Source organism: Singulisphaera sp. GP187 (assembly GCF_900129635.1).
GTDB lineage: Bacteria > Planctomycetota > Planctomycetia > Isosphaerales > Isosphaeraceae > Singulisphaera.
This window is the reverse complement of the sequence record NZ_FSRB01000001.1, coordinates 2,441,888-2,499,558: the sequence shown is the minus strand read 5'-3', so window position 1 is coordinate 2,499,558 and position 57,671 is coordinate 2,441,888. Positions and strand designations below refer to the sequence as shown.

The following is a 57,671-nucleotide window of genomic DNA, read 5'->3' as shown; positions in this document are numbered from 1 at the left end:
TCAGATAATCTCGGAGTGTCTGGGCTGCGCCGTTCCGGTGGATTGAGGCCGTTCGGTGCACCGCCGTCTGCACCGTTTCCCAGACTCCCCGGACCGTGGCTGGCTCACTCGACCACAGGACTCCTGCGATCCAGGATTGCTGAAATGGTGAGGAGCGACCTCGACCTGTGATCAGGAAAAACTCACTGGCGTAGCGGTTGGTCCACCCACCTCCCACGTCGTCCGCAACGACCAGTCCCATCGAAAAGCACCTGACCAGTTCCGTATGCTGGGATGAGGCCTCGACGGCTGCTCGAGTGGCGACCTCCTCAGTGTCGAGATCGATCAACGCATCGATCAGCACGGCGACATCATCCCCGGCCATCGGATTCAAGGCGACGAGAGGCGGGAACCGCACCTCGTTCTGAGCTTCATTGAGCATGAGCCGAAGGTAGGCGGAAAACCGGTCACCTCCGCGCGGGATCCGGTACAGGTTGCGTTGCCGTTCCAACAGGGGAACGAATTCGATCTGCATGTGGTTTCTCGATAGCAGCCCAATGCATGTGGTGGCGATTAAGTGTGGATTGCAGCAGAGTCTTTAACCGAGGTCGGACGCATGAAGCCTGATTCTTGGGACACACCGCGCAACCGGCGAGTTCGCATTGGCAGTTCGAGTGAGTCATCACTTCAGATGGTGTGTGGTTCCGAGTCGTCAGAAGGCAAAGGAGATTATGGCGACGGACGTCCGAGCCCGGCGAAGAAGTGTGGCGGTGACCCATCGACGTCGATTAAAATCTCCCTTGGAGAGACATGGGTACGTGGGACCGTCGCAAAGGGACGTGGCTTCCTGGGATGGGCTTGCGAATCGATTCGAATCGACTCGGGAAGGGGTCGTGACGATGCTCGAGCTGAAAGTGAACGGCAAGCTCCACTTGGTCGATGTCAGCCCGGACACGCCGCTGCTCTGGGTGATCCGGGAAACACTCGGATTGACGGGGACGAAGTTTGGCTGTGGCATGGCGCTTTGCGGTGTCTGCACCGTCCATCTTGACGGGGAGGCGATCCGCTCGTGCGTCACCCCCGTTTCGCGTGCTGTCGGCAAAGAAGTGGTCACGATCGAAGGTCTTTCGACCGATCACAGACACCCTCTGCAAGAGGCCTGGATCGCGGAAGACGTTCCGCAGTGCGGGTATTGTCAGTCGGGTCAGATCATGTCCGCCGCAGTCCTGCTGCGCGAGAATCCCAATCCCACCGACGCGGATATCGACGATTCCATGACCGGTAATCTCTGCCGTTGTGGAACCTATCCGCGGATCCGGCGCGCGATTCACCGGGCGGCCGAGATCACGGTCAAGAAGGAGGGCAAATGAGCGAGGTCCTCAATCTCAGCCGGCGTGGTTTCCTCCGAACAAGTCTGTTGGGGGGCGGGGGATTGGTCCTCGGCGTTCACCTCCCCTTAACACCCAGGCAGGTCGCGGCGGCCGAGGAGCGAGTGGCTTCGTTCGAGGCCAATGCGTTTGTCCGGATCGGTGCCGATGAGTCGGTGACCGTGCTGATCAATCACGCCGAGATGGGGCAGGGGGTCTATAACGGACTGTCGATGATTGTGGCCGAGGAGCTCGACGCCGATTGGAGTAAGGTTCACGCCGAGGCTGCGCCGGTCGACCCTGCCTATAATCACACGCTCTACGGCACGCAAATGACGGGCGGGAGCACGAGCACCTGGACGGAGTGGGACCGACTCCGCAAGGCGGGAGCGACGGCCCGGGCGATGCTGATCACTGCGGCTGCCGACACCTGGAAGGTCAACGCCTCAACCTGCAAGGCGGAGAACGGTGCGGTGGTCCATCGGGATTCGGGGCAGCGACTCTCGTTCGGCCAGCTTGTGGCGAAGGCGTCGCGGCTGACTCCGCCGAAGGACGTAACGCTGAAGGATCCCAAGAACTTCACGCTCATCGGCAAGGCGACGAAGCGGCTGGATACCCCCGAGAAGACGAATGGGACGGCGGTTTTCGGTCTCGACGTCAGCGTTCCGGGAATGCTGGTCGCGCTCGTGCTTCGCCCCCCTGTTTTCGGCGGCAAGGCGAAGCGCTGGAACGGTGAGAAAGCCAAAGCCGTGCCTGGGGTGCGGCACGTCGTCGAAATCGACCGCGGGGTCGCGGTCGTGGCCGACGGCTTCTGGGCCGCCAAACTCGGGCGTGCCGCCCTGGAGGTCGACTGGGACGAGGGCCCGCTGGCGACTCTCAACAGCCGGACCCAGCGCGCCCACTATGCCGAGCTCGCCAAGCAGCCCGGGGCCGTGGCCAAACAAGCGGGCGATGTCGCCGCCGGGATGGCCGCGGCCGCAAAAACGCTCGACGCGTTTTACGAACTCCCCTACCTCGCCCACGCGACCATGGAGCCGCTCAACTGTGTGGCCGACGTGCGTACGGACGGTTGCGACGTCTGGACCGGTACCCAAGCCCAAACGTTTGATCGCGACGCCACGGCGAAGGCCACTGGACTCAAGCCTTCACAAGTCAAGATCCACACGACCTTGCTTGGCGGTGGATTTGGCCGGCGCGCGGTCCTCGACAGTCACTTCGTGCTCGAAGCCGTGCAACTTTCCCAGGCCGTCAAGGCGCCGGTCAAAGTCATCTGGACGCGTGAAGATGATATCCGAGGTGGATACTACCGGCCCGCGGCGTCGCACGCGATCCGCGGCGGTCTGACCGCGGATGGCAAACCGGTGGCCTGGGAGCATCGGATCGTCTGTCAGTCCTTCATTGTCGGGACGCCGTTCGAGTCAGTCATCGTCAAAGATGGGGTCGACGACACGGCCGTGGAAGGGGCCGCCGACCTTCCTTATGACGTTCCCAACCTCCGCGTCGACTGGCAGATCGCGCCCGGGGGCGTCCCCACGCTCTGGTTTCGCTCGGTGGGGCATACTCACACTGCGTTCGTGGTCGAGAGTTTCTTGGACGAACTGGCGCATGCCGCGGGCAAAGACCCATTGGAGCTCAGACGCTCGTTGCTCGGAAACCATCCACGCCACAAGCGGGTGCTTGAGCTCGCCGCCGAGAAGGCGGGCTGGGGCGAGCCGCTCCCCGAGGGACACGGACGCGGCTTGGCCGTGCATGAGTCGTTCGGAAGTTTCGTCGCCCACGTGGCGGAAGTCTCGGTCTCCGACGAAGGCAAGATCCGCATTCATCGAGTCGTCTGCGGGATCGATTGTGGCCCCACCGTAAACCCGGACGCCGTGCGGGCCCAGATGGAGAGCTGTATCGCGTTCGGACTCACCGCGGCGCTCTACGGTGAGCTCACATTCGAGAACGGCCGGGTCCAGCAACGCAACTTTCATGACTATCCGATCTTGCGGATGAATGAAATGCCCGTTGTTGAAGTCCACATCGTGCCCACGACGGACAAGATGGGCGGCGTGGGCGAACCCGGCGTTCCGCCGGTGGCTCCTGCGTTGGCCAACGCCATTTTTGCCGCTACGGGTAAGCGAGTGCGTCGGTTGCCGATCCGTCCCGAAGATCTGAAAAGAGCCTAGCTAGCCTGGCCCCGGCGGGAGGAGACTCGTGATGGAGCTGCCTGACGAACGAAGGCACATTCGGCTGAGGCGCCTCATACCCACAACAACATTGGCTCTCACCGCAATATTTTGTGGACTACTCTGTTTTCATGATGTGAATCCGTCAAAAGCTGATGACCCTGGTATCGGCAATCGCGAAGGCAATGGCAAGGGTGACGAGGAGGACTCGCGCGCGGCCTTTCTCGCAGCGTACAAGGTTCTGATGCACCCACGTTGCATGAACTGCCACCCGGCGGGAGACATTCCCCTCCAAGGGGACGATAGCCACCTGCATGCCCAGAACGTCAAGCGCGGGCCGGACGGCAAAGGACTGTATGCGCTCAAGTGTGCCAACTGTCATCAAGAGCGGAACCTGGCAGGCGATAACATGCCTCCCGGCAATCCGAACTGGCACCTCCCCTCTCCTGAGATGCCGCTCGTTTTCCAGGGCAAGACGCCTGGCGAGCTCGCTCGACAATTGAAGGACCCGAAGACGAACGGGAACAAGACGCTGGAGCAGTTGCTCCACCACGTCACCGAGGACAAGCTTGTCCTTGGTGGATGGGATCCGGGAGATGGTCGTACCAGGCCGCCGCTCTCGCACGCCGAGTTCGTCAAGAAAATGCGCGAGTGGGTCGAGAAGGGGGCCGTGGTTCCTGACTGAACTCTCGAGAGTCAGAAAAGGAATGCACGCGAAATCCTCCCGGTCGGTGGGTTTCTTGCAGCCCCTGGGGGCTGCAACATGCGTGCATTACTTTTCTGACTTGCAATAAGTTGGCGTTAGACTCAATCAGCGGAAGGCGAGCGAGAAAATAGGAGTTTTCGGCCGGGCCGCTTCGAGCTCAGTGCGCCCCGATGCCCTCGACGTCCTCGGTCTCATCGTCTTCGGGATCGATCGGGCTCTCGGGCTTGGAGAACCGGTCGTTGAACCACTGGATCACGAAGTAGAAGACGGGAGTGAGGAAGATCCCGAACAGGGTGACGCCGAGCATACCGCTGAACACGGCGGTTCCCAGCGTTCGGCGCATTTCAGCTCCCGCCCCTTCGGAGAGAACCAGCGGCACGACACCGAGGATGAAGGCGAACGACGTCATCATGATCGGCCGGAGCCGCAAGGCGCAGGCCTCGAGGGTCGCTTCGCGGCGCGGGACTCCCGCGTCTCGTCTCGACTTGGCGAACTCGACAATCAAGATGGCATTCTTACAAGCCAGGCCGACGAGGACGACGAAGCCAACCTGAGTAAAGATGTTGATGTCCATCTTTGTGAAGAGCACACCCGCGACCGAGCAGAGCAAGCACATCGGCACGACCAGGATGACCGAGAAGGGGAGCGACCAACTCTCATACTGGGCGGCGAGAACCAGGAAGACGAGCACGACGGCGAGCACGAACACCATCATCGCCGTCGACCCGGTCTCGAGCTGCAAGAGTGCGAGCTCGGTCCATTCGGAACGCATCGATTGCGGGAGCTCGTCCTTGGCGACCTTTTCCATCAGGTTGATCGCCTGGCCGGAGCTCACGCCGGGGGCCGGGTTGCCGTTGATGGCGGCGGCCGGATACATATTGTAACGCATGACCAGGACAGGCCCGTTCATATCACGGATATCCGCCATCGCCCCGAGTGGTGCCATGCCGCCGCTCCGGTTGCGGATCTTCAGTTGTTTGAGGTCGGAGATCTGTTTGCGGTAGTTCGAGTCGCCCTGGACGTTGACCTGCCAGGTGCGGCCGAACTTGTTGAAGTCGTTGACGTAGAGCGAACCGAGGTAAACTTGCAAGGTGTTGAAGACCTCGCTCGTCGCGACGCCCATGGTCTCGACCTTGTTCCGGTCGATGTCGAGGAAGAGCCAAGGCGTATTCGCTCGGAAGCTGGTGAACAGGCCTTCAAGTCCCACGGTGTTCGTGCCCTCACCCACGATCCGATCGGCCGCCGATTGGAGTGAGTCGAGCCCCGTATCGCCGCGGTCTTCGATCACGAGCTTGAACCCGCCCGCTGTGCCAAGCCCTTCGATCGGGGGCGCCCCGAAGATGTTGATGAGGCCGTCCTGGATCTCGTCCTGAAGCACGGTTTGAAGCTTGGCGGCGATCGCATCTCCCGAGAGTTCATGAGATTCGCGATGCACGAAGTCGTCAAGCATGACGTACATGGCGCCGAAGTTGGGCGCGTTGGCGTTGAGCAAGATCGACTGCCCGGCGATCGCAACGGTATGGTTGACCCCCTTCACCTTGGCCGAGGCCAGCTCGATCTGCTGCATCACGCGCTGGGTCTGTTCCAGGGAGGTTGAGTCGGGCATTTGGACGTTGACGAGCAGATAGCCCTTGTCCTGGGTCGGGATGAAGCCGGTTGGCGTATGGGCGAAGCCGTAGTAGGTCAGATAGAGCAGGCCGCCGTAGCCGAGCAGGACGACGAAGGTTCCGCGGAGCATCACACCCACGATCCGAGTGTAGGCGCCGGTGGCCGCGCGAAACCCCGCGTTGAATCCTTTGAAGATCCCGCCCAAGATCCGATTGAGGATCCCGCTCACGATCAGGCCGCCGAGAACACCGGCCGTAATGCTCCCAGCGACCGCCAGCCATGCGGGATCGATGCCGGGGAACAGCGTCGGATGGGTCTTCAGGTAGGCGGCGATTGGGGCCGTGAGGAACTTCCAGCCGACCCAGCCGCCGAGGAGGCCGTAAGCCGGGCGAGGCAAGGCTTCGCCGCCACCGTGCTCTCGCGAACGGAGGAGCAGGGCCGCCAGGGCCGGGCTGAGCGTCAGCGAGTTGAAGGTCGAGATCAAGGTGGAGGTGGCGATGGTGAGTGCGAACTGGCGGAAAAACTGGCCGACGATCCCACCGATGAAGGCGCAGGGGACGAAGACGGCCGTGAGCACCAGGCCGATGGCGATGACAGGTCCGGAGACCTCCTCCATCGCTTTGGCGGTTGCGTCACGCGGTGAGAGCCCGGACTCGATGTGGTGTTCCACCGCCTCGACGACGACGATGGCGTCGTCGACCACGATCCCGATCGCCAAGACCAGGCCGAACAGCGTCAGGTTATTCAGGCTGAACCCGAGTGCCGCCATGATGGCGAACGTGCCGACGATCGCCACCGGAACCGCGATCAGCGGAATCACGGCCGACCGCCAGTTCTGAAGGAACAGGAGAACCACCACGGCCACCAAAATCACCGCGTCACGTAGGGTCTTGAACACCTCATTGACCGACTCGGTGATGAACGGCGTCGTGTCATAGACGATCGCGTAGTCGAGTCCGGTCGGGAACCGGCCTTTGAGTTCTTCCATTTTCACCCGGACGAGCCGGGCAGTTTCGAGCGCGTTGGAACCGGGACGCTGATAGATGGAGAGGGCCACCGATGGCTTGCCGTCGAGGGTACAGCTCTGATCATAGCCCTGGGCGCCGAGCTCGATCCGGGCGACATCCTTGAGCCGAACGATTCGTCCTTCGGCATCCGTTTTTAAGATCATGTCGGCGAACTGATCGGCGTCGGTCAGTCGCCCGAGGGTACTCATGGTGTATTGAAACACTTGCCCGGTCGGGACCGGAGGCTGGCCGATCTGGCCGGCGGCGACCTGGGCGTTCTGCTGTTCGATCGCGCGGGTGACGTCGCTCGAGGTCAGGTTCCGAAACGACATTTTGCCCGGATCGAGCCAGACCCGCATGCTGTAGTCGCGCTGGCCGAGGTAGGTGATATCGCCGACGCCCTCGAGCCGAGCCAACTCGTCGCGGAGCTGGATCGTGGCGTAGTTGCTCAGGTAGAGGTTCTCGCGAGTCCCGTCCGACGAGAACAGGTTGACGATCATGAGGATGCTGGGGGACTTCTTTTTGACCGTCACCCCACGCCGTTTGACCAGGTCGGGCAGGATCGGTTCGGCCAGCGACTCGCGGTTCTGCACGAGCACCTGCGCCATGTTCAGGTCGACGCCGATCCGGAAGGTGATCGTGAGCTTGTACATGCCGTCGTTGGTGCATTGCGACGACATGTACAGCATGTTCTCCACGCCGTTGATCTGCTGCTCGATCGGCGCCGCGACGGTATCGGCCACGACCTGCGCGTTCGCGCCGGGGTAGTAGGCCGAGACTTCCACCGTCGGAGGCGCGATGTCCGGGTACTGGGCGATCGGCAGCGTGAACACGGCGATTCCGCCGGCCAGCGTGATCACGATCGACAGCACCGTGGCGAAGATGGGCCGATCGATAAAGAAACGTGAGAACATGGCGAGATATTACCTCTGCGTCAATGACCCCTCGGGGCGGGAGGCAAGCTTGACCCTAGCCGTTCGAGGTAGGCGGAGTCTCGTGTAAATGGGGGGCCATTCCGTTGGTCGGCGTAACGGTTGGATGGGGCGCGGAGCCGTTTCCGTGGGAGTCGACCAACGCTTGTTCCGATTTGGGGCCTGAGCCATTCGTCGGTACCAGAGCGAGCGTGGCCAACTCCTTGGATTCGTGCTTGAGCGGAATCGGGGCATGACCATTGGTGCCGTGCCCATTCGAGCTTGGCGCGGTGATGACAGTGGTGCGCGGTTTGGCGCGGCGGCCGAGGTTTCTGAGAATCCGCAGGGAGAGGACCCCGAGCAACGCCTCGCTCACCCGCTCGATCCACTTCAGGTGCAGCAGCCGGGAGCCGCTCAGCCGGTCGATCACGTAAAAGAAGACCGGGGTCAGGAAAATTCCGAAGAGGGTCACCCCGATCATTCCGCTAAAGACGGTCGTCCCGAGGATCCGCCTCATCTCGGCGCCTGCTCCGTGGGACGTGATCAGCGGCACGACCCCCAGGATAAACGCGAGTGAGGTCATGACGATCGGCCGCAGTCGTAACCGGCAGGCTTGCAAGGTCGCCTCGCGAGGTGTTTTCCCTTGCTCACGCAACGACTTCGAGAACTCGACGATCAGGATCGCGTTCTTGCTCGCCAGACCGACCAGCACGACGAACCCGATCTGCGTAAAGATGTTGATATCCGCGCCGGAATAGCGGACGCCGATGAGCGAGCCGAGCAGGCACATCGGCACGACGAGGATCACGGCCAGGGGCAAGGACCAGCTCTCGTACTGGGCGGCGAGGACCAGGAAGACCATGACCACGGCGAATCCGAAGACGATCATGGCGGTATTGCCCGCCTGGATCTCCAGATAGGCCAACTCGGTCCACTCCGTCGCCATGGAGGGGAGCAATTCGGCCTTGGCCAGGCGCTCCATGAGTTCGATCCCGGTGCCCGAGCTCACGCCTGGAGCCGAGCTTCCATTCACGGGTGCCGCGGGATACATATTGTATCGCGTGAGCACGAGAGGTCCGGTGTCTTCGCGGATATCCGCAAGGGCCGCCACCGGAACCATGGTGCCCTTGGCGTTGCGGACCTTGAGCCGTTTGGCGTCATCGATCGTGTTGCGGAACTTGGCGTCCGCCTGGACGATGACCTGCCAGGTGCGTCCGAATCGGTTAAAGTCATTGACATAGAGCGACCCGAGGTAGATCCGGAGCGTGTCGAACAGGTCCTGCAACTGGACTTCTTTCGCCATGCATTCCTTGCGGTTGACCTCGGCGTAGAGTTGCGGCACGTTGGCGCGGAAGACCGACGTGAGCCCGACCAGCGCCGGCTTCTCGGTCCCTTGCTTGGGCGGGGCCTTGGGGGAGCCGAACCACTTCTGGAGGGTGTCCAGGGGCGTGTCGGTCTCGACCTCGACCTTGAGGTTTTTCGCTTGGTCGACCAGGTTCTCGGTCTGACCTTGCAAGGTTCGCGACCCGAGGTCACCGCGATCCTCGACCATGAGCTTGAACCCGCCCGCTCGACCGACTCCGCGCACCGGGGGCGGTCCGAGGACCGTCATAATCGCCTCGGGGACGTCGCTCTCATACCGCTCGCGGAGTTGCTTGGCGATCGCGTCACTCGAGAGATTCGGTGTCCTCCGCTTGGAAAACTCGTCGAGGATCACGAACATCGACCCGAAGTTGGATCCGTTGGCGCTGAGCAAGAGCGACATCCCACTGGTCGATTGCGTGTGCTTGACCCCGGGGATCTCGTGCGCGATCTTTTCGAGCCGGTTCATGACCGCGGCGCTTCGTTCCGAGGCGGCCGAGTCGGGGAGTTGGACATTGACGAGCAAGTAACCCATGTCCTGCGACGGAATGAATCCGGCGGGTGTGTGTTTCAGGCCCCAGTAGGTCAGGTAGAGCAGGCCACCATAGCCGAGTAACACGAGGAACGAGACCCGAAGCATCCAGCCGACGATTCGCGTGTAGGCTCCCGTGCCTCGTTGGAAGCCCCAGTTGAAGATGCTGAAAAAGCCGCCGAGCAGCCGATTCACAGTCTTGGAGACGAGCCAGCCCACGGTCAGGCCGGCCGCGGCGGCCAGGACCACCAATGCCCATGCTGCGGCCGACTCTTGATGAACGAGCCGTGGTGCGAGCAGCGCGGGGAGATACTTCCAACTGAGCCATCCCCCCAATAACGCATACGCTTGCCGAGGTAACGCCTCGTTTCCCCCGTGACCTTTTGGCCGGAGCAAGAGTGCAGCGAGAGCCGGGCTGAGCGTCAACGAGTTGAACGTGGAGATCAAGGTCGAGGTGGCGATGGTCAATGCGAACTGGCGGAAAAACTGGCCGACGATACCGCTGATGAAGGCGCAGGGCACGAAGACGGCCGAGAGGACCAGGCCAATGGCGATGACCGGCCCGGAAACTTCTTCCATGGCCTTGATCGTGGCCGCCCGCGGTTTCAGTCCGCGCTCGATGTGGTGCTCCACCGCCTCGACCACCACGATCGCGTCATCGACCACGATGCCGATGGCCAGGACCAGCCCGAACAGGGTCAGGTTGTTGAGGGTGAAACCCATCGCGATCAGCACGGCGAACGTGCCGACGATCGCCACCGGAACCGCGATCAGGGGGATGATCGACGAACGCCAGCTCTGAAGGAAGAGGAGGACGACGATCGCGACGAGCACGATCGCTTCGCGCAAGGTTTTGAAGACTTCTTCGATCGACTCTCGAATAAACGGAGTCGTGTCATAGCGGATTTCGTAGCTCACGCCTGGAGGAAAGTCGGCGGCAAGCTCCGCGATCTTCGCCTTGACGACGTCGGCCACGTCAAGCGCGTTGGCGTCGGGGAGCTGAAAGACAGCGAGGCTCACGGTGGGATTGCCGTTGACCCGGCCGCTGACGTCCTCGTTCTTGGAGCCGAGCTCGACGCGGGCGATATCCTTGATCCGAACGACCCGGCCCTCGGGCGTGGCCCGGACGATGACGTTCTCGAATTGCTCGACCTCGACAAGCCGGCCCATCGTGCTGAGCGTCAACTGCGTTCGTTGGCCGTCCGGCACCGGCGGTTGACCGATCTGGCCGGTGGCGACCTGCATGTTCTGGGAACGCAGGGCCGCGATCACGTCGCTGGCCGTCATACTGCGCGCGGCGAGCTGCTCGGGATCGACCCAGATCCGCATGCTGTAATCGCGCTGACCCATCATGTTGACGTCGCTGACGCCCGGAACGCGTGCCAGTTCGTCTTTGATGTGCATGAGCGCGTAGTTGCTCAGGTAGAGCTGTTCACGGCTTCCGTCAGGAGAGCTGATCGCGATCGCCATCAGGATGTCGGGCGACTTTTTGCGTGTGGTCACGCCGGTCTGCTTGAGGACATCAGGGAGGCGAGGGATGGCCAGGCTCACGCGGTTTTGCACGAGGACCTGGGCCACGTTCAGGTCAACGCCGTGCTTGAAGGTCACCGTGAGGTTGTACGAGCCGTCGTTGGTGCATTGCGACGACATGTACATCATGTCTTCGACGCCGTTGACCTGCTCCTCGATCGGCGTGGCGACGGATTCGGCGACGACCTGAGCGCTGGCGCCCGGGAAGCGGCAATCCACCTGCACGACCGGGGGAGAGATCGGCGGATAGAGCGCGATCGGCATCGCAAACAGCGCGATCGCGCCTGCCAGCGTGATCACGATCGAGAGGACCGAGGCGAAGATCGGTCGATCGATGAAAAAGCGCGAGATCAATGCCGAATCTCCCTCTGGGTTACGACGTCACCCTTCCTTGGCCCTCGGCCCGCCCTGCTCAGGACAGGACGCCGATCCGGCTTCCGCTAACGTCGAGGTCGTTGGCCCCTGGGACCCGTCTGATTGGTGGATCGTGACGCGCTGGCGCGTGCCTTGTGAGCCCGTGCCGCGATGATATTCCTGACGCCATGCTATTGGCGCGACGCCTGGGCGGCCTTCGAGGGATTGCTCGTCCCCTGAAGCGCGTCTCCCGCGGAGGGCGGGGGAGGGGCATCCTCCCAGAGTCGCGTTTCGACCTTCGCGCCCGGGCGGACCCGTTGGTGCCCTCGGACGATCACGAGCTCGTCGGGCTTGAGACCCTCTTCGATCACCCGGAGCCCGCCGATCGTTCGTCCCACCTTCACGGTGCGGTCGATGACGACTTGTTCGGTCTCCGAATCGCTCTTGGCCCCCTTCTTCTTTTCGCCCCGGACCACGTAGAGGTATTTCCGGCCTTGGTCGGTGGCGATCGCATCTTCAGGGATGAGCGTCTCTTTATGCGCGGCGCCGATCGGCAACCGAACCCTGGTAAAGAGGCCCGGGGAGAGCACTCGGGAGGTTGTCTCCCGGATTTTCGGATTATCGATGATCCCACGGACCCGGAGCGTTCCGGTGCTGGGATCCACCTTGTTGTCACTGAAGTTGATCGTGCCCCGATGGGGAAATCCGTCTTCGTCGGACAGCCCGATCAACACGGGGACTTCTGCCTCGGCGCGGGTCTTGACCCGGCCTTCGCGGATCAAGCGGCGGATTTTGAGGATCGTTCGCTCATCAATGTCAAAGTTCACATACATCGGATCGAGCGAGACGATCGAGGTGAGGATCGTCTCATCGGCTTTCACCAGGTTTCCCGGGTCGACCATGCGGCGGCTCAGCCGTCCGGCGATCGGCGCCTTGATCTTGGTGAATTCCACGTTGAGCTTGGCCAGGTCGCGACCCGACATCGCGACTCCGACCATGGCCAGCGCCTCGGCCCGGTCGCCGTTGTATTTATCATACTCTTCTCGGCTGATGTTGCCTCGGTTGAAGAGATTCTTGGCGCGCTGGAGGTCGGCGTCCAACCGGTTCAGGTGGGCTTCGCCCTGAAGGATCGTCGCTTCGGTCCGTGCGAGCTCGGCCTGATAAGGGCGAGCGTCGATCTCGAACAGGAGGTCGCCTTCCTTGACCTCGTCTCCATCTTTAAAACTGACCTTCTCGAGGTAACCGGTGACGCGCGCCCTGAGGTCGACGGAGAAGACCGCCTCCGTTCTTCCAGTGAAGTCTTCATAGTCGGTCACGTCATCGGTGATCGCTCGACTGACGATGACCGTGGCGGGTTTGGTCTGCACCATCTTCGGCTTCTCAGCTTCGCACCCGAGAATCGCGAGACAACAGGCAGGAATCAGAATGAGTGCGCGTGCTCGATTCATAAAAAATAAGCTCCGACGATGATCACCCGGAATAAGCTGGCAACTCGGATTCTGTGTCCCTGAGTTGTTCCTTTGCGAATCGAACTTTCCCGGTGTTCACGAGACTAGAAGGCGTCAAAACCGGAGACTTCGGCCCATCCTTGATCGGACAAACTCTGATTCGAGTACACCTACCCTGGAGTTCAAGAGGAGCCGACGCATTGCGCGTTCATCCCTGGAGCGGACGGTCGGCCCGCGGCGCTGGCTCAGGCCTTGAGTCAACGCACCCTCGGCCCATTCGCTCACGCTCCGACTCGCTCAAAATCCCGTAAAAAACCACGTCAAGAATGTCTTTTGCCTGCTGCTCGGGCGGCTTGGGTCGGCCGCTAAAATAATTTGTGAACATGGTCCCATAGAGCAAGTTATTAATGGTATCCGTGACCCGTTCGACGGGGATCTTACGAATCCGACCTTCCTCGATCAACCCGCCGAAGAGGATCCGCCATCGTAGGACATTGGTGTCTTGATGCTCGAAATAGGTCGACTTCTTGCGATCTTTGAACAGCGCCCGCTCCTGGACCAGCAGCTCAACAAATTCAGGATGCTGCTCGAAGAAGACCAGGTAGGTGAGGATGGCGCGCGCCACGCGGTCGAGCGGGTTCTCAATATTCGCAATCGCCGCATCGACGCTCTGGCGGAGCCGGCGCATCACCCGATCGACGGCCGCGAGGAACAACTCGCGCTTGCTGGGGAAATAGCGGTAAAGGGTCCCTTTGCCAATTTGGAGCCGCTCCACGAGAACCTGCGTTACGGTGTCGGAGAAACCATGCTCGGCGAACAGCTTTGTGGCGGCCTCAAGGATTTCCTCGCGCCGTCCACAAGGGATGGCTTCGTCGTGCTCTTTCGGTTCCGCGCCGCTCTCGGTTGTGCGATTCAAGGCAATGGCTCCGCGTCATGAACGGACTCGGTTTTGCGTTCAGCCCCCTCATGGAAGATCGACGGGATCGACTCGGGCCGAGCCCAGGTCACATCCCCTCAGGACAGGTCACGTTATACGATCCCACGGTCGGCTTGACGTTTTCCCCAAGAGCCACGAATTGCCATCGTGATTCAGCCGGAATCAAAGGGGGGGAGGAGCAATTCGACGCGGGCCGTCCCGGCGGGGGGATCGCGAGCGGCCGTTGGCAGGACGGATTCTCGAACAGTCGCTCACTCACTTCCGAGATCAATCGGAAACAAGTCGCCTCGCATCCCACGGAGCCTTGCGAGAGACCATCACCGGATCAGCACGACGAGGCGGGGTTGAATCAGGTTCAGGTTGCGGACTGACCAGTCAGTCTGTGTAAAAATCATAGACAACGGCGCCCATTCGTCAATCATCAGAATTCTGGGTCGGCCCATTTTATGGCTCGAACCGGGGATTTTCGGGGGACTTCGATCGTGTCCCGTGGACAGCACGAGTTTGCTCGCGGGGCCTTCCCATCGCTGGGAAAGCCTCTTGGGCGGGTCGATCATCGCTCGGGAAACCGGGCTGAATTCCAACGACCGGGAGTACGGTTTTTTTGGTTAGAGGGGAGTTGCCCGGCTTCCCCGACCCGTTCCCGCGCCTAGCCTGGGGGAAGGCCGAGCCGTTCGCGGAGGTAATGGCCGGTGTGACTCTCACGCGATTCGGCCACGTCGTTCGGAGTCCCCATGGCGACGATCCGGCCGCCGCCGTCGCCCCCTTCCGGTCCCAGGTCGATCACCCAGTCGGCGGTCTTGATGACGTCGATGTTGTGCTCGATTACGACGAGGGTGTTTCCGAGGTCGGCGAGCCGGTGCAAAACTTTGAGGAGGCGGTCGACGTCGGCGAAGTGGAGCCCGGTCGTCGGCTCGTCGAGGATGTAGAAGGTCCGGCCCGATGCGGGGCGGCCAAGCTCGGCGGCGAGTTTCACACGCTGGGCTTCGCCGCCCGAGAGGGTCGCGCTCGACTGGCCGAGGGTCACGTAGCCGAGCCCGGCTTCATGCAACGCCGCGATCCCGGGGCGGACCTTGGGCTGGGCGTCGAAGACGTCGAGGGCCGCATCGACCCGCAGGTCGAGCACATCGCCGATCGAGAGGCCCTTGAAACGGACTTCGAGGGTCTGCCGGTTGTATCGCTGCCCCCCGCACGCGTCGCAAGTGACGAACATGTCGGGAAGGAAGTTCATTTCGATCTTGCGGACTCCTTGACCCTGGCACCCCTCGCAACGGCCCCCTTTTACGTTGAAGCTGAACCGGCTGGCGGGATAACCACGAATCTTGGCCTCGCGGGTCCGGGCGAAAACCTTGCGAATCTCGTCGAAGACACCGGTATAGGTTGCCGGAGTCGATCGCGGGCCACGGCCGATCGGCGCCTGGTCGATCTCAACCAACTTGTCGACGGAACCCAATCCGTCGATTCGTTGATGAGCCCCTGGTTTCGGCCCTCCGGTTCCGAGCGCGCGACGCAAACCGCGGCCGAGCACGTCGTTGACCAAGGTGCTCTTGCCCGACCCGCTGACCCCGGAAACGCCGATGAGCGTGCCGAGGGGGAACCGGGCATCCACCCCCTTGAGGTTCCGATCCGTCGCCCCCACAACCTCGATCGACCCTGGGCTCCGTGCGAGCCGCCGGGCGTCGGGGACTGTGCTCGCGACCGCGCGGCGCAGGTAGTCGGCCGTCGCCGACTGGCCCACAACGACGAGGGCATCAGGAGGTCCGGTCGCGACGATTTGCCCTCCTTCCGGCCCCGCGCCCGGCCCCAGGTCGATCAGCCAGTCGGCTGCCCGGATCGTGGCCTCATCATGCTCGACGACGACGAGGCTGTTCCCCTGGTCGCGGAGTTGTTCCAGACTCGCCAGCAGTTTTCCGGTATCGCGGGGATGAAGCCCGGCCGTCGGTTCGTCGAGGATGTAGCAGACGCCCACCAGTCCCGAGCCGATCTGAGTGGCGAGCCGGACCCGTTGGAGCTCGCCGCCGGAGAGAGTGTCGGATCCACGTGCCAGGGTCAGATAGCCGAGTCCCACGCGCTCGAGAAACTCGATCCGGTTGATGATTTCCGGCACGAGGGGAAGTCCGATCGGCCGCAGCCCCGGCTCGAATTGGAGATTGGCGATGAACGCACGAGTCTCCGGGAGCGGGCGAGTCAAGAGCTCATGAATCGTAAGACCGCCCACGGTCACGGCTCGGGCCTCGGGACGGAGCCGGGCCCCTTCGCAGTCGGGGCAGGGGGTCTGATCGCGGAAGTGCCCGAGCGCGGTCCGGCGTGCCTCGGTTTTCGCCGCGGCGAACTCGAGCTCGAGCACCGCGGTCAGGCCGGCGTATTCCAACTCGGGATCACCGGCGAAGAACTTGCGATAGGTCTTCTCCGACCAGCCGGCGAGTGGAGTGTTGTGGGTCAGCCGACTTCGTTTGAGCAGGACGGCGAGTCCTGGATCCAGGAGGAAATCGTCCTGAGCACCGGAGCGAAGGCCCCTCCAAGGTGCGATCGCCCCCTCAGCAAGGGACTGGGAGCGGTCGGGCACGACGAGCTCGGGGTCGAAGGCCGAGAGGGTTCCCAGACCGTTGCAGGTGGGACAGGCGCCGTGGGGGCTGTTGAAGCTGAAGGTGCGCGGCTCGAGTTCCTCGAACCCGGTGCCGCATGACGGGCAGGCGTATTTGACGCTGAGCACGAGGTCGTCCCACGCCTCGTCGGTCTGAGCGGAAAGGATGACGGTGCCCTCACCGAGCTTGAGGGCGAGGTCGATGCTCTCGGCAAGCCTCGGCCGGATCCCCTCGCGAACCACGAGCCGATCGACGACCGCCTCAATGTGGTGAGTGCGGTTCCTCGCGAGCTTGGGCGGGTCTTCCGTCATTTCGACGATCAGGCCGTCGACCCGCGCGCGAAGCAAGCCCGCTCTGCGGATCGCCTCGAAGGCTTCGCGATGCTCGCCTTTGCGGCCCCGGACCAAAGGGGCAAGCACCAGGACTTTTCGACCCTCGCGCATGGCGAGGACTCCTGCAACCATCTGCTCCGGGGTCTGGCGGCGGATCGCTTGCCCGCAGCCAGGGCAGTGCGGGATGCCGGTGCGCGCATAGAGCAGGCGAAAATAGTCGTGGATCTCGGTGAGCGTGGCGACGGTGCTTCGAGGATTCACCGCGCCGGAGCGCTGGTCGATCGAGACGGTCGGCGGGAGGCCCTCGATCAGGTCGACGTCGGGCCGCTCCAGCTGATCGAGAAACTGGCGCGCGAAGCTGGTGAGGCTTTCGATGTACCGCCGCTGTCCCTCGGCGTAGAGGGTGTCGAATGCCAGAGAGCTTTTCCCCGAGCCGCTCACCCCCGTCAAGACCACGAGCCGGTCGCGTGGCAGATCGATATCGATGTTCCGGAGGTTGTGGACCCGCGCGCCTTGAACGCGGATCCGATCGACCCAGGTTGAATCCGACTTCGCGCGGTTGGGACGATCCGTCATTCCCCAAGCTCTCCTTAAAACGACGCGACCAGCGACCTTCACGGACGAATCCGACGTCATTCCCTCAGCCTACAGCCTCGAGGGAAAGAGTCGCAAGTTGGCCGACGGGCACTTCCCGACCTAGAAGGTTCGGGTTACACTCAACCTCGACGCAATCGACTTGCTCACTTCAGGATCGGGTTGCCTCGGAAACCACTCGAGGCGAATCAGGGATCGCTCAACGTGAATCATCCGACTTCCGTCGTTCGACGTCTGTCCCAAGCCCTGACTCTTGTCGGGCTTCTGGTGGGAACGTCGGCCTGGGCGCAACTGCCGACTGCCGAGGAACGGCTCAAAATCTTGACCGATCCCGAGAGTCTGAAGGCCAAGCTCGAGAAGGACAAGACAAGGCCGCCCCTCGAACTCTTCCGGTCCCAGATCGCACCGTTCGACATCCTGCCGTTCGTCAAGGCGAACCACTGGAGCACCCTCTCCCTCGAGATGCGCGCGAACTACGACGATTACGTCGGCATGCTCCATACTTCGCCCGTCCGGATGCTCGGCATGCCCCGCGAGGGACAACTTGCGGTCGAAGCGCCCCAAGAGGTGGTCTATCGGCGCGAGGTCCGGTTGCTCAAGGAACAGCGCACGAAACTCGGCCTGCAGATTCTGATGCCGCGTATTCCCAAGGAGATTGGTCTGGAATTGACCAGGCCCGAGGCGATCCGGGCCGACGAGATCTGGCAGGCAAACCTCAGGGTGCTCGAACCGTTCCAGATGTTGATCCTGGTGCTGAGTAAAGACGAGACCGACCTGTATGCGCGCTGGAGCCAATTTCAGGCGATGGCGCCGCTGTCGGCCGATCGAGAAGATACGCAGGCTTTCGACAAGCAACGCTACTACCGGATGGTCTTGCCGATGGAGAGCGGCACATTCCCGCTCTCGCCGCACCCGCTCACCTGGACCACTGTGAGCCACGTGATCTGGGACGGATTGCCCGCCGAGCGACTCTCCCCCGCGCAACAACAAGCGATGCTTGATTGGCTTCACTGGGGTGGTCAATTGATCCTGATCGGCGGCGCCAGGCCTTCGTTCGCGGCGCTCGGGGATAGCTTCCTCGGCCCTTACCTGCCGGCCACACTCTCGGGCGAAAGTGACCTGTTGAACGAAGCCGATTTGAAACCGTTGTCGGACGCGTTTCGCCCGGTCATTCCCTACGCGGTGCGCGAAGATCCCATCGCCGCGCCCGAGGACGACGCTTACGTGCCCGGCCGTCAGCATGCCTACATGGCCCCGGAGCCGATTCATCCCGCCTCGAACCGGCCCGTCTATCTCGCGGGGCTGCGCCCGAATCCAGGCGCCTCGACAGTTCGCCTGGGAGAGTCGAGCGAGCGAATCCTCGGTGTGGAACAACGCGTGGGCCGGGGTCGAATCCTGATGCTGGCGCTCAATCCGACCGACCCGGCACTGGCCGCGTGGCCGGGGCTCGATACGTTCGTGCGTCGTGTCATCCTCCGCCGCCCGGAGGACAATGTGGCCTCGTGGGGAGGCTGGAACGGACGGACCGTTGAATCGGCCAAGTTCGCTTCGCTCGTCGGACCCGACCTGAGCTGGTTCCGGATCCTCAGCCGAGACCTCGGAGCGTCGCTCCCGAGGCCCCTCGTGCTGTCGGGGCCGAAGGTACTCTTGGACGAGACGGCAGGGACGACAGCGAACGATCCGTACGCAGAGTACGCCGCGAATGCCGCGTCCGCCGTCGCCGAATGGGTGGACTCCTCGGCTCTACCGAAGATGAGCCGCGACGCGCTCGAGGAAGCTTCGGGGATCTCGATCCCGAGCTCCGGGTTCGTGCTCAAGGTGATCTTGGCTTATGTGCTCGCCCTGGTGCCGCTGAACTGGCTGATTTGTCGCTACGTGTTCGGCAGGCGCGAGTGGGCCTGGGTGGTGGTCCCCGTGTTGTCGCTCGGGTTCGCGATCGGGGTGGAACGCGCCGCGGCTTATGACATGGGCTATGACATGGCCTGCGACGAAATTGATGTCCTCGAAACCTACGGCGCCTATCCTCGCGCCCATCTCAGCCGGTTCGCCTCGTTGTACACGACGGGCCGGATTCGGTTTACCATCTCTTTCCCCAATGACCCGACCGCGCTGGCCTTGCCGCTGGATAATGGTCGATCGCTCCGCGGCGAGGATATCACCACCTCGAGCTGGCAATCGCAGCCGGTGCCCGCGCTCGAGGGGTTTCAGGTGCAGCCGCGCAGTCTCTCGCTGTTCCGTGCCGAGCAGTTGGTCAACTTGCCGGGGGCAATCACCCTGGTGACTGACGCTGAGGGCCGGCGGATCGTCAATGCAACCAACCTGGAACTGAGAGATGCGACCGTGATCGAGGTGAACGGCTCGAACGACCGCAAGCCACTGTACCTCGGGACGATCATGCCGGGGGCCACGGTGGCCTTGACGGCGAATCCGGTTCCGAAGCCCCGCGCGTTCGCTAAGGGGCAACTCAATCCCCGCCCCTTTTTAGAAGCGTTTCAGACCTACGCGGAGAATCGGCCCGAAGATCAAGGGGAAATTCGACTGGTGGCCTGGGCGCCTAAGGTCATGGCGGGTGAGAAGTTCGAACCCGCCGTCGATCGGCATCGAGGCTTCACTGCCGTGGTCGTTCACCTGGAAAACGGTCCCCCTCCCGCGCCCGCGGGTCCTCGGTTCAATTACCTGGCGCGTCGCGCCGATCAGACGAGTGGTCAACCGCAAGCCGTTCCTGCTTTCAACGAGCCCGCTCTGGGGAGCGGCGTTCCCCCGACCCTCAGGCCTGTGCGCCCTCCGGTTCGTCGACAGGCCCCCGCGCCACCAGCCCCTTCTCGCGGCGGGGTGAAGGCTTCACCAACATCCAACGTCCGCTAGCAGAAGGATCGTCAATGATCGAGGTGATCAACTTCACCAAGCGTTACGGCGATTTCGTGGCGGTCGATGATTTGAGCTTCTCCATCGGTAAGGGGGAAGTCTTCGGATTCATCGGCCCCAACGGTGCCGGCAAGAGCACGACCATCCGCTTTCTCGCCACCTTGCTCCGACCGACCTCGGGCGAGGGACGCGTCTGTGGGCACTCAGTGGTCAACGATCCGATGGCTGTGCGTCGGGTGATCGGGTTCATGCCGGATGATTTCGGTGTTTATGATGGCATGAAGGTCTGGGAATTCCTTGACTTCTTCGCCGTTGCCTATGAAATCCCATACACTTTCCGGAAAAAGATCATCGGTGAGGTGCTCGAGCTGCTGGATCTTACGCACAAGCGTGATGATTATGTGAACGGTCTTTCCAAGGGGATGAAGCAGCGGCTCTGCTTGGCCAAGACGCTGGTCCACGACCCACCGGTTCTGATTCTCGACGAGCCGGCCTCGGGGCTCGACCCTCGGGCCCGGCTCGAGATGAAAGCGCTTCTCAATGAGTTGCGAGGGATGGGGAAGACGATTCTCGTCTCCAGCCACATCCTTTCCGAGCTGGCCGACTTTTGCACGTCGATCGGGATCATTGAACGCGGCAAGCTGCTGGCGGCCGGGAGCATCCAGGAGATTCAGCGTCAGTTACGCTCGCACCGGGTGCTCAAGGTCCGCGTCCTTGATGAGACGACGACCCGCGCGGCCTCAATTCTGGGCGATGATCCAGGGGTACGCTCGGTGGAGTTGTTTGACCACACGCTCACCGCCGAATTTGAAGGGCAGGATGAAGACATGGCGCGACTCCTGGGGCGCTTGATCGGTGAGGGAGTTCAAGTCAACTCGTTCGCCGAAGAACCTCTGAGTCTTGAAGAGGTCTTCATGATGATTACCAAGGGGATCGTCAATTAGAGCGGTTTCCCGTCGGATGTAGCGAACCTTTCGGAACCTCCGGGATCGATCTTCGATGCTGTTTCGCGATAATCCCGTCCTGACGCGTGAGCTGCTCGTCAACCTGCGGTCGCCCCGCGCGTTCGTGCTGCAACTGATCTACGTGCTCTTCCTCGGCGCCTTGGTCTATTTTTACTGGCCGGCCGATTCGGCGGGGGTGCGGCAGGTGGGGTCGGGGGTGGCTCGTCGCTTGTTCGAGCTCTTTTTCCTCGGCCAGTTCTTTCTCGTGGCGTTGGTTGCACCCACGTTCGCGGCCGGGAGCATCACGGGTGAGAAGGAGCGGAAGACCTATGAGATGCTGCTCGCCAGCCCGCTCAAGCCGATCAATATCCTCACCGGCAAGTTGCTGAGCTCGCTCAGCTACCTGGTCATCCTGATCCTCTCCAGCCTGCCGCTGATGATCCTCTGTTTCTTACTCGGCGGAATTCTTCTGTCCGAGATCGCTCGCGCCTACGTGGTCCTGATCCTGGCGGCCGGCACCTTCGGCCTCTTGAGCGTCGCCGCCTCGAGCTTCTTCGGACGAACCAGCTCGGCCCTGATGGTGAGCTACCTGGTCATTCTCCCGTTGGCGGTCCTCTGCGTGGCGTTGACACGGACCGATCCCAACGACCCCCGCGCCCGCGAGTTCGTCTCGTTCATGACGGTCTCGGTACTCCCCCCTTGGTGTCTCGCCACCTGGACGGTGGTCGCGATCGTGATCAATCGCCGGCTCCTCCGGCCCCCGGACGTGGGGAGCGAGGGGAAGGATGTGGTCGACGAAGAGGAGGAGATGAAGTACGCCATCGGCGTCGTGATCGATCGCGACCTCTTTCCCGACAAGCTGTTCGCGCCCGCGAAACGAACCGACCTGATGCCCGATGGGACCAATCCGGTCCTCGATAAGGAACTCCGGAGCGAGATCTTCAGCCAAGGGACGCTGATGCTCCGCGTCGTCATCCAGGTCAGCATGCTGCTGTCGATCCCGCTGATGGCCGCGCTCTTGTTTCTTCGCTCGGACCGGGCAGGCTACTACGTGGCGTATGTCATCACGTTTAACCTTCTGGTCGGCCCGGTGTTCTCGGCCGGCAGCATCACCCAGGAACGCGAACGACAGACTCTGGCCCTGTTACTGACGACGTTGCTCGGCCCCGGCCGAATCGTCTTGGCCAAGCTGCTGGCCGCGCTCCGGGTGTCGACGGTCCTGACCTTCCTGCTGACCGAGCAGCTCTTGCTCGCTTACTTCTTACTGCAAGAGCTTTGGGATCGGTTCTGGACTCTGATCGTCTTCCTCCTCATCATCGCGACGACCTGCCTGGCGACGACGACGATCGGTCTCCTCTGCTCGTCACTCTCGCGGAAAACCTCGGTCGCGATCGTTTTAACGTATATGTCGCTCTTGCTCTTGTTTGTCGGCCCGGTCGGCTTGAATTACTATCTCCAAGGGTTCTCGTCGATCACCGAGGAGCGGCTCGCGGCGTTCACCGTGACGAGTCCCTATTCGGCGGCGTTCAGCATCCCGATGACGCCGATCAAGCCGAGCGGCTTCTCGAACGACAATCCGGCGCTTCCCCCCTCCATCAAGGTGGAAATGATCCCGGGATTCCCGTTACCGGTCTGGGCCAACTTCCTTCTGCTCTACCCGCCGGCCTGTCTTCTGCTCTTTGGCGTGACCTATCTCGCGTTCCGCTGGCGCTGGTGGCGTGCCGGTGCCGGAGGGTGATCTCATTCGAATGAGAGGATCGTCGCCCTTGGATCAGAGCGATTGCAAATCAGAAAAGTGATGCACATGTTTTGTAGGCTGCAGGGGCAACCGTTCGTAGCCCAGGGACGCAAGCCCCTGGAAAATATTCGACATATTGAGTCTGTCGCAAGGAAACCGGGCCGTCTGTCTGCCCCGGAGGCCGAAATGCGCGGGAGAAACGTGTTCCCACGCAGAGCGTGGGAACGAGATCCCGGTATCCTTGCGACTGTCTCAGAGAAACGGGTCGAGCTCGCGACGAAAGGTTTGCTTCAGACGCGGCCTTCGGGCATCGTTCCGTCTTCGAGATACCACATCTTGTCCGGCCCTTTGACCAGCCGAATCGTCGTCGGGAAGGTTCGGCCCGGCGATGTCATTTGATCGCGCTCCTGGACTTGCAGAGTGAACTTCGCTTCCAGGTGCGTCAGCCCCGCGCTCTTCTCGGATTTGAAATCCTGAACCGAGAACAGCAGGGTGTTGAACCGCCCACCCTTCGCCGACTTCAGTGATTTGAGTTTTTCGTTCCAGTACGTATTGAATTCATTGAACGAGTGGAACGATCGCGAGGAACGACCTTCTGAGCTGAGGAGCAACCACATCCGGCGGATGTGCGGGACGCTGTGCGACAGGGCGCCGTAGTAGTCGTTGAGCGCCTGTTCGGGGGTGATCCGGATCGGGCGTTCCATGGTGATAAAGAGCGGGTAGCCCAACAGGAGGAGAACGACCCCACCGCCGACCAGAATCAAGAACGCGGTTGTGAACCAAAACGAGGTGAGTGCCAGGTAGAGCAGCACGAGGAGCACGCCCGCGGCCGCGACCAGGCGAATGATGTCCGGTCCCCATTCGGCCCAACGAGTCCAGACTTCGTCGACCGTTCCCGGCTTCACCGTCGAGCGCGTTGGTGGTTGGTCCGCGGCTTGCGGCTTTCGCGGTCTCGGGACCGGCGAAGGAATCGGCGGCACGATCGCCGCCGGTTCGTCCTGGGCCTCCAGGGGGTCGACTCCCTCGATCTCGTACGACCCTTCCGACACGATCGGGGGTGGAGGTGGGGATGCAGCCTTGCCGGACGCCGGTTTCGGTCCGTCCTCCATCAGCCAACCCACGTCGACGTTCTCTTTCTCTTCATCGGGGGAGGGGATCTCGACCATCGGTCCCAGCCTCATGTTGTCATCGCGGAAGATCCGAGAGGAATCGACCCCAACCGACCCGCGGTGGTCTTGTCGGAGCCGGACGAAAAGAAGGGAGGGCGCAAGGCGGCTGGCCCTGTCCTCCCGTCTCCTCGTCACGCGCCGATCGTTCGGCGCCGTCAGGAAAAGGCGTATTCGAAATCGACCGCAGATCCGATGCCGGCGCTCACCACTGGAGATCGCCACGGGGCACCAAGTGCAGGCGTCCGTCATCGCCGCTGACCAAGAGGTCGAGCGTTCCTTGACCGTCGCCGTCGATTCCCGAGGGGCTACAGCCTTCGGAACCGATGATGACGGGGCGACCGTCGCGATACCGGAGCAGCCGAGGCACCACGCGGCCATGCCCGACGTTTTCAAGGAGAATGACGGTTGGCAAGCTCTCCGGGTCCCCCAAGGGGAGACCGGTCAACGCGGGGATCACGTGGCGGTTGGCACGCGGTAGGCCGACCAGGAGGTCGGTCAATCCCGATCCGGTCCAAGGGCCCGCCCAGAGGCTACAGCGACCGGCCTGACCAAATCCGCCGTCGAGGCGGAGGTAGCGCCCCAGTCGGTCGACCAGGGGAACGGGGGCGCCGACATCGTGCGTGCCGGTGCGCGGAAAGACGCAGAGGAACCCCTGCAAGTCGAGCGCGATCAGGTCGGCCTGGCCGGACGCATTCCAGTCGGCAACGGCGGGCCGGACCCGCGGCGGGATGATCAGCGGGCCTCCGTCGCAGCGGAGTGGGCTGGGCGCGCCGAACCGGGGGGAATCGGCCGCGCCGTCGTTCCGCAGGAACAGGATCTCTCCCCCGGCGCCACTGACCAGCAAATCGAGCCGCCCGTTTCCAGTCCAGTCGGCGAGCGTCGGGCAGGAGTACCCGAGCCGAGGAGCGAGTGGACCATCGAGCATTCCGTCGGGGCCGGGATCGACCCGGAACGGCGTCCCGCCGCCTTCGATGGCGACAGGCGCATGGTAGCGGTGGTCGTCGCGGGTACCCATGTCCTGAACGAGATGGAGCCGACCGGTTGCGTCGCCGAACACGAGGTCGAGGTCGCCGTCCGCGTCCAGGTCGCCCGCGGTCACGACGGCATGCCCGGCCAACCAGATTTCGGAGCTCTCGCTCAGGAGTTCGACCGGAGTCTTCGCGTCATTGCGGGTCGGCCCTGAATGGACGCTGAAGACCCGTCCCGCCGAGGTTCCGTAAATCAGCTCCACGCGCTGATCGCCGTCCAGATCGGCGGCAACTACCACCGTGCGGTCGTCGGGCAACTGGAGCGCGGCATGACCACATTGGAGCGTCCTTGGCTCCATCAGGACCGGAGGCCGCTGGCCGCCGAAGTTGCGGTAGATTCGGACGAGCCCGCGGCGATCGGTGACCAGCAGTTCCAGGCTCCCTCCACCTCCCCAGGCGACGGTCAGCGCCGCCGGGTGCAAGCCCAGGTCGAGCGGGTCGGCGTCGGATCCGATCTCCGGCTGGAGCTCGAAGGCGGGCGCGCCAAGTTGGCCGATGTTGCGGAGCCAAAAAAGGCGCCCGGTGGGCGCTTGTCCGCGCCAGAGTCCCCCCCGGTCATAGCCCGGGTGACCCCCTTTTTGGTTGAAGCCAACCTGCTGGGCTTGCGGAAGCCGGTCGGAGTCGGGCCAGTAGCCGGACAGGTCGTCGAGGCCCACGACCAGGTCGGTCAGGCCGTCGCCATCCCAGTCCAGGGCAACGATTTGCACCACGCGGCAGGGACCAAAACCGAGGTCGGCCGCGATCCCGAGCTCCACCCGTTCGTTGAACTCCGGTCGATCCCCTTGCCCCTTGTTGGGCAACAGGACGAGGCCGTTCTGAGCCAGACCCACCAGATCGAAACGGCTGGCTGAGCCGTTCGGGATCACGCAGACCGAGCGAAGGCCCTCGAGACCGGGAACCAACTCGCCCGCGTCATAGCGAGGAGCGTGTCCCGGTTCGGCGGGCCGGCGGCGGTAGACCCGCGCGGTGCGCTCGCTGACGCCGCCCCCGGCGGTGACCAGCAAGTCGGGATGGCCCGGCTCAAACCAGTCGATCACCAACGGTTCCGCATGCCAACCATGCCCGAGCGGGGTCGCCCCAATCGACGAGTCCCAGCCGATTCGCGTCCGTCGTTCCCCGTTCGATGTCGGGTCGTTCTCCGTTCTCGTGTCGAGATCAGCCGATGCCATCACCATCCCCCTCCGCGTTTCGAATGCCCATCCCCACGACGGATCGCGAACCCGTATTGTAGCGGCTCAGTCTTGAGGAAGCGCGTTCCGACCGCGAGTTTCTCAGGAGTTTCGCATTCCCGGGGTTTCGCCATAAAAAACCTTGGAGGCGGATCGTCCAAATGTCGCATCGTCTCTATCCTCTCCAGCCGCCGTTTACTTCCAGGACATGACCCGTGATATAGCCGGCCAGGGGAGAACAGAGAAAGAGGACGGCATTGGCCACATCTTGCGGGTCGCCGAACTTTCGCCACGGAATGGCTTTGTGCATTTCGGTTCGGACGGCTTCGGAGAGGGTGGCGGACATGGCGGTTTCGATCAGGCCGGGAGCGATGGCGTTCACGCGGATCGATCGCTTGGCGCACTCGCGACTGAGGACTCTCGTGAGCGCCTGGACCCCCGACTTGGCGGCGGCGTAGTTGGACTGACCGTGGAAGCCGGCCGAGGCGGAGAGGCTCCCCATGTTGACGATCGTTCCGCCGTCACGAAGGATCTCCAGGCCGAATTTACAACAGTAAAAGACGCCGGAGAGGTTGACGTCGATGACGCTCCGCCATTCATCGATCGACATTTTGGCGATCGTCCGATCGCGGAGGATGCCGGCGTTGCAAATCAGGGCATCGATCCCGCCGAGATCCGCCTCAATCGAACGCATCATGGCTTCGACGGCCGTGGGGTCGGCGACATCGGCCCCATAGACGAGGGCGCTCCCTGGCCTCTGCCGACATAACTCGTCAGCCAAGGCGTCGGCATCGGCTTTTGTCCGGCCGCCCTCAAGGTCGGGGTGGTTAAGAATCAACAGGCAGCCCGCCTGGTGCAGCGTCCGCGCAATCTGGGCGCCGATGCCTTGGCTGGCGCCCGTGACGAGCGCCCTTTTTCCGGCGAGGTCGATCTCGATGCTCATGGTCATCCTCCTTGTTTCACGGGAAATCGAGGGCCGGCGATCCGCCATGAAGATGTGGTTCGCGGGTCATGGGGCAATCTCGGGCGTTGGTTGCATTGTGACATGAGAGCAGGGCCTCGAGCACTTGCCGGATATCCCTCAAGAATTGTCGAGTCAGTCACAAAAAACGCTGCAAGTGGTTTGGTTGTATCAAGTCCGACGTGGCCGGATCCGAAATTAAGCTTAAGAGCCGCATAACCGGCCCATTCACCACAAGTGGCATGACCGGGTCAAGCGGGCGGGTGATCGAAATCATTCTCCTTGGTTTGACAGACGACTTCAGGCCTTATCAAGGAACCGTCCAAGTGCTGGACCAACCGCCTGTTTCCCGACCCATGGCATGCACCCGACGCTTCAACATGCGGTTTGCCGCCGGTTTCACGCTGGCCGCCTTGCTCAGTCCGCTTCTGGTCGCGGCACAAACCTCGGAAAGCGTGCCACCGCCGCCCCCGCCCGCGGCGCTTCCTCCAAACGCGGCGGGTCGCGTCATCAGTATTCCCACTCCGACCGCGATCCCGTCGCAGGATTCGACGGCGACGACCATTCCCTCAGTTTCCGCCCCGCGGACGATTGAGCTTTCGCCGACCGAGACTTTGCCTCCGGTGAAGCCGATCGTCCAGCCCACTGTCCCAACGGTCATTCAAGTCGATCCTTTCCCACTCCCTCCAGGAATCGCATCGGGCGGTGCGCGGGTCATCAACCTGGTCAAGGATACGACCGGACTGCTTCCCACCCTTCCTCCTGGTCCCCCGATTCCCCGACCGGTCGAGGAGGTGGCGCAGGGGATCCGGGAAATGATCGCCGACGTCAAGGGTCCCGAAGCCGAGATTAACGTGGCGATGGGGCAGACCAAGCTGATCGAGACCAAGCGGCTGCTGACGCGAGTGGCGATCGCCAACACGTCGGTTGCGGACGTCGAACTCCTGAGCGATCAACCGAACTCGCGTCTGCTCAATATTCACGGTCGATCGTTCGGTCAGACGAACATGACGCTTTGGGACACGGAAGATAAGCCGGTCTCGTTCCTGATTCGGGTCTCGCTGGATACCCGCGACCTCGAATCGAGAATTAAGCAAGCCTATCCAGGTGCATTGGTACACATTCGCCAGATCGGCTCCCAGGTCATTTTGGAAGGCGAGGTCGCTGACAACAAGGCTGTGGCCGACATTCTCCAACTTGTTCAGACGGAACTCCGCAATAGTGGCGGCTTGAGGGGTATCGGCGGTGGGATCGCTGGAGGGGGGGGGCCGCGGGGGGTAACGTCGGCGGAGGGATGAGCGGTGGCGGCGGTGGGATGAGTGGCGGTGGGATGAGTGGCGGTGGGATGAGTGGCGGTGGGATGAGTGGCGGTGGTGGGGCGTTGGGTGGGATGGTAATCATCAACCGTATCCATGTCCCGGGACCCCGCCAGGTCTTGCTCCGCGTGAAGATTGCCGAGCTCAATCGCGATGCGATCCGCCAACTCGGGGTGAGCTGGTTCCGAAACAAAGACAAGAGCCTCATGGCCTCGACGATAGGCGGTGCCGCAAACATCACGGGAGCGGCGAACGCTGCTCATAATGCCAGTGCGCTGGGCGGGATCTTGAAGCCGGTTGCCGAAACGTTCGGCGCTGCGGGGAATGCCGCTAACGCCAGCACGAGCACCCTTTTCGGGATTTTCGATGCGGGCCACTTCTCGATGTTCATCGACGCGCTCAAATCGAACTCGATGGCCAAACTCCTCGCCGAGCCGAACTTGATGACACTCGATGGTCAACCCGCTCAGTTCATCGCGGGGGGGCTCTTCCCGTATCCGGTCCCGCAGAGTTCGTCGATTCCCGGGGGAACGGCCGTCGTCACGGTGCAGTTCGCCAAGTTCGGAGCGATCCTGACTTTTCTGCCCCAAATCCTGGCCAATGATGTGATCCGCTTGGATGTTGAGCCGATCTTCAGCGCCCTGAACTTTGGCCAGGGAACCGTGATTAACGGCGGCAAAGTGCCCGCGATCGACCAGAGAAGTGCTCGGACGGTCGTCGAACTCCGCGAAGGACAGACCTTGGCGATCGCCGGATTGCTCCAGTCGACGACCAACGCAACCACGATCCGTGTTCCGATCCTCGGCGACCTGCCCGTTGTCGGTCCGCTGTTCAGCAGCAACAAGATCGAGACGATCGAAACCGAGTTGATCGTGTTGGTTACTCCCGAGTTGGTCGCTCCGATGGAGAAGCAAGAGGTTCCTGAATCTCCTGGCGACCGGGTCATTCAGCCCAACGACTTCGAGTTCTACTTTCTTGGGCGGATCGAAGGCAAGTCGGGTAAAGACTTCCGTGCGACGGTCCGAGAACTTGATCCGTTGAACGTCATGAAGCACTTTCAGAGTGAGAACCAGTGGGTGATCGGACCGCATGGGCACGCCGACTGACAGAGTCTTCGCACTCACCGTTCGGCATGGATCCGAAACCAGACCCTTTTTCGAGGGAAATGCAATATGTGGCGGGTACGAGGGAAGTTCCACTGGCGGGTCGGCGCGCTGGCGACTGGCCTGCTGACCGCGACGGTGTGGGCACAGCCCCCCGTCCCGATCCCGCCGACCGGACCCACTCCGACGGGGCGGGGGCCGCTCACGAGGCGTGAACTCCGCCACAAGGCATGGCGCGATACGTTTATCGGACGTCCCGCTGACTTCGTCGAGCCCCCGCTGGGAACCTATGTTCAAGATAACTTCTCCCTGATGCGGGCCAAGGCCGATCCCCATCGTTTCACGCTCTACCGGAGCGACTTTCTCGACAGCACCGATCGACTCTCTCCGACCGGGGCGGCCCGTTTCAACTTGATGGCCTCACGCCTTTCAGGCTGGCTCGGCCCCGTCGTGATCGAGTGGAGTCCCGATGAACCGGGTCTGGCGGAGTCTCGCCGCACGGCCGTTGTGGCGGCACTCCAAGGGGCCGGGCTTCCCGTGATTCCCGAACGCGTCGTGATCGGGCCTTCGGTCTATCCTGGAGGATTGGGTGAGGACGCTGTCAATTATCATAATGTCATGATTACGCGTGATCAGCGAGCGCCGTCCACGTACTCTGTGTCTCCGGCCAGTTCATCCGGGTTTAGCGTCGGTGGTGGAGGAAGCCAATAGCATGAACCATTCATGGACACGCCGAGTGTGGCGGAACCGGTCCTTGGCCGCGATGTTGTGGCCAGGGACGGTACTTGGATTGGTTTGCGCTCTGACTTCTCTCGTGGGCTGCCAGACCGTCCCACGCGGTGGTGAGGATCATCAGAAACAAGTCGCCACGACGGCAGGCACCAAGCAGGATCCCTCGGTGGCGAAGACGGACTTCCATCGTGACGTCACTCAAGATCAAGAATTCAACGTCCACCTCGAACTCGGTCGGGTCTTCGAGTCGCAGAAGGAGTACTCGGCCGCTCTGGACGAGTACCAGAAGTCACTCGAGGCTTGCGCCCGCCGTGGTTTCGGGGCGGGCATCAAAGGGAGTGGTGAGAAACAGGCCTTGGCCCACCGTCGGATCGGAGGCACTCTCGACCGACTCGGTCGGTTCGCCCAGGCGGAGGATCATTATCGACTCGCGTTGAAAGCGAGCCCCGACGACGCGAAGGTCTGGAACGACTCCGGGTACAGCTACTACCTGCAAAGCCGCTGGGCCGATTCCGAGCGGAACCTCAAGACGGCCGCCAAGCTCGCGCCCGACGACGTGAGGATCCAGACGAACCTAGGGTTGACTCTCGCCGCGGCGGGGAAGACTGACGAGGCCCTGATCGCCTTGAGCAAAGCGGGCGGAACCGCGATCGCGCACGCCAACCTCGGCTATCTGCTCGCGGCGATGGGCCAGAACGATCAGGCGCGAGCCCACTACCAGACGGCCATCGAGTTGCAGCCCAACCTGGCACCGGCACGCCAGGCCTTGGCCGCTCTCGACGCCAAGGACTTGAAAGCCGCGCAAGTTGCCACGACGATTCCACCTCCCGTTCCGGCTGCCGATGCCAGCATTCGGCGGACGACCGGCCCGAGTGTGACACCGGTCTCGGTCGTGCCGTTGCCGAATCCGTTGCCCACGCCGAGGTGAAACCTCCTGGACTTGGCACTTGAAATCCGGCGGGCTTCGCGCAAAACTCGAGAGGGAATCGAACGACGCACTGAAGCCCCGCCGGCCGGATGGTTCTCACTTGCGATGAACGTTCACTCTGATCTAACCGGTTGGCAGTGATGCGGGCCGGGCTTGGCGATTTTCCAGGATCCGGCCGTTTCAGCCCGCTCCGTTCAAGGTTCCCAATCCGCCGACGGGTCCAACCAAGGCGGTCGTGCGACAGACCGCCTGCATAGGCTAGAACACTCCTTGAACTCCACCCCACCCGCCGTCCCGCCAGGGATTCGGGGAGAACTTCCCGCCATGCACCCCCGCACCGTTTGCCTCACGCTCCTTGGACTGGGATTGCTCTCGGGTTCGGTCTTCGCCGGCGAGCCTGACGCGGCGGCGAGCGACTTCTTCGAGAACGAGGTTCGTCCCGTTCTCCACGAGCACTGTATCCAGTGCCATGGCGATCGTGAGACGCCGAAAGCAGGGCTGAGGCTGACCAGCCGCGAGGCGATCCTCAAGGGGGGCGAGAGCGGTCCCGCGGCAGTCGCCGGGGCTCCCGGCGAGAGTCTCTTGATCGAAGTGATCCAGTATCTCGATGAACCTCGGATGCCTCCCAAGGCGAAGCTTGCGGACCGTGAGATCGCCACACTGACGCGCTGGGTGGCGATGGGCTTGCCCTGGCCCAATTCCCAAGCCCAGACGCCCGTCGCCGGGGCCAGCAAACCGGGCGCGGAGATCAGCGACGAACAACGCCGATTCTGGTCGTTCCAGCCGGTGCGTGCCGTCAGCGTCCCGCAAGTCGAGGATCGGGCCTGGGCGCGAACCGACATCGATCGGTTCATCCTCGCGCCGCTCGAGGCCAAGGGACTTCGCCCCGCCCCGCCCGCCGACAAACGAACGTTGATCCGACGCGCCACCTTCGACCTGACCGGCTTGCCGCCGACTCCCGAAGAGGTTGACGCCTTCCTCGCCGACTCGTCCGCGGAGAGCTTCAATCGTGTGGTCGACCGTTTGCTCGCCTCGCCGCATTACGGCGAGCGGTGGGGACGCCACTGGCTCGACGTCGTTCGCTACGCCGACTCGTTCGATGCGCGCGGAGTGGGGGGCGCGGGAGATATCGCCGAGGCCTGGCGCTATCGCGATTGGGTGGTCGCCGCCTTCAACCGCGACCTTCCTTATCGCGACTTTCTGATCAACCAGATTGCGGGTGACCTCCTCCCCCCGCCCGAGCCCGATGGCCTCAACGTGGACGGAACGATCGCAACCGGGATGCTCGCGATCGGAAACTGGGGGGGCGGAGACGCAGACAAAGAGAAGCTCTTGACCGATATCGCCGACGATCAGGTCGACGTGGTGAGCCGGTCATTCATGGGGCTGACGGTCGCCTGTGCCCGCTGCCACGACCACAAGTTCGACCCGATCCCGACCCGCGACTATTACGGACTTGCCGGAATCTTCTTCAGCAGCCACATCCTTCCCAACGTCGGTGCCAAGACGGGCGGTCCGCCCATGCTTCAAATCCCCCTCGTCTCCCGAGCGGAACTCGCCCGCCGCGAGCGCGCGAAGCAGGACGTCGTGACGCTCGAGAAAAGGCTTGAAAATCTGCTCAAGGAAGCGAAATCGCAACTGGCTCGCGATTTGATCTCGCAGACGGCTCGTTATATGATCGCCGCCTGGGAGTTTCGGTCCCAAGCTGACGGGCCGTCCTCCCCGTCGTTGCGGGAGTTCGCCTCGGCGCGGAAACTCCACCCGTATGCGCTTCGCCAGTGGGTCGAAGACCTGGGCCTGGGGGGTGATTATCCCTTGATGACCACCTCCGTCCGCGACGTCGCGGGTCGGCTCGGTCTCCAAGCTTGGAAAGGCAAAGGCGATTGCCCGTCCCTGACCGTCAACACGACGGGTGAGGAGGTGGCGCTCCTCACGTTCAGGCTGCCGGCTCGTTCAGTCGCGGTCCACCCTGGGCCGAGCAGTGGAGTCGCGGTCTCCTGGACCAGTCCCATCTCGGGTCGGGTGGCGGTTACTGGCCACCTGGCGGATGCCGACGCCTCGGGTGGTGATGGGGTGGCCTGGTCGCTCGTGCAACGTTCGCGCGTCTCGAAGCATGAGGTGGCCCGCGGTGAGATCCCGAATGGGGGAAGCCATCGGCTCGATGAAAAGTCGTTGGCTCCGCTCGAGGTCGAGAAGGGGGATCGGCTCGAGCTTCAGGTCCTCCCTAAGAATAGTCATACGTGTGATACGACCACGGTGGATTTGGTGATCGCCGCCGAAGGAGGGCAAGGGGATTGGCAGCTCTCGCGCGACCTCATGGAACAACCGCTCCAGTCGAACCCGCATCCCGATCGACTGGGCCACGAGGCCGTCTGGCGGTTCGAGGATAGGGAGGGGGACGTCCGATCGGTTGCGTTTTCCGCCGACGCGAAGCAGGCACTCGAACCTTGGGAACGGGTCCTCAAGAACGCACCCGCGGATCGAGCCGCGCTCGAGCGGGCCGCGCATCAGTTCCAGGCGAGTTACCACCGGGTCGATCAGGGCAGCCCGTTCTGGATCAGGATGGACGCCGACGAAACCTCCTTGCCCGAGGCTTCGGTTCTTAAGCTCGCGCAAATTCGTGAGGAGCTGAACGCACTTAAAATCGTGGCGACGGCTCCGACTCCGCTCGCCAACGGAGCGCAGGAGGGGGGCGTACCGGATAGCCCGCACGCCGGTGTCCACGACGTCCGGGTCCATCTTCGCGGCTCTTATTCGCGACTCGGGGAGCTCGTTCCTCGCCATTTCCCCTTGATCGTGGGGGGCGGCGAGCAACCTCCCATCACCTCGGGAAGCGGCCGGCTCGAGCTGGCGCGCTGGTTGGCCAGCGCTGAGCACCCGCTCACTGCGCGAGTGATGGTCAACCGGATCTGGCAGCAACACTTCGGTACCGGGATCGTGCGGACTCCCAGCAACTTCGGCAAGCTCGGCGAGCGTCCGACTCACCCCGAACTGCTCGACCACCTGGCCAAACGGTTTGTCGAGTCGGGCTGGTCGATCAAGCAAATGCATCGTGAAATGATGCGTACTTCCGTCTATCAGCAGGCGAGCAATCCCGTGGCGGAAACCGGGGCGGCGGATCCCGGTAACCAATGGTACGGTCGAATGAACCGTCGCCGGCTGGAGTCGGAAGCGATCAGGGACAGCCTCCTGGCCGTTTCCGGCCAGCTCGATCGATCCATGAAGGGCCCCGCGATTCGCGACTTCGACAACCAGCGGCGAACGCTCTATTTTATGACGATCCGCTCCGACCGTTCGTCGTTCGGCCCACTCTTCGATGCCGCCGACTCGACCGCGATGGTCGACGTGCGGACCGTCTCCACGGTTGCGCCGCAAGCGTTGTTCCTCCTCAATAACGCATTCGTGATGCGACAAGCCCAGGCCCTTGCCGCCCGACTGGGAGCGGCCGACCGGGACGACACCGCCAAGATCGAGCGGGCGTTTTCGATTCTCTTCGGACGTCCGGTCGATGACACTGAGAAAGCGATCGGCCTCGCCTACCTTGCCGCCAGTCGACCGCGGGAATCGGCCTGGGACGCCTACTGCCAGCTCTTGCTTTGCACGAACGAGTTCATCTACATCGACTGAGGCGATCCGCCCTCGATGGAAGGGAATGCCATGCCTATCTCCTCACGCATGAGCCGCCGTCAGGCGATCTCGACGTTTGCCAACGGATTCGGCGTGCTCGGGCTGGCCGGTCTACTGGACGCCGAAGCGCGTGCCGACTGGGGGAAAGCCAACCCGCTCGCGGTGAAACGGCCGATGCACGCCCCCCGCGCGAAACGCGTGATTTTTCTGTTCATGTCGGGGGGGCCTTCGCACGTCGATACGTTCGACCCCAAGCCTCGGCTCGAACGCGACAATGGCAAGCCCTTGCCGTTCGCCATGCCCCACCTCGTGCGGACCAAAACCGGCAACCTGCTCCAGTCACCGTTCAAGTTTCGCAAACAGGGTCAATCGGGCACCGAGGTCAGCGAGCTCTTTCCCCATGTGGCCTCATGTATCGATGACATCTGCGTGATTCGCTCGATGGTCGCCGACAACATCAACCACAATGGCGCCTGTCTGCAGATGAACACGGGGGAACAAGCGTTCTCGAGACCGAGCCTCGGTTCGTGGCTCCTCTACGGACTCGGCAGCGAGAACCAGGACCTCCCGGGTTATCTGGTCATCAGCCCGGCGCAACCGGCCCAGGGGGCACCCCTTTGGACGTCGAGCTTTTTACCCGCCGCCTATCAAGGGACGCTCGTCGCCGACCTCAAGAACCCGATCGCCAACCTGGCGAACCCAAGCCTTTCGCTCGATCGTCAACGCGCCCAGCTCGACACATTGAAGCTGCTCAACGAACGACACCTGCAAACGCGCCAAGAGGACAGCCAGCTCAGCTCCCGGATCTCGTCGTTCGAACTGGCCTATCGTATGCAACGTCAGGCGCCCGAGACCTTCGACGTCAGCCGCGAGTCACCAGCCACCCGGGCCCTCTATGGCCTTGACGATCCCACGACCGGAATTTTCGCCACCCAGTGCTTGATGGCGCGTCGCCTCTCGGAACGCGGCGTCCGGTTTGTTCAGGTCTATCACACCCAGACCGCGCAACGAGCGAGCTGCCAACTCTGGGATCAACATGGCGGACTCAAGAAGGAACTTCCCAACAATTGCGCCGCGACGGATCAGCCGATCGCCGCGCTGTTGAAGGACCTGAAGGGTCGAGGTCTCCTCGAAGACACCCTGGTGATCTGGGGCGGCGAGTTCGGTCGGACCCCCACGGCCGAAGGGACCGACGGTCGCGAGCACCATCCGTTCGGCTTCACAATGTGGCTGGCGGGCGGAGGGATCAAGGGGGGAATGACCTACGGCGCGACCGACGAGTTCGGCTGGCACGCCGTCGAAAACAAGGTCCACGTCCACGACCTCCACGCCACGATCCTCCACCTGATGGGCATCGACCACACCAAGCTCACCTACCGCTACAGCGGCAGAGACTACCGCCTGACCGACGTCTTCGGTAACGTGATCAAGCCGATTCTTGCCTGAGCCTCGCTCCACCAGCCGCTTTCCCGCTTCAGACCGGGAACTGACCCCCCGCCTGTTCATGTTTCAGCAAAAGGAACCTTGCATGAGAGCCGCTCGAATTGTCGCCTATCTCGTTCTCGCCCTGGCGCCCCCGGCGCTTGCGGAAGAGCCATTTTACCTCAAGGATGGCGATCGAGTCGTTTTCTATGGAGATAGCATCACCGAACAGCGTCTCTACACGACGTTCGTCGAGACGTACGTGGTGACACGATTCCCATCGTTGAACGTCTCCTTCGTTCATTCGGGCTGGGGCGGTGACCGCGTGACCGGTGGTGGTGGAGGTCCGATCGATACCCGGCTCAAGCGGGACGTCATCGCCTACCGACCCACGGTGATGACGATCATGCTCGGCATGAACGACGGCAGCTATCGCCCGTTCGACGAGCAGATCTTCCAGACCTATGCGACCGGGATGGAACGCATCGTCGAAAAGGTCAAGGCGGAGCTTCCCGAGGTCAAACTCACGTTGATCCGGCCCTCCCCGTTTGACGACGTCACCCGACCTCCTGTCTTTGAGAAAGGGTATAACGCTGTCCTGGTCCGCTACGGCGACTTCCTCAAGGAACTGGCGGAGAAGGAACACGCCAAGCTTGCGGACCTGAACACGTCGGTCGTTGACGCGACCAAGAAAGCGTTCGAGACCGACCCGGAAAAAGCCAAGAAGTTGAATCCCGATCGAGTTCATCCTGCCGCGGGGGGACAACTCTTGATGGCCGCCGCTCTGCTCGATGCCTGGGATGCGCCTGCCCTCGTTTCCGACGTGCAGATCAAGCTCGAATCCAAGAGCGAACCCAAGATCCAGACGGAGAAGACCAAGGTCTCGGACGTTCAGTGGAACGACGGCATTTTGAAATGGACCCAGCTCGACGAGTCGCTTCCGTTCCCGGCCGACCTCAAAGACGACGTCATCAAGCTGGCGGTTAACTCGTCCGACTTCGTGAAAGATCTCGACCAGCAGCCGCTCAAGGTCTCGGGACTCGAGGGTTCCGACTATGTCTTGAGCATTGATGGCGAAGAGGTGGGATCATTCTCGAAGGACCAGCTTGCCGAAGGCATCAACCTGGCCCTCCTTGCGACGCCGATGAACAAGCAGGCGAGCGAAGTTCACAACCTGACGCTCAAGCACAATAATGTTCACTTCACGCGCTGGCGATCTGTTCAGGTTCCGCTGAGCAGCATCAAGTCCGCGCATCTGGATGAAGCGATCGCCGATCTCGATCGCGTTGAGGCCGAGGTTGTCGACCAGCAGCGTGCGGCCTCCCAGCCGAAACCACGACGCTACGAGTTGAAGCCGAAGTCCTGATATCGAGGTCTCGGGCGATGATCCTTGCTTGAATCGAGCGGCGCACGCAGCACAGCGGAGTAAGCGGTCCCAGTCTGACGTACCGAAAAGCCGGGCGCCACCAGGACGCTTACTCCGCTGTGTGCGCGGCTCGGTTTGAGAAGATGCCGATCGCCATCGGAACGCTTACTCCGCTACGCTACGTGCGTGGCTCGGTTTTGGAAGATGCCGGCGAAGGGCTTTATCAAGGAGCAACCCGAGCGAAACGCCCACGCCGTAGCAGACCAAGTCGCTCCAGAGGAAGCCGAATCCGAGGACCAGGCCGCCCAGGGGATTGGCGCGGAGGGAATCGATCCAGGGCGCATGGTAGAGCTGGCTGATCTCGATCAGCAGGGCAAAGCTCAGCGCGAGCGTGCCGGCCATGCTCCGGGACAACGACGGCCGCACGAAGATCAAGCCGAGATAGACCAACAGCGCCCAGAGGATGTCGCCGGCGTAGAGACGGATGGGTTGAGGCAGAAATTCCGCGAATCGGCGCGAGCCAAGACCGAGCCCGACCACGAGAATCGCGGCGAGAAACAGGCGGCTGCGACTTCGAGGCCGGTCCATCGTCGCTCAGTCCCGCGGCGTGTTCGGTCGAACCAACTCGGTATAAAAATCGGGCCGGCGGTCGGCGATCCGGTCAACCTCGTGTTTGCCAGGGACCCGGATCAGCCGTTTCTGCCGGGATCGTGCGGGGTCGATCTCCGCGTACAAGATCTCTTCCGTGTCCGGGCCGGCGGACTGGAGAATCTCGCCGTTTGGGCCGGCGATCGAGCTGCGGCCGATGAACCGGAAGCCGCGCTCTTCGCCGACTCGATTCACCGCCATGGCATAAACGACGTTCTCCATGGCGCGGCAGGCGATCATATGAATTGCCGCACACTCCGAATGAGTGGGCCAGTTCGTCGGCAGCAGGAGCACGTCGGCACCGAGTAGGCTGAGGACGCGGCCTGACTCGGGAAAGGCGCCGTCGTAACAGATGTGCATGCCAACGCGTAACCCGTTGTACTCCTGGACCGCGAACGGACGATCACCCGGATCGGCGAAGCGATCGACACCGAGGAACGGGAGATGCACCTTGCGGTAAGAGCCGATGACCCCCGATGGACCGACGAGTACGCAGGCGTTGTAGAGGCGATCGCCGTCGCGTTCGAGCAAGCCGAAGACGGCGGCGACTCCGAGCCGAGCGCAATGGCTTTCGATCGCCTGCACGCTTGGCCCCGGAATGGGCTCGGCGAACGCCAACGCTTCTTCGCGGCTCTCGAAACCGTAGCCGGACAGGGCGCACTCCGGGAAGACGACGAGCTTGGCCCCCGCGGCGGCGGCCACGCTCATCCGGTCAACGATCGCGGCGCGGTTGGCCGCGACATCGCCGATCTTGACGTCCATCTGGACCCCGGCGATTCGGATCGGACTTGGCTCGTTCATCAGACGACGGCCTCGACTACGGGTTCAGGGTCGAGAGGAAGGATCGGCCTTCGGATTCTCTGATACGTATATCGTGCCGGATTCGACGCGGTCAATCCAGGGGTGTCGACCTCGATGATCGTGCCGGCAATCGGTGCGTAGGCTGCCTTGTAGGCGACGGCTGCCTTGACCACGATGAACCGGGCATCCTCCGGTTTGATTCCCAGGCTTGTCAGTTGACCGAGGCTGAAGGGAGGATGACGCAACGAGGTGAGCACAACCCGGTTCTCTCCCTCGAGCCTGACGACCGAAGTGGCGCCTTGGTCGTTGTTCCTGATTCCGCCGTGTCTGGGAAGTTCCTCGACATAACGTCCGTCATGGAGCACCTCAACGAATCCGGTTACCTCCAACGGGAACGCATTGCGATCGATCTTCCCCCCCGCCGAGAGTGAGACGGAGCCGCCGACGCCGGCGTGTTGGCACATCTCGACCGCCCTCGGGTCGTAGAGCACGACAATCGACCGGGTCGCCCCTTGCTTGAGCAGTTCGTGGATCAAGACGGTGCTATCGGCCGCCGAACCGCCGCCGATGTTGTCGCCCAGGTCGACGAGAATGACCGGGGTCCGGTCTGTCGCGAGGGCGCGGGCGACGGCGACGGAAGCATCAGGGGGACTGGCCGTGAGTTGATGTCGATGACTCCAGATGCTCGCGGACAGGTGCTCGGCCATTTCCGAAGCGAGCGCGAGGTTGTTGTCGGTCACAGCGATGCAGGTCGGCCCGGTGGCCGCGACGTCGGCATAAGGGAAGCCGGCGAGGATGCTGGCGTCGAGGAATCCTTGAGACCGCTCGAGGGTTTCGAGCCCGCCGATCAGGCCTTTCATCGGTTCTCGATCGGTCTCCTGAGCGAGCAGGTGGATCAGGATCGGAGGCTTGCTCATCGCCTGGGTCGGCCGGATCTGTGCGGTCGCGGCCTGCCAGGCGAGGTCGCCCGCCCGCTTGCCTCGCGCACGCTGATCGACGTGGGGGTAGGTTCGATAGGCGATCAGGGCATGGGACTCGGACACCATGAGCGGGGAGACATTGGCATGATAGTCGAGGGTGACGATCAAGGGGCGACTCGGGCCGATCAATGAGCGCACCTTGGCGAGCAAGGTGCCGTCGGCGTCGTCTTCGCCATCGGCGACCATCGCGCCGTGGAGTGCCAGCAGAACGGCGTCGACGGGCCCGGCCTCCTGCAAGGCCTGGAGCAGCCGATCGGTCAGCTCGCGGTAGGTTTCGGAGGTTAACGGGCCGGACGGAGTCGCCCAACCCATCAACGTCGGAACAATTTCGAATCCGTTCTTGGTGGCGGATTGGAAGAATCCGCCCACCTCATGATGGGCTTCGCCCCAGCGCTGGAAGATCCCGTCGCCGGTCTCCAGTCCACCCGACTGGAACGCGGCGAGGTCCGTCCGACCGGTCGCGAACGAATTCGACTCATGCATCAGACCGCCTATGGCGATTCTGGCCATCGCGAAGCCCTCAGAGGGTCGGGAAGAGTCGGATCATTCCATTGGGATTGCCTTGCCTTACGCTCAGGCCGTGCTGACTTTGATCTCCGGATGCAAGTCCAGCGTGGCAGGTGCTGGGGCATCGGCCGGTTGCGCATCGAAAAGGAGCGCCACCCGCTCTTCGGGGGGGAGGGGCGAGAGCCAACTCCCGATCAGGCCGGCCGCGAGCGACGCCGAGAGTCCCCAGATGCAAGGGTCGAGCCCAAGCAGGTAGTACGGCCGGAACGAGCTTTCCGCTCCAATGTCCGGGTTGGGGCCGAAGAGCCAGCCGAGGTGCAACCGTTCGGGGCCAAGGGTGCCGAGCACGTAGAGGCCGAGGGTGACGGCGGTCCCCGTGGCCATCGCCGCGATCGCTCCCGCGGCTGTCGACCGTCGCCAGAAGCAGCCGAGCAGCGCCGGCATCAGGAACGCCGCCGCCATTCCGGTGCTCGAGAAGACGATGATGAGTTGCAGATAAGTGGGTGGCCTGAGCGCCACGACCGCGACGATCAGGCCGATCCCCACGGTGGTCGAGTAGCTGGCCCAGGCGATCTCACGCTCGGTCGCGGTCGGGCGGAAGAAGCGTTGGTAGAGGTCACGCACCAGGCCCGAGGAGACGATCAGGAGCCAGCCGCTCACCGTGCTCAAGACGGCCCCGTAAGGCGCGGCCAGGATCAGGCCGGCGACATAAGGGTTGGCGAGCTTGATGACGAGACTCGGCATCACATCATCCGACGACGCCAGGTTGGGCAGGATGCTCCGGGCGGCCACGAAGATGAAGATCAAGGGGATGTAGATCAACGCGTTGTAAATGGTGAGATAGATGATGGAATAGCGCAGCGTCTTGGAGTCGCGAAACGCCATCAGGCGAACGAGCGTCGATGGCTGTCCCATCCCCGTAATCGCCCACATGAAAAAGAACGAGATGGCGAGGCCTAGTGGATGAAACGCTCGCCCCGCGCCCGGACCGAAGCCGAAGCCAGGGTCGGTCTGGGCCATACCGGAATAGGTGGCCTGCGCGAACCCGCCCGAGGCGTTCATCGCCAGGGGGAGCAGGAGCATGACCCCGATCGCCATGATGATGCTCTGGAAGACGTCGGTCCAGATCGCGGCCAGAAACCCACCGTAGGTCGTATAGGCGACGACGGTCGCGGTGAAGATCGCCAGACCGAGGTAGTAGCCGGCGTTCGACGAGTCTGCGAGCTCTGCGCTGGCGAACCATGAGGTCGCTTCCACCGGGAGCACGATCTTCATGATCCGGGCGCCCGCGGAGAATTGCGCGACAAGGTTGCAGATCAGGAAGAACATCACCAGCAGGCTCGTCATCAGGCCGAGGGCCGGGCTACCGAACCGCTCGCGGAAGAGGTCGGGCAGGGTGATCGCGCCTGTCTTGCGCGAGAGCTGGCCGATCCGCTTGCCGAGGATCCCGAGCACGGTCACCGGGGCGACCATGTAGGAGGCGATCCAGAGGGCGACAACCCAGCCGAAGCTGTAGACCAGGGACGGGAACCCGACGAACGTGCCCCCGCTCATCACGGCGGCGGTCAACGCCACGGCGAACGGACCGAGCGAACGGCCTCCCAGGAAGTATTTCTCGAGGAAGGTCCCCTTGCGCTGGGCGAGGTTCGCCACCACGCCCAATCCGAGCGAGATGAGCGTGAACAGGAGCAAGGCGATGAGCGTCGGCGGCTGAGCGTGAATGGCCTGAACAGGATTCATTGGAGGCCCCCTTCCCGGATGTCGCTCTCGAGCTCGCCCGTGTGATCCGCGCCCAGGTCGTCGTCCGCCATGTAGAAGCCGGCGAACCAGAACGTGAAGAGCGAGCAGAACAGCCAGGGGACCATGATTCCCCAGAAAACCCAGGACGGCATCCCAAAAATGGGCCGCACGTCCTGAACGCCCAGCGGCCGCCCCTCGCGGATGTAGCCGGCCCAGTAACAGTACGCGCAGCAGTACGTCGTGGAGATGAGCCAGGCCACCCCGATGATGATCGCCTCGCGTCGGGAATGCTTCAAAACGGGATCGATGTTTCCGGACACGGCGAGTGCACTCCTAACTAACGGTGAGGCCGGCAGGGGATGCCAGCGCGGTGATCGTTGCCTGACGTCGGGAGAGTGCGTCGAAGGGCCAAATTCTTGTCTCACGTCGGCGAACGGAACGCAAGCCCTTGACGCTCCGATCGCCCGACTCCAATCGATACGGACGGAAACGTCACTGGGAACGCAGGGCCCGCTCGAAGTGATCCGCGATTCGCTCCGCCACGTATTTACGATCGGCGTCGCGTCGCGACGAGTGCCGCTCGTCGGGCAAGGGGAGCAGCGTGAACGGCTTCGAGGCCGAGATCAAGGCCGTCGTCAATCGCGCGGAGTGTCGGAAATGAACGTTTTCGTCGAGCATCCCGTGGATCACGAGCAGGTCGCCCCGGAGCGTCTCGACGTGGGGCAGGACCGACGACTTGTGGTAACCCGCCGCATTGTTGACGGGCGTCCCCATGTAGCGCTCGGTGTAGCAGGTGTCGTAACCGTCCCAATCGGTCACGGGCGCCACCGAAACACCAGCTCGAAAGACGTCGGCCGCCTCGGTCAGACAGCGGAGCGTCATGTAGCCGCCGTAGCTGCCTCCAGTGATGCCGACTCGACCGAGGTCGACCTCGGGCCAGCGCTCACCGACAAACTTCACGCCATCGACCTGGTCGCGTACCTCCACCTGACCCATCTGGCGATTGAGTGCGGACTCGAAGGCGTGCCCCCGTCGCGCGGAGCCGCGATTGTCGGTCTTCCAGACGGCGAACCCGCGTTCGGTCAAGAACTGAGCGTTCATGTCGGCCGACAACGCCCACGCGTTTGAGACCGTCTGAACGTGTGGACCGCCGTAGACGATCACGACGAGCGGGACTTTCGTTCCGAACCCCATCGTTTTCGGCGGATAGTACGCGCCTTGGAGCTTGATCCCGTCGCGATTGACGTATTCGACCAGCTCCGGGGGAGCCAGCCGCAAGGTTCCGACTCGAGCGTCGGAGCTCGCGTCGTCGAGCGTTTTGACGAGCTTCCCCGCTCGATTCCGAAGGGTCGTGACCGGCGGTCGATCGAGGCTCGACGCGACATCGACGAAGTGCTCGCCGTCCTGCGCCACGACGGCTCGATGGGTGCCAGGCTCGTGTGTGACGGGGACAACTTCGCCTCCATCGAGCGAGACGCGATGGAGATGGGCTTCGAGTGGAGTCTCTCGACCGGCCGAGAACCAGGCTTCGCGACGGCTCTCATCGAGCGCGACGACCGCATCCACGGGCCAGTCCCCGGAAGTCAACGTCCGCAGGAGCGTCCCGTCTTGGTCGTGGAGTTGGAGATGCCGGAACCCGGTTCGCTCGGACGACCAGAGGATCTCGCCGGTCGAGTCGAGCACGCGGAGGTCGTTGTGGAGGTTGACCCAGGTCTCGGCCGACTCCTCGATCAGCAGCTTTTTCCGGAGCGACCCGAGGTCAAACCGATAAAGCCGTAAGTTCTTCTGGTCGCGTGAAAGGACCTGAACCAGGAGCGAGGTCGGAGACGCCCAGTTGACTCGAGCGAGATAGAAATCCGCACCCGGTTCGTCGAGCTCGAGCCAGCGCGTTGGACCCCCGCCAGCGGAGACGACGCCCAGCCGGACCTTGGCGTTGGCCGCGCCGGAGAAGGGATAGCGGTGTGTCTCGACCGAGATCTTCTCTCCTCCTTGATGGACGATGGAGTAGAGCGGAATGTGCCGCTCGTCAGTCTCCTGATAGGCGATCGTTGCGCCGTCGGGCGACCACCAGTACCCGGTGGCTCGATCCATTTCTTCTTGCGCGATGAATTCGGCAAGCGCGTGGGTCACGCCATCCCCGGCTCCTTGAGAGAGCTGTCGCTCTTGCTTGGTCGCCAGGTCGATCACGTGCAATTCATCATTGCGCACGAACGCAACCTTGGATCCGTCTCGCGTCAATTTGGGATCGAGCTCGGGTGTCGGCGTGTTCGTGATGCGTTCGAGCGGTCCGTCCTGACGCTGGAGGTAGAGGTCGCCGCCGATCGGGAAGACCGAGACGTCGGCCGCCTCGGCGCGAACGACGTGGGTGATCCCGGTTTCGCGGAGGCGCTGGCGTTCACGGCGCAGCTTCTCCGCGTCCGAGAGCGTGGATTCCGTATCCCCATCGCCGGGCGGTCGGGCCACGACACGAGGCTCGCCCGTCGCGAGATCGACGCGCCAGAGCACGCGACTCAGACTGGCCGACTCCGACTTCAAATAAGTGATCGCCTTTCCGTCCGGCGTGAACCCGAACGCGGCCGGAACCACGCTCCCCGGAGCAGGCAGCTTGGCCACGGCCGCCGCATCGACCGCTTGGCGCTTCGTGTCCGGTGTCCCGGCCAAGAGTTCCGATCGTTCCGACATGAAGACTCCGAAGAAAGTCAGGAGCAAGAGAGAGCGGTCTGGTCTCATCGGTTCTCTCGAGATGTGGTGGCTTGCGGGACGCATCGAGACTTTAGCAAGGATACCGGGATCTCGTTCCCACGCTCCGCGTGGGAATACCGTCCGCGACGCTCCGCGTCGTCTTCCCCGGCGGGTGGGGCCGCAGAGCGGCCAGAACGGCGTTCTCACGCCGAGCCTGGGAACGAGTTTCTCCCGCGAATTTCGGCCTCCGGGGTAGTCACCCGACGCCGATTCAAAACCCTTCCTTTCCGCGGGGAATCATTTCGTGCCTGAGTATGCAAATATGAGGCTTTTTGATTGATTGCCTCACGAGCTCGGAGAATATCGAGGAATATGAGTATGCATTGATTGCACCAACCGGATACCGACCACGACCGCTCGGAGAGTCCGAGGGTCGGGGTCGTGGGGTCGGGGCCGTTTTCAAGAAAGGATCAGCCGAGCTTGACGGTGACGGTTTTCATTTCGCTGTAGTGCTCGAGCGCGGCTTCGCCGTTCTCGCGGCCTTGTCCGGACATCTTGAACCCGCCGAACGGGGTGGTCGTGTCGACGACGTGGTAGCAGTTGACCCAGACGGTTCCGGCCTTGACCCGTTTGGCGAACAGGTGGGCCTTGTCGATGTCCTTGGTCCAGATCGCGGCGGCCAGGCCGTACGAGGTGTTGTTCGATCGTTCGACCACCTCGTCGATCCCGTTGAAGGGAAGAACGCTGACGACGGGCCCGAAGATCTCGTCGCGGGCGATCGCCATGTCATCCTTGACGTCGTCGAAGATCGTCGGCGAGACGAAGAACCCGCGGTCGCCGACGCGTTCGCCGCCGGAGAGGAGCTTGGCCCCTTGCTTCTGGCCAAGGTCGACGTAGTGAAGGATCTTGTCGAGCTGCTCTTGCGAGACTTGCGGACCTTGCTCGGTGTTCGGGTTGAGGGGATCGCCGAGGGTCCGCGTCTTCGCTTTCTCGGCGAGCCGCTGAACGAACTCTTTGTGGATTTTCTGCTCGACGAAGAGCCGGCTCCCCGCGGTGCAGCACTGGCCGCCGTGGAAGTAAATCGCGTGGAAAGCGCCTGCGACGGCGTCCTCGAGATTGGCGTCGGCGAAGATCACGTTGGGGCTCTTGCCGCCAAGCTCAAACGTGGTACGCTTGAGCGTCTCGGCCGCCTGCCGCTGAATGATCTTGGCGGTATCGACGTGGCCCGTGAACGCGATCTTGTCGACGTCCGGATGCCCCACCAACGCGGCGCCCGCCGTCTCACCAAATCCATTGATGATATTGAGTACACCCGCGGGGAATCCCGCCTCGATCGCCAGGTCGGCGATCCGGAGCGCGGTCAAGGGGGTCTGCTCGGCCGGCTTCATCACCACCGTGTTGCCGCAAGCGAGCGCGGGGCCCCACTTCCAGGCGAGCATCAGCAGGGGGAAATTCCAGGGGATGATCTGGCCGACGACGCCGACGGGCTGTCGTAGCGTGTACGAGAGGAAGCTACCGCGAACCGGAAGCGTCTTGCCTTCGATCTTATCGGCCCAGCCGGCATAGTAGCGGAGGGTGTTGACGACTCCCTCGATGTCGCCGAGCGAGTCGTTGATCGTCTTGCCGGAATTGAGCGACTCGAGCGCGGCGAGCTCGGCGCCATTGCGCTCGACCAGGTCGCTCAGCTCATACATCAAGCGGCCGCGGTCGGCGGCATCCATGGTGCTCCAGGGACCGGACTCGAGTGCGCGCCGGGCGGCCTTGACCGCCTTGTCCACGTCGGCGGCCGTCCCCGCGCCCACCCGAGCGATGACTTCGCCCGTCGCGGGATTGTAGGTCTCGAAGTCTCCCCCCTCGACCGGATCGACCCACTGATTGTCGATCAGAAGTTTGGTGTGGCGAATGGCCGGAATGGCCCGTGGGGCCGTTGCGGTTTGGGCCATAATCGAATCTCGTAAATGGGGTGCGTCGGGCTCGGACTGACTAAGGCAATGGTCCGGAAGCGGTGGCAGCGTGTCAACCCCTTGCGGAATCCGGCTTGCGTCTCGAATTGAGCGTCCAACGGGAGTATCATCCAGACCTGCGCGCGGAGGCTCGATGCTGTTCGCGGCGGAAAAGGGAGAACCCAATGATGGCATCGAAGACCTTATCGAGATGCGTCGCCGCGAGCGCATTGAGCCTGGTTCTGGCGAGCACGAGCGTGATCGCGGCGGAGGAACCGCGTGTGGCCGATCGCCGGCTCAACGTCGTCTTGATCACGGCCGACGACCTGCGGAATGCGCTTGGCTGTTACGGGCACCCGCTCGTCCGCACCCCGAACATCGATCGCCTGGCCGCGCGCGGCGTTCGGTTCGATCGGGCCTATTGCCAGTACCCGCTCTGCAACCCGAGTCGGACCTCGTTCTTGACCGGCCTCCGGCCCGACACGACCGGAGTGACGGATAATGCCGCCCGGTTCCGGACAAGTCGCCCGGCCACCGTGACCCTCCCGCAACTCTTTCGGAAGAACGGCTACCACGTCGCGCGCGTGGGCAAACTCTTCCACTACGGAGTCCCCGGCCAGATCGGCACCAATGGCTTGGATGATCCCGAGTCGTGGGACGAGGTCGTCAACCCTCGAGGACGAGACAAGGACGACGAGGACAAGATCGTCTCCATCAAGCCGGGAACCGGCTTCGGCGCCACCCTGAGCTGGCTGGCCGCCGACGGTGAGGACGCGGAACAGACCGACGGCAAGGGGGCGGAGGCCGCCGTCCGACTGCTGGAACAGAATCGTGATCGCCCCTTCTTCCTTGCCATGGGCTTCTTTCGACCGCACACCCCGTACGTGGCCCCGAAGCCTTGGTTCGCGCTTTATCCGCTCGACAAGATTTCCCTGGTCGGCGGCAGTGGGGCTCGGCGCGACGGAGTCCCCGCGCCTGCACTCACGGTCAATCCGCCGAACTACGGCATCAGCACGCTCCTCCAGCAACAAGCCATCCAGGCTTATTATGGCTCAACATCCTTCATGGATGCTCAAGTCGGCAAAGTCGTCGACGCGGTGGACCAGCTCGGACTGAGCCGCCGCACCATCATCGTCTTCATGAGCGATCATGGCTACCAGCTTGGTGAGCATGGACTCTGGCAGAAAATGACCCTCTTCGAGGAGTCGGCCCGAGTCCCTCTGATCATCGCCGCGCCTGGGCTGAAGGGAAATCAGCGGGCGACCTCGAGAGTCGTCGAACTCATCGACCTCTATCCCACCTTGGCCGATCTCTGCGGCCTGACCCCACCCGCCGATCTCGACGGGCGAAGCTTACGACCGTTGCTCGAGGATCCCGATCGGGCGTGGCCGCACGGAGCTTTGACTCAAGTGAGTCGGAAAGCAAAGCAAGATCCGTTCAAAGGATATTCCGTCCGCTCCGAGCGTTATCGCTACACCGAGTGGGACGGCGGCAAACGGGGTGTCCAGTTGTACGACCACGAAACCGATCCGCACGAGGGGACGAACCTTGCCTCCGACTCGCAATTCGCCAGGATTGTCGCCGACATGCAGCGTCTGCTCCAAGAAAAACTGCGGCCGGTCGCGGGGGCCGACGGTCTCAAGTCATCCCCATGATTGAAGGGAAGTCAAGTTTCGTCAGCCCGTTTCTCGAACGGGTGGCAGGCTGAAGCATGAGTACGTGGACCTGGTCATTCTTCGTATTGAATCATGTGTGAATCATGGGTGCCACGGGTTGTGCCCAACCCGTGAGCCAAAAATCCGGGCGATCGCTCACGGGTTGAGTCCAGCCCGTGGCACCCAGCGGCCTTTGCATCACCGCAGTCACCCAACAATAAACAACGACCCGCCAAAGAGCGAGGAATCATCCTCGTTCCCACGGTCCTCCGTGGGAATGCCGATAGGGGTAGGGAGAGCGGATTACGCTCCCCCTCCCTCCAAACCGTACGGGCGGATCTCCCGCATACGGCTTTCCCGTTGGTGGTTTTACCTCAAAGAGGATTGACTGGCTAACTCATGGGCTCGTTCCAAGCTGAAAAGTCCATGGTCGGCAAAGAAGGCGTTGGGCCAACGTTGATGGTCGGTGCCACGACCGCGGCCTCGTTTCTTCATCCGTTTACGGAGCAGACTCCGCAGACGCATGCGGATCCAGCCGTCGAGTCGTTCAAACGTCCACTTGTGGCTGTGCTTGAAGTATTCAAACCAGCCACGAAGCGTTGGGTTGAGGCTAGCGATGATCGCGGAGAGGCTGCCCCCGGTCGTACGCGTGGTCTTCGTCCGGACCGTCTCCTTGAACTTGTCCAGGCTCTTCGGTCGCGGGCGGCGTGTGCCGTCCTCAAACCTGTAGCCCAGGAAGTCGAAGCTTTCGGTCCTGACGGCGATGATCCGCGTCTTGGTGGGATGCAGGGTCAGGCCGGCCGAGGCCGTCCACTCCTGCACCACCGCCATCGCTTGGGCCGCTTCCTCCGAGCTTCGACACAGGATCACGACGTCGTCCGCGTAGCGCACCATCTCGAAACCCGATTCGGCCATCAGGTGGTCGAGCGGATCAAGGTAGATGTTGCTCAACAGCGGGCTGATCACCGCACCCTGCGGCGTCCCCTGTTCGGGCGTCGATACCTCCAGGTCGTCGAGGACGCCCTGGTGCAGGAACGCGTCGATCAAGTTCAGCACCTTCCCGTCCGCTACCTTCTTGGCGACCAGCGCCAGCAGGCGGTCGTGGGGGATCGTGTCGAAATCGCTCTTCAAGTCGGCATCTACCACATGGGTGAATCCGCCTTTAAGCAGCTCGTCCACCCGCCGCAGCGCGTCCTTGCATCCCCTGCCGGGGCGAAAGCCGTAGCTGTGCGCGGCGAAGTCACGCTCGAAGATCGGTTCCAACACCTGCCGGAGTGCCGTCTGGACCACCCGGTCGCGGACGGTGGGAATCCCGAGCGGACGCTTCTCCTGGTTTCCTGGTTTGGGAATCCAGTGTCGGCGGATCGCTTGCGGACGGTAGGTTCCCGTACGCAGGGCGTCGCTGAGATCCTTCAGGTTCTCTTCCAGGCGGTCCTCGAACATCGTCACGGTCACGTGGTCCACGCCCGCGGCACCCTCGTTGGCGGCGACTCGAGAGTAGGCCGTATACAGGGCGCGTTGCGGGTGGACCTTGTCCATCAGGCTATACCAGACTCCACCTTTGACCCCCTCGATGAGGGCCGTCAACATCCGCTCCGTCCAGACCGTCGGTTCGACCCAGACCCATGGGATCGGGATCTCTCTGGCGCGCCTAGCCCTCGCGGGCACTGCCTCCAGTGGGAATTCCTTCGCATCGGACATCGCGTCTCCACCTCCCTGCACCCCTTCGCTCCACCGGAGTTACCCGGCTTCTGCGCTACTATGGGTGCTCTGACTCCTGGACCCCCGGCTCTTCGTATCCTTATCAGGGACAATGAACACCGGCTTTGGCGAGGTCCAGGTCTCCCTGTGTTTCGTCATCGAACCTTCCGATCATTCCGTCTCCAACAACCTACTGTCGTCCCGACGCCATTCTGGGGTTTTGTGCGTCGGTCTTACCGGACCACATCACTGTGGACGCCCTTTCTGAGGGGCCATGCGTCAATTGGGCTTCGCCATCGAGGAGCAGGCTCGCCACGACAGTCGGCCGAATCGAGTTTACTTGCGTTACGGACTGATCGTTCACCTACGGTTGCTTCCCACCCCGCCTCGCGGCGACGCAGTTACCCTCGGTTACGAAGTGCCAGAACACTTCGGCAGGAACTCACACCCTGCGGATTCAATGCAATTACAGGCGCACTCCCCGACGCTCCGCGTCGTCTGGCCCTCGCAAGCCGAGGACGCAGAGCGCCCAAGACGGCATTCCCACGGAGGACCGTGGGAACGAGTCGCGAGCGGCTTCCTAGCCCTGGATCGGGTCGTTAGCAAAAAATCAAAAGTAGACCGCGACCAACGGCCTCGCCTCTATGAAAAGGCGAAAGATGGTGGGCCGTGCCCACCCTATTAGGACATAACATGTAAGCGTTTACGTGTTTGTTCTGTGGTCCGACGGCGGGGTGGCTCAGAAGAGGCCGGCGATGGGCTCGCCGTGGTAGATGTAGTGGGGGCGGTCCTGCGCGTCGGTCCAGTGGGTGGATTGGGGGATGCCCAGCGAGTGATAGATGGTCGCGGCCAGCGCTTCGGGCGTCTGCGGGTTGGTGGTGGGGTAGCCTGCGTTCTTATCGGTGGAGCCGACGACTCGTCCGCCTTGCGTGCCGCCGCCGGCGAAGAAGACGGTCTGGGCGTGTCCCCAGTGGTCGCGTCCCGACGACTTGTAGAAGTTGGGGAGGGTCGAGATCCGAGGCGTGCGGCCGAACTCTCCCGCCATCACGATCAGCGTCGAGTCGAGCAGGCCGGAGGAGTGCAGGTCGTCGAGCAGTGCGGACAAGGCTCGGTCGGTCGGAGGGAAGAGGTTGTCACGGAGGTGCGGGAACGCGTTGCCATGCGTGTCCCACGTCTCGTTGTTGCCGAGGTTGACCTGAACCAGGTTGACCCCCGCCTCCACCAGGCGCCGCGCCATCAGGAGCGACCAGCCGAACGAGTTCTGACCGTAGCGTTCGAGCATCTTCGGATCGGCGCTCATGACGTCGAAAGCCTGCTTGACGCGAGGGTCGGTCAGCATCGAGACGGCGTCCTGGCGATGGCGATCGAGCTGCACGGTTTGCGCGTGCTCGTCGAGCTCGCGACGCTGGGCGTCGAGATGATCGAGCAGTTCGAGGCGATGGGTGAACCGAGCCACGCCGAAACCTTCAGGGAGGCTCAAGTTGGGTGCCTGGAACCGTTTTACTGCGGCGGGCCGTTTCCGGTTCTGGTGATCGAACTCGTACTCGGGATAAGCGCCATACGCATTGGGATCGAACGGAGACGCTTCGATCAACATCGGATCGTGCGACGGCCCCATGACCCCCGCGAGCTGCCCCGGGATCACTCGCCCTGAGTTGTGCACGAGCTTTTCGGGGAGGATCACCGCGGGCGGAAGGTTGTTTCTCGCTTTCGTCACGGCGCCTGCGATGGCGGCGATCGAGGGCCAATCGGTCGGAGTCGGCTTGGTGGGATCGAACCCGGGCGGAAGTGGGGTCCGACCTGTGAGCATGATCAGGTGACCGGCCGAATGATCGTTCGAGGAGTGGGTCAGCGACCGCAGCAACGACCAGTGTTGGCTCCGACTCGCCAGCATCGGCAGATGCTCGCAGATCTCGATTCCAGGTGTACGGGTGGCAATCGGTTTGAACTCGCCGCGAATCTCTTCGGGCGCATGGGGCTTGAGGTCGAAGCTATCTTGCTGCCCCAGCCCACCCGAGAGGAAAATGTAGATCACGGCGCGGGCACGAGGGGTGGATCGACCGGGTTCACCCGCCACGGCGAGGCTCTGCAAGGCGGTCAGGTGATTCGTCCCGAGCCCCAGCAGGCCAACCGCGCCGGCCTGAATGGCGACGCGCCGCGAGAGCCTGGGATGAAGGAACGGTGTCGGACAGCCCTCTCGATTCAACCGCGGCATGGCCTGTCTCCGAACCTCGGGTCGTCCCGGACCTCACGTCCCCCACGCAAATCATTTGTTTAAGCTTAGCGGGGCCGCCATGTGAAGTCCAATCTTCCTTCCGTTTGATCGAAACGCCCCTCAGGCTCGCTTTCTTCGGTTCCTGAGCCAGCGATCGAGAGCGATTCGGGAAATTCTTTGAGAACCTGAAAATAAACCGGTCGGCTCGCGCATCGTTCTCTTGCGACAGGGGAGGGTCGTTGATGAATGATGCGAACGACCACCCGTCGGTTCCGCATGCCGAGAGTCTGAAGTCGGGTGGAACCGTCGACGCAACCCGGTTCGTGGCACTCTTCGAGAGTCATGGACCTGAGCTGCGACGATTCATCCTGGGCGTCACTCGCGATCCGGAACTGACGAATGATGTGATTCAAGCGACTTATGCCAAAGCCGTCGAGCTCGGTCATACCGCCCGCCCCGAGACTGTGAAGGGCTGGCTGTTCCGGGTGGCCTTTCATGAGGCCCTGACTGCCCGTCGGCGGCGGACCGCTCGCGACCAGGGCGTTCGTCGGTTGGCCGACCTGGGCGGTCCCACCGTCGAACGACCTGAAGAGCGCCTGATTCGGCATGAGACGATTGAGTCGGTACGGCAGGCGCTGGGGGATTTGCCCTCGGAGCAACGGCGCGTTGTCTGGGCACGGATGTACGAAGATAAGACGTTTGCCGAGATTGCCCAAGAGTTTCGATTGCCTCTGGGTACGGTTTTGACCCGGATGCGGCTCGCGCTGGAAAAACTGAGGCGTTCCTTACGCCCGGGAGATTGATCGATGCCGTCTGACCTGCTCCTGCTCGCGGTTCGCTATATCTCGAACGAGTTGCCGGATGAGGAGATGGCGGCTTTCGAGCGTCTGCTGGCGGACGACCAGGCGGCCCGTGAGGCCGTGGCGGAGGCCGTCGAGCTGACGGTGGCCGTCTCTCGACTGCCCGCGACGAGTTTCGACCAGCTTCCCTTCCGTCCCCGGCGGCGCGGGTTCAGCCCGATGCGACTCGGCCTGGCCGCGGCTTGCCTCGGATCGGTCGTGGGGCTGGCGCTTCAATACGGTCATGTTGCGGACCCGCGGCCGGCAAACGATTCGGCGCTCGCCCACCCCAACCCGCCCGAAGCGGTCGCCATCGCCTGGTCGGGCTTGAGACAGTCCGGCGAAGTCGACCTGGTCTCTCATAGTGAACTTCTGGCCTGGCTCGATGAACCGATAGCCTCGGCCTCGCCTGATTTCCCAACCCCAAGCGCTCTAGCCCTGGAGGACGAGCTGTTACCTCACTGGCTCCTGGAAGCGGCTTCGCTCCGCGAGGATTCGGGGACGACCAGGTCGGGCACGAGGGAGAACTGAGCGATGCGACCTTGTCTGATCCTGTTCCTGATCCTCGCCAGTCTCGGGTGGAACCCGCACCATGCGACGGCCGACGAAGCGAAACGTCCCCGCTCGGAAGCGGCTGGTAAATCCAACTCCCAGGAAAAATCGAAGAGTTCCTTCTCCCAGGCGGAGCGTGAAACGATCGCGCTTGGCTTCGTCAAGGAGCATCATCCCGAGCTTGCCAGCCTGCTCGAACAGCTCAAGGCGATGCGGCCCGAAGAATACCGCCGAGCGATCGCGGAATTGTTCCAGGTGAGTCAGTCGCTCGAAACGCTCAAGAAGAATAATCCGCCCCAGTACGAAGTCGGTCTGGAATTCTGGAAGGCCAAATCGAAGGCGGAACTGCTCGCGGCGCGGCTGATCAGCGCGCCTTCGCCCGAGCTGGAGAGCCAACTGCGGCGCGCGCTCGAGAACCAGCTCGACCTTGAGATTCGGAAACAGGAACTCCTCGAAGAGCAGCTCAAGGCTCGCCTGAGCCAGATCGAGAAGACGGTCAAACGCCTGAAAGATAATCGAGATCGGCAGATCGACAATCGTTTGCTTGAACTTCAAAAGAAGGTTCGCCGCGCACGGAGCCAAGACGGTGGCGAGTCCGCCCCGGCCAAGCCCGTCCGCGCCAAGAAGGAGAGCGAGGCATGAACGATCGTTACGCCAGGCTCGGCGCCGCACTGGTGATGGTCGCTTTGACGACGTCGGGGTCGTACGGAGAGTTGATCCGACCGGTCAAGGATCGATTCGCCACGCCCGACGTCGAGGAAGTCCCCGACTTTCAGCGGCACATCCTCCCGCTGATGGGACGGTTGGGCTGCAACGCACGGGCGTGCCATGGGTCGTTCCAGGGGCAGGGGGGGTTCCGCCTTTCCCTCTTCGGTTATGACTTCAAAATGGACCACGACGCCTTGCTTAAAGAGGGCTCCGCGCGGGTGAACCGCGAGGATCCCGAGGCGAGCAAGATCATCCAGAAGCCGACGCTGGAGATCCCCCACAAGGGGGGCAAGCGGATGGATGAGGAGAGCTGGCAGTATCGGATGCTCGTGCGCTGGATCGATCAAGGGGCCAAGGGGGTGACGAACCCCGCGCATTTCGAGCGGCTCGAAGTGACGCCGACCGAAATCGTGTTCGCCCACGAAGGGGAGCAGGTTCCGCTCAAGGTCGTGGCGCACTGGTCGGACGGCAGCCAGGAGGATGTGACCTGCATCAGCCGGTTCCGGACCAACGACGAGTCGATTGCCGAGGTCGACCTGGATGGCCGGATCACGAGCAAGGGGAAGGGGGACACGCACATCGTCGCCTTCTACGACAACGGGCTGGCGGTGACCCAGATCCTCTCGCCCGTCTCGGAACAGGTGGGGCCGAAGTATCCGCAAGTGCCTACTTCAACGAAGGTCGATGAACTGGTCGTGAACAAGCTGCGCAAGCTCGGGGTCGTCCCCGCCGAGGTCTGCTCGGATTCCGAATTCCTCCGCCGTGTCAGCCTCGACATGACGGGCACGATGCCCACCCCCGACGAGGTCAACGCGTTCCTGGCCGATGGCTCGCTCAAGAAGCGTGAGCAGAAGGTCGACGAGCTGCTCGCTCGACCCACCTACGCCGCTTGGTGGACGAACAAGCTCTGCGACATCACCGGAAATGCGCCCCGGGCGCTCCAGATGCAGGTGAATACCGATCAGCCTTCCCAGTTCTGGTACGAATGGATCTACCGCAGGGTTGAGCAGAACACGCCCTACGACCAACTGATCGCCGGCATCGTCCTGGCGTCCAGCCGTAAACCAGGGCAGAGCTATGAAGACTTCATCAAGGAAGAGAGCGCTTACTTCCGGGAGAAGAATCCGCCCGCGTATAGCGAACGGGACTCGATGCCCTACTTCTGGGCTCGGCGCAACATGCGTCAGCCCGAGGAGAAGGCGCTCGGCTTCAGCTACACGTTCCTCGGCGTCCGCCTCGAGTGCGCCCAGTGCCACAAGCACCCGTTCGACCAGTGGACCCAGGACGACTTCAAGCAGTTCACCGAGTTCTTCCGGCCGATCCGCTACGCGGTGGGCCAGGAGAAGGAGTCGCGTGAGGTTGTCAAGAAGCTCACTGATGAACTTGGACTCGCGAAGACGACCAATGGCGGCGAGCGTCGAAAAATCCTTGAGAACGAGATGAAGCAAGGGAATCCGATCCCCTGGCAAGAAGTCTTCGTCATCAACGGGAACCGCGGCGCGGGTCAGCGCGGAAATCCGAACGCTCAGAAAAACAGCGGGGGCCGAGTCGCCACCCCGAAGTTGCTGGGCGGTGAGGAAGTCGCGCTTGCCAGCGTCAAGGATCCTCGCGAACCGCTCATGGAATGGATGCGGAACAAGGACAATCCTTACTTCGCTCGCGCCTTCGTCAACCGGGTCTGGGCGAACTACTTCGGCAAGGGGATCATCAACCCGCCCGATGATATGAACATGGCAAACCCGGCCAGCAACGAGGCGCTGCTGGATTATCTGGCGAAGGGGTTCCTGAGCCACGACTTCGACATGAAGTGGCTCCATCGCGAGATCGCCCTGAGCGATACCTACCAGAGGAGTTGGAAGACCAACGAGACGAACCGGCTCGACGAGCGAAACTTCAGTCGCGCCATGGTTCGCCGGCTCCCCGCCGAGGTGCTGATCGACGCCGTGGCCCAATCGACAGCGTCGTCGACCGACCTAGTCAAGCTCGCCTCCACGGGCACCGACCGCGCGATCGGATCCAAGGGGGCAGGGGGCTACCGCCCCGGGAACAACCCGTATGCGGGCAAGGTGTTCGGTCGCTCGACCCGCGACACCAATTGTGATTGCAACCGGTCGGACGAGCCCAACCTGCTCCAGTCGATCTACCTTCAGAACGATCAGGAAGTGCTCGCCTCGATCGTCCGCCCCAAGGGATGGCTCGGAGAGTCGCTCCGCTCCGATCCCAAGGGAGACAAGGCCGAGGACAAGGAGAAGGCGACGCCATTCGATCCGGAAGCGATGATCCGCGAGGCCTATCTTCGGACGCTCGGCCGGAACCCGGATGCGACTGAGGTTGCCGTCGCTCGCGACCACCTCAAGCAGACGAAGAACGACGAGAAGGGCCTGCGCGACCTGCTCTGGGCGTTGCTCAACACCAAGGAATTCATCACGAACCATTGAGCGGACGGTTCGTTCGTGCCTCGGCCCTGTCCCGTGTTTGGGGCAGGGCTGGTCAGCTCATCTTGAAATCCAGATACGCACGATCATTCACGTTCTCGCAAGGGAGACGGTTCCATCATGGCGACGAACCAGTATTGCGACGGGGTCCGGCGACGTGACTTCTTGAAGCTGGGCGTTCTCGGCGTCTCGGGGATGAGCCTCGCGAATTATTTCCGGTTGGCTGAGGCTGGGGAGATCCAGGCCGGCAAGGCGACGTCGGCGATCTTCATCAACCTTGCGGGCGGCCCGTCGCACATGGACACGTTCGACTTGAAGCCGGACGCGCCCAAGGAGTTTCGGGGGGAATTCAACCCCATTGAAACCAACGTGCCGGGCATCGCGATCAGCGAGCACCTGCCCAAGCTGGCGATGTGCGCGGATAAGTTCGCATTGCTCCGCGGCGTCAGCCATAGCCTCGCCGCGCACGACCTTGGC

General features: G+C 62.7%; 37 protein-coding genes (2 of these 37 running past the window's edge). 19 read left to right on the top strand and 18 right to left on the bottom strand.

Annotation, left to right across the window (positions count from 1 at the left end; all coding sequences use genetic code 11):
* Window positions 1–514, bottom strand: the 5' portion of a protein-coding gene (locus BUS42_RS09715; RefSeq protein WP_074306738.1) for a hypothetical protein. Its footprint begins 338 nt before the window's first position; only the first 514 of its 852 coding nucleotides appear in the window; its start codon is at window positions 512–514; the stop codon falls past the left edge of the window.
* A gap of 364 nt (window positions 515–878) precedes the next feature.
* Here BUS42_RS09715 and BUS42_RS09710 point away from each other — a divergent pair, with 364 nt between their 5' ends.
* From BUS42_RS09710 to BUS42_RS09700, 3 genes are all read left to right on the top strand, one after another.
* Complete coding sequence (locus tag BUS42_RS09710; RefSeq protein ID WP_074310906.1) at window positions 879–1,349, top strand: (2Fe-2S)-binding protein; 471 nt, start codon at window positions 879–881, stop codon at window positions 1,347–1,349.
* Window positions 1,346–3,514, top strand: a complete 2,169-nt coding sequence (locus tag BUS42_RS09705; RefSeq protein ID WP_074306737.1) for a xanthine dehydrogenase family protein molybdopterin-binding subunit — start codon at window positions 1,346–1,348, stop codon at window positions 3,512–3,514. Before BUS42_RS09710 ends, BUS42_RS09705 begins: the two co-directional genes overlap by 4 nt.
* A 244-nt stretch (window positions 3,515–3,758) precedes the next feature.
* Window positions 3,759–4,199: a hypothetical protein gene (locus BUS42_RS09700; RefSeq protein WP_254053417.1), complete on the top strand. Its 441-nt coding sequence runs from the start codon at window positions 3,759–3,761 to the stop codon at window positions 4,197–4,199.
* 178 nt (window positions 4,200–4,377) lie between these two features.
* Here BUS42_RS09700 and BUS42_RS09695 read toward each other — a convergent pair whose 3' ends face one another.
* The 5 genes from BUS42_RS09695 to uvrA all read right to left on the bottom strand — a co-directional run bounded on the left by BUS42_RS09695 (window position 4,378) and on the right by uvrA (window position 17,402).
* Window positions 4,378–7,749, bottom strand: coding sequence for an efflux RND transporter permease subunit (locus tag BUS42_RS09695; protein ID WP_074306735.1), 3,372 nt, complete (start codon window positions 7,747–7,749; stop codon window positions 4,378–4,380).
* 55 nt (window positions 7,750–7,804) lie between these two features.
* Window positions 7,805–11,524, bottom strand: a complete 3,720-nt coding sequence (locus BUS42_RS09690; protein ID WP_074306734.1) for an efflux RND transporter permease subunit — start codon at window positions 11,522–11,524, stop codon at window positions 7,805–7,807.
* 191 nt (window positions 11,525–11,715) lie between these two features.
* Complete coding sequence (locus BUS42_RS09685) at window positions 11,716–12,972, bottom strand: efflux RND transporter periplasmic adaptor subunit (protein WP_074306733.1); 1,257 nt, start codon at window positions 12,970–12,972, stop codon at window positions 11,716–11,718.
* Between the two features lie 208 nt (window positions 12,973–13,180).
* Window positions 13,181–13,888, bottom strand: coding sequence for a TetR/AcrR family transcriptional regulator (locus BUS42_RS09680; protein ID WP_074306732.1), 708 nt, complete (start codon window positions 13,886–13,888; stop codon window positions 13,181–13,183).
* Window positions 13,889–14,558: 670 nt separating this feature from the next.
* The gene (gene uvrA, locus BUS42_RS09670; protein WP_074306730.1) at window positions 14,559–17,402 is read right to left on the bottom strand and encodes an excinuclease ABC subunit UvrA; all 2,844 of its coding nucleotides are present in this window, start codon (window positions 17,400–17,402) and stop codon (window positions 14,559–14,561) included.
* Window positions 17,403–17,624: 222 nt separating this feature from the next.
* On the opposite strand from uvrA, the gene BUS42_RS09665 reads away from it, so the two are divergent.
* Genes BUS42_RS09665 through BUS42_RS09655 form a run of 3 tightly spaced genes read left to right on the top strand, consistent with a single transcriptional unit; the run spans window position 17,625 to window position 22,967 of the window.
* Complete coding sequence (locus BUS42_RS09665) at window positions 17,625–20,285, top strand: hypothetical protein (protein ID WP_254053416.1); 2,661 nt, start codon at window positions 17,625–17,627, stop codon at window positions 20,283–20,285.
* Between the two features lie 14 nt (window positions 20,286–20,299).
* Window positions 20,300–21,229: an ABC transporter ATP-binding protein gene (locus tag BUS42_RS09660; RefSeq protein ID WP_074306728.1), complete on the top strand. Its 930-nt coding sequence runs from the start codon at window positions 20,300–20,302 to the stop codon at window positions 21,227–21,229.
* 55 nt (window positions 21,230–21,284) lie between these two features.
* Entirely contained in the window at window positions 21,285–22,967 is a 1,683-nt protein-coding gene (locus tag BUS42_RS09655; RefSeq protein ID WP_074306727.1) for an ABC transporter permease, read from the top strand.
* Between the two features lie 290 nt (window positions 22,968–23,257).
* On the opposite strand, the gene BUS42_RS09650 is transcribed toward BUS42_RS09655, so the two are convergent.
* From BUS42_RS09650 to fabG, 3 genes are all read right to left on the bottom strand, one after another.
* On the bottom strand, window positions 23,258–24,133 hold the full coding sequence (locus BUS42_RS09650) for a hypothetical protein (protein ID WP_074310904.1): 876 nt from the start codon (window positions 24,131–24,133) through the stop codon (window positions 23,258–23,260).
* 205 nt (window positions 24,134–24,338) lie between these two features.
* Window positions 24,339–26,333, bottom strand: a complete 1,995-nt coding sequence (locus tag BUS42_RS09645; RefSeq protein ID WP_074310902.1) for a hypothetical protein — start codon at window positions 26,331–26,333, stop codon at window positions 24,339–24,341.
* Window positions 26,334–26,508: 175 nt separating this feature from the next.
* Window positions 26,509–27,276: a 3-oxoacyl-ACP reductase FabG gene (gene fabG / locus BUS42_RS09640; protein WP_074306726.1), complete on the bottom strand. Its 768-nt coding sequence runs from the start codon at window positions 27,274–27,276 to the stop codon at window positions 26,509–26,511.
* Between the two features lie 344 nt (window positions 27,277–27,620).
* Between fabG and BUS42_RS44950 the strand changes: the two genes are divergently transcribed.
* From BUS42_RS44950 to BUS42_RS09610, 7 genes are all read left to right on the top strand, one after another.
* On the top strand, window positions 27,621–28,592 hold the full coding sequence (locus BUS42_RS44950; protein ID WP_254053415.1) for a pilus assembly protein N-terminal domain-containing protein: 972 nt from the start codon (window positions 27,621–27,623) through the stop codon (window positions 28,590–28,592).
* A 32-nt stretch (window positions 28,593–28,624) separates the two neighbouring features.
* Window positions 28,625–29,716, top strand: coding sequence for a type II and III secretion system protein family protein (locus tag BUS42_RS44945; protein WP_254053414.1), 1,092 nt, complete (start codon window positions 28,625–28,627; stop codon window positions 29,714–29,716).
* A gap of 66 nt (window positions 29,717–29,782) precedes the next feature.
* Complete coding sequence (locus BUS42_RS09630) at window positions 29,783–30,424, top strand: hypothetical protein (RefSeq protein WP_074306725.1); 642 nt, start codon at window positions 29,783–29,785, stop codon at window positions 30,422–30,424.
* A gap of 1 nt (window position 30,425) precedes the next feature.
* Complete coding sequence (locus BUS42_RS09625; RefSeq protein ID WP_083670116.1) at window positions 30,426–31,373, top strand: tetratricopeptide repeat protein; 948 nt, start codon at window positions 30,426–30,428, stop codon at window positions 31,371–31,373.
* Between the two features lie 324 nt (window positions 31,374–31,697).
* Complete coding sequence (locus tag BUS42_RS09620) at window positions 31,698–35,000, top strand: PSD1 and planctomycete cytochrome C domain-containing protein (RefSeq protein ID WP_074306723.1); 3,303 nt, start codon at window positions 31,698–31,700, stop codon at window positions 34,998–35,000.
* A gap of 30 nt (window positions 35,001–35,030) precedes the next feature.
* A complete protein-coding gene (locus BUS42_RS09615; protein ID WP_074310900.1) occupies window positions 35,031–36,446 on the top strand; it encodes a DUF1501 domain-containing protein in 1,416 nt (471 codons plus the stop codon).
* Window positions 36,447–36,528: 82 nt separating this feature from the next.
* Complete coding sequence (locus tag BUS42_RS09610) at window positions 36,529–37,788, top strand: SGNH/GDSL hydrolase family protein (protein WP_074306722.1); 1,260 nt, start codon at window positions 36,529–36,531, stop codon at window positions 37,786–37,788.
* A 165-nt stretch (window positions 37,789–37,953) separates the two neighbouring features.
* Here the strand turns inward: BUS42_RS09610 and BUS42_RS09605 are convergent, their stop codons facing one another.
* The 7 genes from BUS42_RS09605 to BUS42_RS09575 form a co-directional block, all read right to left on the bottom strand.
* Window positions 37,954–38,376 (bottom strand): ribosomal maturation YjgA family protein, encoded by a 423-nt coding sequence (locus tag BUS42_RS09605; RefSeq protein ID WP_074306721.1) that lies wholly within the window; start codon window positions 38,374–38,376, stop codon window positions 37,954–37,956.
* A 6-nt stretch (window positions 38,377–38,382) separates the two neighbouring features.
* Complete coding sequence (locus BUS42_RS09600; protein WP_074306720.1) at window positions 38,383–39,237, bottom strand: carbon-nitrogen hydrolase family protein; 855 nt, start codon at window positions 39,235–39,237, stop codon at window positions 38,383–38,385.
* On the bottom strand, window positions 39,237–40,727 hold the full coding sequence (locus BUS42_RS09595; RefSeq protein ID WP_074306719.1) for a M81 family metallopeptidase: 1,491 nt from the start codon (window positions 40,725–40,727) through the stop codon (window positions 39,237–39,239). The genes BUS42_RS09600 and BUS42_RS09595 overlap by 1 nt, the downstream gene beginning before the upstream one ends.
* Before the next feature lie 63 nt (window positions 40,728–40,790).
* The gene (locus tag BUS42_RS09590; protein WP_074306718.1) at window positions 40,791–42,464 is read right to left on the bottom strand and encodes a sodium/pantothenate symporter; all 1,674 of its coding nucleotides are present in this window, start codon (window positions 42,462–42,464) and stop codon (window positions 40,791–40,793) included.
* Window positions 42,461–42,784, bottom strand: coding sequence for a hypothetical protein (locus tag BUS42_RS09585; RefSeq protein ID WP_074306717.1), 324 nt, complete (start codon window positions 42,782–42,784; stop codon window positions 42,461–42,463). The genes BUS42_RS09590 and BUS42_RS09585 overlap by 4 nt, the downstream gene beginning before the upstream one ends.
* Before the next feature lie 172 nt (window positions 42,785–42,956).
* On the bottom strand, window positions 42,957–45,194 hold the full coding sequence (locus tag BUS42_RS09580; RefSeq protein ID WP_254053412.1) for a S9 family peptidase: 2,238 nt from the start codon (window positions 45,192–45,194) through the stop codon (window positions 42,957–42,959).
* Between the two features lie 422 nt (window positions 45,195–45,616).
* The gene (locus tag BUS42_RS09575; protein ID WP_074306716.1) at window positions 45,617–47,089 is read right to left on the bottom strand and encodes an aldehyde dehydrogenase family protein; all 1,473 of its coding nucleotides are present in this window, start codon (window positions 47,087–47,089) and stop codon (window positions 45,617–45,619) included.
* A 185-nt stretch (window positions 47,090–47,274) separates the two neighbouring features.
* Between BUS42_RS09575 and BUS42_RS09570 the strand changes: the two genes are divergently transcribed.
* A complete protein-coding gene (locus BUS42_RS09570; protein WP_254053411.1) occupies window positions 47,275–48,744 on the top strand; it encodes a sulfatase in 1,470 nt (489 codons plus the stop codon).
* Between the two features lie 369 nt (window positions 48,745–49,113).
* Here BUS42_RS09570 and ltrA read toward each other — a convergent pair whose 3' ends face one another.
* Window positions 49,114–50,445 (bottom strand): group II intron reverse transcriptase/maturase, encoded by a 1,332-nt coding sequence (gene ltrA, locus BUS42_RS09565; protein ID WP_074306715.1) that lies wholly within the window; start codon window positions 50,443–50,445, stop codon window positions 49,114–49,116.
* Window positions 50,446–51,184: 739 nt separating this feature from the next.
* Complete coding sequence (locus BUS42_RS09560; protein ID WP_074306714.1) at window positions 51,185–52,660, bottom strand: DUF1501 domain-containing protein; 1,476 nt, start codon at window positions 52,658–52,660, stop codon at window positions 51,185–51,187.
* A 242-nt stretch (window positions 52,661–52,902) separates the two neighbouring features.
* Here BUS42_RS09560 and BUS42_RS09555 point away from each other — a divergent pair, with 242 nt between their 5' ends.
* From BUS42_RS09555 to BUS42_RS09535, 5 genes are all read left to right on the top strand, one after another.
* Window positions 52,903–53,463: an RNA polymerase sigma factor gene (locus BUS42_RS09555; protein WP_074306713.1), complete on the top strand. Its 561-nt coding sequence runs from the start codon at window positions 52,903–52,905 to the stop codon at window positions 53,461–53,463.
* Between the two features lie 3 nt (window positions 53,464–53,466).
* Window positions 53,467–54,030: a transposase gene (locus tag BUS42_RS09550; RefSeq protein ID WP_074306712.1), complete on the top strand. Its 564-nt coding sequence runs from the start codon at window positions 53,467–53,469 to the stop codon at window positions 54,028–54,030.
* A gap of 3 nt (window positions 54,031–54,033) precedes the next feature.
* Window positions 54,034–54,693 (top strand): hypothetical protein, encoded by a 660-nt coding sequence (locus BUS42_RS09545; RefSeq protein WP_074306711.1) that lies wholly within the window; start codon window positions 54,034–54,036, stop codon window positions 54,691–54,693.
* Window positions 54,690–57,197: a DUF1549 and DUF1553 domain-containing protein gene (locus BUS42_RS09540; RefSeq protein ID WP_074306710.1), complete on the top strand. Its 2,508-nt coding sequence runs from the start codon at window positions 54,690–54,692 to the stop codon at window positions 57,195–57,197. Before BUS42_RS09545 ends, BUS42_RS09540 begins: the two co-directional genes overlap by 4 nt.
* A 117-nt stretch (window positions 57,198–57,314) precedes the next feature.
* Window positions 57,315–57,671, top strand: partial view of a DUF1501 domain-containing protein gene (locus tag BUS42_RS09535; protein ID WP_074306709.1) — the beginning only. Its footprint extends 942 nt past the window's final position; the window shows 357 of its 1,299 coding nt (coding positions 1–357); its start codon is at window positions 57,315–57,317; the stop codon falls past the right edge of the window.

What these genes read in the sequence shown, in the direction of transcription:
- BUS42_RS09710 (WP_074310906.1), top strand. Translation starts at nt 879, where the DNA reads ATGCTCGAGCTGAAAGTGAACGGCAAGCTCCACTTGGTCGATGTCAGC.
- BUS42_RS09705 (WP_074306737.1), top strand. Translation starts at nt 1,346, where the DNA reads ATGAGCGAGGTCCTCAATCTCAGCCGGCGTGGTTTCCTCCGAACAAGT.
- BUS42_RS09700 (WP_254053417.1), top strand. Translation starts at nt 3,759, where the DNA reads ATGCACCCACGTTGCATGAACTGCCACCCGGCGGGAGACATTCCCCTC.
- BUS42_RS09695 (WP_074306735.1), bottom strand. Translation starts at nt 7,749, where the DNA reads ATGTTCTCACGTTTCTTTATCGATCGGCCCATCTTCGCCACGGTGCTG.
- BUS42_RS09685 (WP_074306733.1), bottom strand. Translation starts at nt 12,972, where the DNA reads ATGAATCGAGCACGCGCACTCATTCTGATTCCTGCCTGTTGTCTCGCG.
- uvrA (WP_074306730.1), bottom strand. Translation starts at nt 17,402, where the DNA reads ATGACGGATCGTCCCAACCGCGCGAAGTCGGATTCAACCTGGGTCGAT.
- BUS42_RS09660 (WP_074306728.1), top strand. Translation starts at nt 20,300, where the DNA reads ATGATCGAGGTGATCAACTTCACCAAGCGTTACGGCGATTTCGTGGCG.
- BUS42_RS09655 (WP_074306727.1), top strand. Translation starts at nt 21,285, where the DNA reads ATGCTGTTTCGCGATAATCCCGTCCTGACGCGTGAGCTGCTCGTCAAC.
- BUS42_RS09650 (WP_074310904.1), bottom strand. Translation starts at nt 24,133, where the DNA reads ATGGTCGAGATCCCCTCCCCCGATGAAGAGAAAGAGAACGTCGACGTG.
- BUS42_RS09645 (WP_074310902.1), bottom strand. Translation starts at nt 26,333, where the DNA reads ATGGCATCGGCTGATCTCGACACGAGAACGGAGAACGACCCGACATCG.
- fabG (WP_074306726.1), bottom strand. Translation starts at nt 27,276, where the DNA reads ATGAGCATCGAGATCGACCTCGCCGGAAAAAGGGCGCTCGTCACGGGC.
- BUS42_RS44945 (WP_254053414.1), top strand. Translation starts at nt 28,625, where the DNA reads ATGAGTGGCGGTGGGATGAGTGGCGGTGGGATGAGTGGCGGTGGTGGG.
- BUS42_RS09630 (WP_074306725.1), top strand. Translation starts at nt 29,783, where the DNA reads ATGTGGCGGGTACGAGGGAAGTTCCACTGGCGGGTCGGCGCGCTGGCG.
- BUS42_RS09625 (WP_083670116.1), top strand. Translation starts at nt 30,426, where the DNA reads ATGAACCATTCATGGACACGCCGAGTGTGGCGGAACCGGTCCTTGGCC.
- BUS42_RS09620 (WP_074306723.1), top strand. Translation starts at nt 31,698, where the DNA reads ATGCACCCCCGCACCGTTTGCCTCACGCTCCTTGGACTGGGATTGCTC.
- BUS42_RS09615 (WP_074310900.1), top strand. Translation starts at nt 35,031, where the DNA reads ATGCCTATCTCCTCACGCATGAGCCGCCGTCAGGCGATCTCGACGTTT.
- BUS42_RS09610 (WP_074306722.1), top strand. Translation starts at nt 36,529, where the DNA reads ATGAGAGCCGCTCGAATTGTCGCCTATCTCGTTCTCGCCCTGGCGCCC.
- BUS42_RS09605 (WP_074306721.1), bottom strand. Translation starts at nt 38,376, where the DNA reads ATGGACCGGCCTCGAAGTCGCAGCCGCCTGTTTCTCGCCGCGATTCTC.
- BUS42_RS09600 (WP_074306720.1), bottom strand. Translation starts at nt 39,237, where the DNA reads ATGAACGAGCCAAGTCCGATCCGAATCGCCGGGGTCCAGATGGACGTC.
- BUS42_RS09595 (WP_074306719.1), bottom strand. Translation starts at nt 40,727, where the DNA reads ATGGCCAGAATCGCCATAGGCGGTCTGATGCATGAGTCGAATTCGTTC.
- BUS42_RS09590 (WP_074306718.1), bottom strand. Translation starts at nt 42,464, where the DNA reads ATGAATCCTGTTCAGGCCATTCACGCTCAGCCGCCGACGCTCATCGCC.
- BUS42_RS09580 (WP_254053412.1), bottom strand. Translation starts at nt 45,194, where the DNA reads ATGAGACCAGACCGCTCTCTCTTGCTCCTGACTTTCTTCGGAGTCTTC.
- BUS42_RS09575 (WP_074306716.1), bottom strand. Translation starts at nt 47,089, where the DNA reads ATGGCCCAAACCGCAACGGCCCCACGGGCCATTCCGGCCATTCGCCAC.
- BUS42_RS09570 (WP_254053411.1), top strand. Translation starts at nt 47,275, where the DNA reads ATGATGGCATCGAAGACCTTATCGAGATGCGTCGCCGCGAGCGCATTG.
- ltrA (WP_074306715.1), bottom strand. Translation starts at nt 50,445, where the DNA reads ATGTCCGATGCGAAGGAATTCCCACTGGAGGCAGTGCCCGCGAGGGCT.
- BUS42_RS09560 (WP_074306714.1), bottom strand. Translation starts at nt 52,660, where the DNA reads ATGCCGCGGTTGAATCGAGAGGGCTGTCCGACACCGTTCCTTCATCCC.
- BUS42_RS09555 (WP_074306713.1), top strand. Translation starts at nt 52,903, where the DNA reads ATGAATGATGCGAACGACCACCCGTCGGTTCCGCATGCCGAGAGTCTG.
- BUS42_RS09550 (WP_074306712.1), top strand. Translation starts at nt 53,467, where the DNA reads ATGCCGTCTGACCTGCTCCTGCTCGCGGTTCGCTATATCTCGAACGAG.
- BUS42_RS09545 (WP_074306711.1), top strand. Translation starts at nt 54,034, where the DNA reads ATGCGACCTTGTCTGATCCTGTTCCTGATCCTCGCCAGTCTCGGGTGG.
- BUS42_RS09540 (WP_074306710.1), top strand. Translation starts at nt 54,690, where the DNA reads ATGAACGATCGTTACGCCAGGCTCGGCGCCGCACTGGTGATGGTCGCT.